Here is a 41,535-nt window from a genome sequence, read left to right as displayed (position 1 = left end):
TTAGAATACCGGCCTGTCACGCCGGGGGTCGCGGGTTCGAGTCCCGTCCGCTCCGCCACTAATTTGAAGGCCTTCCCGATTGGGAAGGCCTTTTTGCTATGGGTGGTTTTGTCCATAAGACCCACAGGTTTGCACACCAGAACGAACAGCAAAGCCCGGCTTCACGACCGGGCTTTTGTATTTTTAGCGTGTTAAACCACCAATATCTGGCTTTTCCCTGCCAAGTAAGAGTGCCAGATAGCCGATTATTTCCACCATTTTCGGGCTATATCAGAGTCTTATCAGTCTCATTTACAGCTATCTGAATGACTCTGAAGGTGGTCAAATCAGGCTTCTGCCGCCTGCCGCCTGCTGGTTGCAGGGAAGTTCCATATTGACCACCCCTCTTCCATTTGCACGTCGATCTTGAAGCCCAGCAGCTTGGCTAGGTTGGGAATACCGAGATTAATCAGGTACCGTTCAAGCAAAGAGGCCTTCCCGACGGGAAGGCCTCTTTGCTTTATCTATCAACTGATTACCATCACTCGGTCTATTTATCAGTGCTTCTCTTTGTTGCCAATGCTCAGGCCGAGCTTGATGGAGAGGGCTGCCAGTAACAGCAGCATCATGATCAGGGAGAAGAAGTTGCTGCCAAGCTCCGGGTATTGCACCTTGAGCAGCGCGGAGTGACCGAAGACACCGATAAAGAAGCAGAGCAGGGTGCAGATGGGAGTGTTGCCCACCATGGGTTCATGGCGATAGTGCTGGAACAGCTGATAGGCCGCCAGCCAGAGGGCAATCAGCGGAAAGAAGGAGAAAGGTACGACCGAGTTGGTCAGCACGGCCAGAGAGGCATCGCCACAGATACCAATCAGCATGGCCATGGCGAGCGGTTTTTTCGGGATCATAAGCTGTTCAGTCATATCGTTCTCCATCCTGTGGTCATGGGTGAGGTTCACGGCGCTTCTGGTTTTGTACCTCGGCGCCCATGGCGATCATCCGCAGTTGGCGAATTGTTCGGTCGGAGAGTGCACGGCACTCTTCGCTGGTCATGTCGAGTGCATCGGCACCGGCACTGAAGACGATGGTGACCATGGCTTCTGCCTGGATGTAGGCATCTTCCCGTGGTGCTTCGGTGGTGGCTTCCAGATAATCGGTCAGCTCTGCGATAAAGTGCTGGATTTCGCGAGCCACCGCCTGACGAAAGGCGGCCGAGGTGCCGGAGCGTTCCCGCAGCAGCAGCCGGAAGATGTTGGGGTTGTTCTCGACAAACTCCATAAAGGTCTGCACCGAGGTGCTGATGACACTGCCACCACCGGCAATGCGCTGGCGTGCCTGGCGCATCAGTTGGCGCAGGGTAAGGCCTCCTTCGTCAACCAGGGTCAGGCCCAGTTCCTCCATATCGCGAAAGTGGCGATAGAAAGAGGTGGGCGCGATACCCGCTTCGCGAGCGACTTCCCGCAGGCTGAGATTGGAGAAACTCCGATTGGCGCACAGTTGGCTGAATGCAGCATCGATCAATGTACGCCGGGTTTTTTCTTTTTGTTGAGCGCGAATACCCACGAAATCAGTCACCTTCAGCTTAACGAGGACAAATGATAACCCGAAGGCGCCTCAGGATCAGGTTTGTATCCTATTTTTTTACCATTGACCGTGAGGAAATCACCATAGAAAATGGCTAACAGCTGTTCGCTGAAAGGATGCAATGAGATGGCCAGACCCCCCATTATTTTCACCAATACCCTGCTGTTCTCCCTCTCCGGGATAGTGGCGTTGATTGTCGTGCCCTGGTACGGCGTGAGCCACGGTTACGATCTCTGGCAGTGGGCCAGTTTCCTGTTGTTGTTCTGCCTTAGTGGTCTCTCCATCACCGCAGGCTATCACCGGCTCTGGTCGCACAAGGCCTACAAGGCGCACCCCGCTTTGCAGTGGTTGTTTGCCATCGGCGGTGCGTTGGCGCTGCAGAATTCGGCCCTGCACTGGTCGGCCGATCACCGCCGTCACCATCGTCATGTGGATGACAACGATAAAGACCCCTACAGCGCGGGGCGCGGCTTCTGGTATTCCCACATCGGCTGGATGCTGCGGGAGCATCAGGGAGATCGCTATGGCGATTACAATAATGTGCGTGACCTGCAGAACAACCCGGTGGTCGCGTTTCAGCACCGTCACTATCTGACGCTGGCGCTGGCGGCCAATCTGGGGCTGCCGCTGCTGCTCGGCCTATGGCACGGGGATATGCTCGGCATGTTGCTGTTGGCAGGCGTGCTGAGAATGGTGATGACTCACCACACCACCTTCTTCATCAATTCGCTGGCCCACATCTGGGGCAGTCAGCCCTATACCGACCGCAATACCGCTCGCGATAACGGCATCCTGGCTTTTTTCACCTTTGGCGAGGGGTACCACAACTTTCACCACCTGTTCGAGAATGACTACCGCAATGGCATTCACTGGTGGCAGTTCGATCCGACCAAGTGGTTGATCCGGCTCGCCTCCTGGTGCGGTCTGGCGGGAGATCTCAGATCTTCGCCGGAGGAGCGTATCGAACAAGCCCGGCTGCAGATGCAGCTGAAACGGGCACAAGCCAAGTTGCGCAAGCAGGAAGATCGCGAACTGTGGCAGGCGCTGCTGCAGGAGGAGTACGACAAGCTGAGCCAGCAGTTGCAACACTATTACGCTAGTCGCAAGCGGCTGCTGGAGCTGCGCAAGCGCAAGGCGCTGGCGCGCTATGACCGCCTCAAGCTGCAACTGGAGTACCGGGCCCTGCGTGACGGCTTTATCGCTGGTAAACGCAACTGGAGTCGCCTGCTGGCAGGCATTGCATGATGCCTTGCCGGGGTATCACACATACTAAAAGAGAAGACCGCCTGCTGGCGGTCTTCTCTTTGGTATGCATGTTTGAACGGGCTAGTTGGTTTGGCTCTGCTGTTGCTGCAACTGATCCAGTGCCTGCTGCTCCTGCTGGCTGAGACCCAGCTGTTCACAGGCCTGCTCAAAGCTGATCCCCAGATGGCGCATCATGATATCCAATAACGGGAGGGCTTAGTTGGCTTGGCTCTGCTGTTGCTGCAGCAGATCCAGTGCCTGTTGCTCCTGCTGGCTAAGACCCAGTTGTTCGCAGGCCTGCTCAAAGCTGATCCCCAGATGGCACATCATGATATCGATGGCGGGCAGATAGTTCTTCATAGCTTCTTCCATGGTGATCCTCCAGACCCGTCACTTATGCCCTGAACCACTCGGGGCGGCAATTAGACTTTAGGCTTAGTCTGTCCATTTGATAAGCACCCCTGCCACTGGGGGAGGGAATTTGTTACCCTGCATCATGATAAAAACGGTTGCCGTATGACTGCGAGCAACAGGTGAGGAGCAGGGCATGTTATTGAGTTTCTTGATCATCGCTTCAGGTTGGTGGCATATCCGTGCGGCCTACGGTTCAGACAGCCGCCAGTTCTATATCAGCAAGCCGCTGACCATGCTGTTTATCATCGCGTTGGCGTTCGGCTACCAGAGTTATGACCACGACGGTTCCCACGCCTGGATCCTGCTCGGCCTCTGCCTCTCGCTGGCGGGCGATGTGCTGCTGATGCTGCCAAGCGATCGCTTCATTCAAGGGTTGGCGGCATTTCTTGTCGCGCATCTCTGCTATATCGTCGGCTTTGCCCAAGGACCGCTGCTGCTCAATCTGGTGGACGGCTTGCTACTGTTGCTGATTGCCGGCATGGTATTTGGCCTGTTGTGGGGCAAGCTTGGGGAGATGCGGATCCCGGTCTTTTGCTACATGCTGGTGATTATCGGCATGGCCTGGGTGGCCGCCGGTGCCTGGCACGCCTCTCTCACTGCCGGTTCTGCCGCAGCGTTGGTGGGGGCACTGATGTTCCTCTTCTCCGACAGCATGCTGGCGCTCGATCGCTTCCGCCGCCCCTTTCCCCACGCCCGCGCTTGGGTGATGAGCAGCTATTTTGCGGCACAATTCCTGATTGCGGGCTCGCTGGCGGGATAACACCACGTGGTGGAGTACAGGTAACAGATAAAGAAAAACGGGCATTGGCCCGTTTTTCGTTTTATGCCCGGCGTTTTTCACGCCTCTAGCGGTTCGGCATCCGCAGCCCGTGGGGCGGGGGATTTGAGCAACAGCATCAGGCCGCTGGCGATCAGCAAGAAGATCCCCATGATGTAGAACACCTGGTTGTAGGCCATGATGGCTGCTTCCCGGTTGATGGTGTTGGCCAGCATGGCGTGGGCTTGCTGCTGAGCAATCTCGGGGCCTGAACCCTGCGCCATCATGCTCTGGGCCAGCTGCAGCAGATAGGTTTGTCCCTCGATGCTGCTGGCGGCCAGAGTGCTGCCAATTTGCAGCACATGGGTGCGGGTATCGTTGTCGAGCAGGGTCGCGATGATGGCGATACCGAACGCGCCACCGAGGTTGCGCAGTACGTTGAGCAGGGTCGAGGAGGAGGGGATCTCGTCGTGGCTCAGGCTGGCGGTGGCGACCAGGGAGAGCGGCACCATGATGAAGGGCTGCCCCAGCGCCCGCACGATAAGCGACTGGATCAGCTGCGGCCCGGCGTAGTCGGCACTCATGTTGACGTTCATAAAGCAGCTGACGGCGAAGATAAGGAAGCCGAAGCTCACCAGATAGCGCGGGTCTATCTTGTGGGTCAGTTTGGGCACCAGCGGTAGCACCAGCAGTTGCGGCAGCCCCATCCACATCAGGACTTCGCCGATCTCCAGCGCGTTGTAGTTGTGGATCTGGGTCATGTAGAGCGGCAGCACATAGATGGAGCCCATCAACGCCATGCCGAGGATCAGATAGGCGAAGCAGGCCAGCGCGAAGCGCGGGTTGTGCAGCAACCGCAGATTGACCAGCGGGTGACGGCGGATCAGCTGGCTGATGACGAAGAACACCAGCGCCACTGCCGAGATGACCGCCAGTCGCACGATGAAACTTGAGCCGAACCAGTCTTCCCGATTGCCCTCTTCCAGTACCACCTCCAGCAGGCCGAGGCCAAGTGCCATGGTGACAATCCCGATGAGGTCTACCCGCTTGATCACGGCCCAGTCCACCGGTTTTTTATCCAGCCCGTGGGCCAGCATGGCCATCACCAGCAGTCCCGGCGGCACGTTGAGATAGAAGATGTAGTGCCACGACATCTGCTCGGTAAGCCAGCCGCCGAGGGTCGGACCGATGGCGGGGGCGAAGGTGGCACAGAGGCCAAACAGCGCCATGCCGGTGGCCCGCTTTTGTAGCGGCAACAGGGTGACGATGAGGGAGAAGGCCATCGGGATCAGCGCCCCGCCGGTGAAGCCCTGCAGCGCCCGGAAGACGATCATGCTGGTGAGGTTCCAGCTGAACGAGCAGAGCACGGAGGCGGCGATAAACGCACTGGTGGTCCAGAGCAGGTAGCGGCGCACGCTCAGCCCCCGGCTCAGCCAGCCGCTCAGGGGGATGGCGATCATCTCCGCCACCAGATAGGAGGTGGAGATCCAGGAGCTTTCGCTCAGGGTGGCCGACAGGGCCCCCTGAATATCCTTCAGGGAGGCATTGGTGATCTGGATATCGAGGATGGCCATGAAGGCGCCGATAAGCCCCCCCATGACCGCGATCCAGTTGCGACGTGGAATGGGTTCCATCAGTTGGCAGCCACCACGGGCTCAGGAGTGCGGGTATCCACGATCACTTCGGTGGAGAGACCCGGCAGCAGCTTGCCTGCCAGCGGGCCTGGCTCGGGGATGCGGATCTTCACCGGTACCCGCTGCACGATTTTGGTGAAGTTGCCGGTAGCATTCTCCGGTGGCAGCAGGGCGAACTTGGCACCGGTGGCCGGGGCCAGGCTGTCGATGATCCCCTCGACCGGTTGATCCGGGTAGGCATCGAGCACCACTTCGACCTTCTGGCCCGGCTGCATATGGGCGAGCTGGGTCTCCTTGAAGTTGGCCTCGACCCACACCTGCTGTAGCGGCACCAGGCTGGCGACCTGCATACCGGACTGGACGTAGAGCCCTTCCCGCAGGCTGCGCTTGCCGATGATGCCGTCGGCCGGTGCCCGCAGTTCGGTGTAGCCGAGCTCCAGCTTGGCCTGCTCCAGTTGTGCTTCGCTCAATGCCAGCTTGGCCAGATTCTGTTTGCGCTCGGCATCCAGTACCAGCAGTCGTTCACGTGCCGCCTGCAGGGCGGCTTGGGCCTCCCGGGCTTGCGCCTGATTGACCTGCAGGCCGGCACGCACCTCGTCCAGACTGTCTTGCGAGCTGTAGTGGCGCTGGTTGAGCTGACTGATCCGGTTGACCTGCTGGCTGGCGCGCAGCTGTTCGGCGTTGGCGGAGGCGAGCTTGGCCTCGGCCTGCTGGATCAGGCTCAGTTGTTGGGTGCGGGTGGCGGCCAGATTTTCGGCCGTCGCCTGATTGAGGCGCAGGTCGGCTTCGGCCTCCGCGACCCTGGTTTTGTATTCGCGATCATCGAGACGGGCTATTAGTTGGCCCGCTTTGACCGGCTGGTTGTCGGTGACCAGCACTTCGCGGATATAACCGGGCAGTTTGGAGCTGATCCCGGTCACTTCACTTTGCAGATAGGCGTTGTCGGTGCTTTCAAAATAGCGGCCGTGAAGATACCAGTAACCGGCGAACAGCAGACCGAGCAGCGCCAATATCATGGCTGCCAGCAGGGGAATTTTTTTGTGTTGACTCATTTTTGTGATTCCTGAACTTAAGGGGCGCAGGCTAACACTGGTCAACTGTTTCGATTAGTATTGGTTCACGAGATATACAGTTTCACTGGTGCAACAATGGACCTCAATGCCGCGTTAATTTTGGTTCGTATCGTCGACAAGGGCTCGTTTACGGGGGCCGCCCGCGAGTTGGGGATGACCAAGGCGATGGTCAGCCGCCGCATCGCCGAGCTGGAACAGCGGCTCGGTGTGCGTCTGCTCTATCGCTCCACTCGTCAGCTCACGTTGACCGAGGAGGGGGAGAAGTACTACCTGCACTGCAGCAAGGCGGTCGATGCCCTGACCGAAGCCGAGCTGATGCTGAGCGCCAGCCAGCAGGAGGTGACCGGTACCCTCAAACTGGCGGTGCCTATCGAGACGGGGCAACTGGTGGTCGGGCGCCTGGTCGCCAAGTTTTTGCAGGCCTATCCCGCCTTGCAGGTGGAGCTGGAGCTGACCAATCGAGTGGTGGACCCTATCAGCGAAGGGCTGGATGCGGTGGTGCGGATTGGCGACATGAGCGACTCCAATCTGGCTGCGCGCCGACTCTGGAGCACCGGAAGGTTGCTCTGTGCCAGCCCGGACTATCTGGCCCGCAGCCCGGTCATCGAGCGGCCGGAGGATCTGGCCAACCACGAGCGGGTGACGGTGAGCAGCGGGTTTCTCGCCTCTCACTGGTGCTTCGAGCTGGATGGTAGAGAGGTGCTGGTTGACCCCCCATCCCGTTTTCGGGTCAATAATATTACCTGTGCCCGGGAGGCTGCGAAGGCGGGGCTGGGGTTGGCCTCGTTACCCGCTATGCTCTGTCAGGATGAGCTGGCCAGCGGCGAGCTGGTGATCCTGCTGCCAGAGTGGCAGCAACCCAGGGTGCCCATATATCTGCTGTTTCCAGAGCGGCAACTGATGCCGCGCAAGTTGCGGGCATTCATCGATTTCATGATTGATAACGGCGCCGAGTTTGGCATCGACAAGTTGTTGTAAGGGGGAGCTATGGATAACTGGATCAATCTCTATCGCGCCTCACACACCCTGGAAGCGCACGCGTTGAAAGGGGCGCTGGAGGCAGAAGGGGTGCTGGTGCGCCTCAATGGCGAGGGGCTGTCGGGCGCCCTTGGCGAACTGCCGGTCGACATGTTGCAGGTGACCCTGATGGTGCGGGCCGAGGATCGCAGCAAGGCAGGACGGGTCATCGAGCGTTACCAGCAGCGTCAGGGTAACGGCTGGCTGTGCGGCCAGTGCGGGGAGGAGAACGGCGCCAACTTCGACGTTTGCTGGCGCTGTCATCACGATCCCCACGACAGCTGATCTTTCTTCCGCTAGCGCGGCGGGAACTCGATATCTTCTCCTGCGCTAGCATCGTGATAGGTCGCCAGATCCAGCTCGTTTTCGCTGCGGGCGATCAGCACCGACACCAGAATATCCCCCGATACGTTGACCGTGGTGCGCGCCATGTCGAGGATCCGGTCAATGCCTGCAATCAGTGCCACCCCTTCCAGCGGCAAGCCCACCGCCGTCAGGGTCAGGGTCAGCAGCATCAACCCGGTGCCAGGGGTACCTGCCGTACCGATACTGGCCAGGGTAGCGATGCTGATGATGGTCAGGTAATCGACCATGTGCAGATCCACACCGAATGCCTGAGCCACGAACAGCGCAGTCACTCCCTGATAGAGGGCGGTGCCATCCATGTTGATGGTGGCGCCGATGGGCAGCACCTTGGCAGTGATGGCGGGGGAGACTCCCAGCCGCTTCTCGGCGCAGGCCAGACTGATGGGCAGGGTACTGCTGCTCGAGCTGCTGGTAAACGCAACCGCCTGGGCATCAACGATGCTCTTGAAGTAGTGCAAAGGATTGAGCCGTGCCAGCAGGAGCAGCAGGCCGCTGTAGACCCCGAGCACGTGCAGCAGACAGCCGAGGTAGACGGCGCCGATCACCTTGAGCAGCGGCAGCAGCAGGTCGAGGCCGTATTTGCCGGTCATCCAGGCCATCAGGGCGCAGACACCGTAAGGGGCGAGCGCCATCACCATCTGGGTCAGCTTGAACATCCCCTCGGCCAACGAGGTGAAGAAGAGGATGGCGGGGCGGCCACGGCGACCGCTGGCGTTGAGGGCGACCGCCAACGCCACTGCAAAGACGATCACTTGCAGGATCTTGCCATCCACCATCGCCTGTACCGGGTTGCTCGGCACCAGATGGCTCAGCACGCTGGCCAGGGTGGGTTGGGTTGCCACACCGAGTCGCTGATGGGGCCCCATGTCGGCACCCATGCCGGGCTCCAGCAGCCAGCCCATCATCAGGCCGATGCAGATGGCGATGGCGGTCGAGAAGAAGTAGAGACAAATCGCCTTGCTGCCGATGCGGTCGAGGGCCTTGCCCTTGAGCAGCGAGGTGAGGCCGGCGATGACCGAACAGAAAATGAGAGGCACCATCAGCATCTGGATGGTGTTGACGAACAAGACGCCAAGGGGCTTGAGCAGCAGGGCTTGCTCTTCAAAGCCGACGCCCAGAACCACCCCCGTCAGCATGCCGATCAGGGTCTTGAGCCAGAGTGGTCGGCGGGTCCAGATCTGCCAGGGCTTGAGAGCCTCTCCATGGAACAGCATGACGCCAATATCCTTATACATTGTCTGCGATGGCCAAAAAGGGGCGCCAGTGTAGCGATCCCTGACGCGGGTTGCCACATTATCGACAAAGCGGTGGCGGTGACCACTCCCCTGACCAGGTAATGCGCAATTTATTGGCCTATATCAAGATCCCTCCGGGCGGGGAGATATTTAATTGGCATTAAATATGTTCATTATTGAGGTGAGAGATGTCGCAATCGGTTCATGGTCACGAAGTGATGGAGATGATGCTGGCACACGGGGGGCAATTTACCCGTGCCAGCCTGAAACAGGCGATGGCCGAGCGGTTCGGTGCCGAGGCCCGTTTTCATACCTGCAGCGCCAGCGAGATGGATGCGGAAGCGCTGATCGACTTTCTGGCCGCTCGCGGCAAATTCATCGACTCGGCTGAGGGTTTCCAGACCCGCGCCGACAAGATCTGCAACCACGGTTAATCCCGCTGCGAGCGCATCATGGCGCTCGCTCAATTCTTCGCCCTTTGCTATATTTCGCCCCCTCTCTTTTCCCTATTCAGGGCGTAGCCCGGGCGTTGTATGGATACTTTCTCTGCCGCAGTCATGCTGTTTCTGATCATGGACCCGCTGGGCAACCTGCCGGTCTTCCTCTCTATCCTGCGTCATATCGATCCCAAGCGGCGCCGCAAGGTGATGGTGCGCGAGCTGCTCTTCTCGCTGGCCATCATGATGCTGTTCCTGTTCGTCGGTCAGCAGATCCTCGGTTTCCTCAACCTGCGGCAGGAGGCGGTCAGCATTGCGGGGGGCATCATCCTGTTCCTGATCGCCATCAAGATGATCTTCCCGAGTGAGGGGGGCGTGACCGGGCTGGCGGCGGGCGAGGAGCCCTTCCTGGTGCCGATGGCGATCCCGATGATCGCCGGTCCTTCTATCCTGGCTTCTTTGATGCTGCTGGCCAATCAGGAGCCGACCCGGATGGTGGACTGGTCGCTGGCACTCTTTATGGCCTGGGCTGCCAGCGCGGTGATCCTGATGTTCTACGAGGTATTCAACAAGCTGCTGGGTGAGCGGGGACTCACTGCGGTGGAGCGGTTGATGGGTATGCTGTTGGTGATGATCTCGGTCCAGATGCTGCTGGACGGGGTACATCACTATCTGGCAGTGACCGGCCAAGGCTGAGCGGTTTACATCTTGAAGTGAATGAAACGGGGCTACGCAGAGCCCCGTTCTTTTCTTCCTGCCGAGAGGGCGTGTCGTCACTCGTGAGTGGTCGCTGCGGGTTCCAGTTTGCTCATTATGAGGGAGAGCAGCAATTCCCGCAGCCAGCGGTGGCCCGGATCCTCGCTGTGACGCTGATGCCAGATGAGCAGATGGGAGATGCTGTCCAACCCGATGGGCAGCGGCAGCTGCAACAGCGGATAGACCTGGGTAGCGTGGCGAGCGTAGAGCCTGGAGAGGGTCACTATCATGTCGGAGTGCATCCCCATCCGCAGCGCCGCCTCGAAGGAGGGCACGGTTGCCTCGATACGCCGGTAGAGATCCTGCTCTGCCAGCTTGTGATCCAGCATCCAGCGGTCCCGTCCCTCGCAGTAAGTCTGCACATGGGGATAACTGAGGTAGTGCTCCAGATTCCAGTTGGGCTCTCGCAGCGCGGGGTGGTGCTGCTGCACCAGACAGGTGAGGTCATCGACCGCCAGCACTCGCTGACAGATGCTGTCGGGCAGGGTATCGAGCCGATAATCGGAGCTGATGCAGTTCTCCCGCACCGCGAAGGCGATGTCCACCTGTCCCTGACTCATCTCGGTCAGACTGTTCTCGGTCCACTCCTCGTAACGCAAGCGGATCCTTGGTGCCTGCCGCTTCAGCTCGCTCAGGTAGAGCGGGGCAAACAGGGTAAAGGCGCTGTCCATGCTGGCGATGACGAACTCTCGCTCCGAGCTGGCGGGGTCGAACTCGGGCGGCTGGATCAGGTTATCCAGCGACAGCAGGATGGGTTGCAACTGCTGCTGCAGTGCAAGGGCACGGCCGGTGGGTTCCAGCCCGTAGGCAGATCGGATGAAGAGGGGATCATTGAAGGTATCGCGCAGACGGCCGAGGGCTTTACTGACCGCGGACTGGCTCAGATGAAGGCGGCGTGCCGCCTTGCTGCCGTTGCGCTCTTCCAGCAATACCTGCAGGATAATCAGCAAATTGAGGTCGATGCGACCCAGTTGTTCCAGCAGCATGATATGAATCCTCTTCAATTCTAAGATGAATTTATACCATTTGTTTTCATATCTTGGCGATCTTATCCTCGAATGGTCTCAGGTTCGCATGAACCACTGGTACAGGATGTAGCGGTTGAGGGGACATGTAGCACAATCAATATGGCGACCTCAGGGTCGCCCTATTTTTTGGCTATGATTTATTTGCTCACTTGCACCTGCCTTGATTTTGCCCAACAATCCCTGCGCTCTATTTTGATACAAGTAACAGATATCTCTTTGTGAGGGAGTATCCCTATGGGACTCGGTGGAATTCATATCTGGCATATGCTGATCCTCTTGCTGGTCGTTGTGCTGGTCTTCGGCAGCAAGCGTCTTGCCAGTGCAGGTGAGGATCTGGGGACCGCCATCAAAGATTTTCGCAAGGCGATGCGTGACGACGCAAATCATCCGAAATAAGCAGTAGGAGTAGAAAATGTCTGTAGACGAGAAAGTTGAACTGAACGAAACCTGTGACAGCTGCGGCTGTTTTGCCGAGATCGGCACCATCATCGGCGAAGGCGACGATGTGATGGAGCTGGTTATTGAAGCCGCGGCCGAGGCGGATGCCCGCGCCAAGCTGGCTGCCTATGAAGCACTGGCCAAACAGGTCACCGCCGAAGCTCAAGTGAGCAGCGAACTGACCCAGGGCGCCAACGGCGTGATCCTGAAAGCCCGCCTGCAATTCACCTGCACCGCCGAAAAACTGATTTTCGAAATGCGGGCCCGCTCTATCTGAGTTGTCTGATAACGCGGCAGGTTTGCCTGCCGTGTTGACCCTTCTGCTGTGGGTCGGCGTTCTATAGTTACTCTATCCCACAGACGTTTGCCCGGCGCGAGTCGGCCAACAGAAGGCGTAAATATCATGACGCAGCGATGGATCTCTGCCCCCAATCCCACCCTCTATCGTGATCCGTGCTGCCAACAGGCAGCAGGCGTGACCTCAGCACAGGGGCAGCCATCGTGATGCGACGCTGGATTTGGGCTCTGCTGGCCCTCTGCTGTTTTTCCCTGCTGGCGGCTGAGCTCAAGCCGGTGCGTTTGCCCCAACCCGGGGACCTCGAAAGCATTCTGCAAAAGCGCGAACTCAGGGCTCTGGTGGTCTATGAGCGCGGTTTCTATTTTCTCGATCGCGGCACCCAGTACGGCATTCTGGTCAATCAGCTGCAAGGATTCGAGCGCTGGCTGAACAACACCTATCTCGCTAAAGAGAAGGTCAAACTCAAGGTGGTCTACATCCCGGTGCGGCAGGACAAGCTGCTGGACTATCTGACCGAGGGGCGTGGGGATCTGGTGGCGGCGACCATGACGGTGACCCCGACCCGGCGTGAACAGGTGGCCTTCTCCCGGCCTCTCATCTCTTCCATCGAGGAGTGGGTGGTTAGCCAGAACAGCCTGCCCGCCTTCAGCCGCATTACCCAGCTCTCCGGCAGGCGGGTCTGGGTGCGGGCCAGCTCCAGCTACTACGAGAGCTTGCGCCAGCTCAACTGGTTGTTTCGCGAGTTGGGGCTGCCCCCCGTCTATATCGAGACGGTGCCCGAATATCTACAGGATGGCGATCTGCTGGAGATGGTGGCCGCCGGCATTATTCCCCTGACGGTGACCGACAGCTACAAGGGGCGGATCTGGCTGAGTGGCATGATCTCCGGTCTCAAGGCTCACAAGTTGATCCCCCTGCGCAGCAACGGCACCAGTGGCTGGGCGCTGCGCAAGAACAGCCCCGAGCTGCTGAAAGCGGTCAATGGCTATCTGGCGAGCGTCAGCCGCAACAGCCTCTACAGCGACATGACCCTGCGCCGCTTGCTGGTTCGCAGCGATCAGATGAGCAATATCCTGGCGCCGGATCCTATGGGGCGCCTCGCGACCATTCGCAAGGTGCTGGAGAAGTACGCCAATCAATACGATCTCGACTGGCTGATGCTGGCGGCGCTTGGCTACAAGGAGTCCGGCCTCAATCCCAAGGCGCGCTCGCCCAAGGGGGCCGTGGGCCTCATGCAGTTGCTGCCCAGTACGGGGCGGGAAGTCGGCATCAACGGCGCCAGACTCACCACGCTGGAGGGAAATGTGGAGGCCGCCTGCCGCTACATGCGGTTGATCCTCGATACCTACTTCAATGATCCCAAGCTGGATCGGCTCAACCGCCACCTGTTTGCCCTCGCCGCCTACAACGCTGGGCCGAACCGGGTGCAGGCGCTGCGAGGCAAGGCGGAGAAACTGGGACTCGATCCCAACGTCTGGTTCGGTAACGTGGATCAGCTGGTGGCCAACGAAGTCGGACAGGGGCCGATCAACTATGTCGGCACCATCTACAAGTACTACGTGGCCTATCGTTTCAGCCTGCCCCAGATCGAGGGCAAGGCTGCCGCTATCGAAGCGGCTCAGCCCTGAGCCGGTTGACCGGCAGGGTCGCCTGCACGGTCGGCAATTGCCAGCCACCGTCCCTGTGTTGCAAAAACCAGTGAGCAGGGCCGGTGGCCGGGATGAGATCTGGCTGGCTGAGCTGGCCCAGATAGCGCGACATCGGGGTATCATGCAGTTCCATCAGCAACTCCTTTTGAATATGTGAAGAGGCTCGCCAGCGTTATGACACCCGGCCATGACAGCAGGATGACACCATGATCCCCGGATCCTTTGCCCTGATCGACGATCCCCAGCTGGCGCTCAAGGTGCGTTGTCACTGGATCCGCCATGCCCGCGAGCGGATCCAGGCGCAGTACTACAGCTGGGAGGAGGACAGCAGCGGCAAGCTGCTGCTGAGCGAGCTGCTTCACGCCGCCCGGCGTGGCGTCAAGGTACAGCTGCTGGTGGATGATCTCTATGCCGGTGACAACCGCTTTCTGGAGATGGTGGCTCACTACCCGGGGATCGAGGTACGGCTGTTCAACCCCTTCTGGCTGCGGGGCTGGCGCCCGCTGGCACTGCTGCTGGAGGGACTGCTCAGCTTTCGCCGCATCAACCACCGGATGCATAACAAACTGCTGCTGGTGGATGGCAAGCTGGCGCTGATCGGCGGGCGCAACATCGGTGATCGCTACTTCGGTCTGGATCCGCAAGCCCCCTTCGTGGATCTCGATCTCGCCTGTCAGGGGGGACTGTGCCAGCAGATGGTGCAGGGGTTCGAGCAGTTCTGGCACAGCCGCTGGAGTCACCCCATCCGCCATCTGTTGCGCCGCGAGCTGCTGCCCGCCGAAATAGAGGTGGTCAACGACTTCCTGTTCACCATGACGGATCCGGCGGTAGCGACGGTCTACGATCTGCCCGCGGCGCTGTTTGACGAGCGCGATGTGCCGCTGCAATGGCATGAGGGGCGGGCCGAGGTGTGGTTCGACCGTCCCGGCAAGGGGCTTATCTCCCGTCCCACCACTGCCCGTCAGCTCTGGCGCCAGCTGGCTGACAATCCCGGCTCGCTGGGGTTGGTGACCCCTTACCTCATCCTGACCCGCGGGTTCCGGCACCGTCTGGCGCGGCTACGCCAGCAGGGGATCGCCATCGACATTCTCACCAACTCGCTGGCCAGCACCGATGTGCCACTGGTCTATGGTGCCTATCAGCGTTATCTCGGCTGGTTGCTGCGCCAAGGGATCCGGGTCGCCGAGTTTGACCATGGCCACGGCAGCCTGCACGCCAAGTTGATCCTGCTGGGGGAGGAGCGGGCGCTGTTCGGCAGCCTCAACCTCGATCCTCGCTCACTCTTTCTCAATACCGAACTGATGCTGCATCTGCACTGCCCGCCGATCTGCGAGGCGCTGCGAACGTGGCTGGCTCGCTGGCAGGAGCAGGCCGGTGGATTGCCGCGCAAACCCGAGGGGTGGCCAAGGCGACTGATAGCCCGTCTGAGTGACTGGTTGCCCCTGCGCCGTTGGCTGTAAGGCAGCCATTTTTTGTGCGAGATCTCGCAAAGCCTTGTAAGCCATTGCTGATGCCCTTTGCGGGTGAATAACCATGCATGAATCTATCTTGCTGTTTTATAACAATTTAGTGGTGATGATAAGGCTGTTTTTTGTACTCTGATGTGAATGGAATTAGCATAAAAACGTTTTTTATTTTGTTTTTATGCGTAATATTTCAGTTGCAAGGACAAACACGGCGGCTTGTCTGCCGTGTGGACGAAGGTTGTAACGGGTAGCTGGCCGGTTGCATTGCTGCAATTGGCGCGCACTTAAGATGGGTCGCGAACTATCGGAAAGTGAAACAGAGACCTGGCGTGGCCGGACTCCAATATGGAACATGCTATTTGCGAGGGGGTGACATGGACATGTCACCCCACTTTTTTGGTTCTTTGGCGAGTCTCGAGCCAATGAACGTTGGCCGCCAGGGGGCTGGTAAATAGCCTGACACGATATGGACCACTCTCGACCGCATTGAATCTCGGCAGCCCAGGTGAATGTAAAAAGGCCCCCTTGCATTAGCGAGGGGGCCTTTTTATCGGCCAGCGATCAGGGAGATATCAGCCCTTGATGCGCTCGATGCGGCCACCCAGACCCTGCAGCTTCTGCTCGATGTTCTCGTAGCCACGGTCGATGTGGTAGATGCGGTCGACGATGGTGGAGCCTTCGGCCACGAAGCCGGCCAGCACCAGGCTGGCAGAGGCGCGCAGATCGGTCGCCATCACCTGAGCCCCCTTGAGCTGAGCAGTGTCGCGGCAGATGGCCACATTACCCTGCAACTCGATGTCTGCGCCCATCCGTACCAGCTCGGGAACGTGCATGAAGCGGTTCTCGAAGATGGTCTCGGTGATCATGCCGGTACCTTGTGCCACCGCGTTCAGTACGGTGAACTGTGCCTGCATGTCGGTCGGGAAGGCCGGGTAGGGGGCGGTCTTGATGGTGACCGGCTTGAGGGTGCGGCCAGTCATGTCGAGGGTGATCCAGTCTTCACCCTTCTCAATCAGTGCGCCAGCCTCTTCCAGCTTGACCAGTACCGCTTCCAGCAGGGTCGGGTCGGTCTTGCGGCAGGTGATCTTGCCGCCGGTGACCGCCGCGCCCACCAGGAAGGTTCCGGTTTCGATGCGGTCAGGCTGCACGCTGTAGTTGCCGCCGTGCAGGCGCTCGACACCATCGATGGTCAGGGTGTCGGTACCCGCCCCCTGGATCTTGGCACCCAGGGTATTGAGGAAGTTGGCCAGATCGACCACTTCCGGCTCGCGCGCGGCGTTTTCGATCACGGTGCGGCCATCAGCCAGGGTCGCAGCCATCATCAGGTTTTCGGTACCGGTCACGGAGACCATATCCATCAGGATGTGAGCGCCTTTCAGGCGGCCATCGACACGGGCCTTGATGTAACCATCTTCGATGGTGATCTTGGCACCCATCAGCTGCAGGCCGTGGACGTGCAGGTTGACCGGACGGGCACCGATGGCGCAACCGCCGGGCAGGGAGACATCAGCGGCGCCGAAACGGGCAGCCAGCGGGCCCAGCGCCAGAATGGAGGCGCGCATGGTCTTCACCAGCTCGTAGGGGGCGACGTGGTTGTTGACCGCACCGGTCAGCACGGTGACGTTGCCGTTGACTTTGGTGGTGGCGCCCAGCATCTCCAGCAGCTTGATGGTGGTGCCCACATCTTTCAGGCGCGGCACGTTGGAGAGGTGTACCTCTTCATCACAGAGCAGGGTTGCGAACAGGATCGGCAGCGCGGCGTTTTTGGCGCCGGAGATGGTCACTTCGCCGTTGAGAGTACAACGACCATCGATTTTGAATTTGTCCATTTTTTACTTCGTTACCAAATCAGGAGGGCAATAGGAATTTACGTTCGCGTTTCCACTCGGCGTCGGTGAACGCCTTGATGGAGAGGGCGTGAATGGCGTTGCTGGCGATCTTGTCCATCAGCGGGGCATAGATGGCCTGCTGCTTCTTGACCCGGCTCATGCCGTCAAACATGTCACCGACGGCGATCACTTGGTAGTGACTACCGTCCCCTTTGACATGGACTTCGGACAATGGCAGAGCCTCAAGGAGTATCGCTTCAATTTCAGAGACTTGCATTATGCGTCCTCAGTTGTGAGCGGGGTTGACTGAAACAGCCCGGCCACCCCGTAGAGGTTGGCCAGGGTATAGAAATCACTGGAGGCGCCCACCAATTGCGGTGTGGCGCCTCGCGCTAATACGGCTTTGGCCCATTTGACCAGCAGGGCCAGCCCGGCGGAATCCAGCGTGGTCACGTCGCCGAGCTCGATCTGGTCTTCCTGCCACCAGTCAGCCCGCCGTTGCCACAGCTCAATCACCTGAGCCGCCTGCAGCTCGCCGCTCAGTCTCATGACTTGAGCACCAACGGCTTGGCATTGTGGGCGCGCAACTGGGCGATCACCGCATCGATGCCGTTCTGGCGGATCAAACCGCCCAGCTCGCTCTGTTTGGCGGAGAGCAGGCTGATCCCCTCTGCCACCATGTCGAAGGCTTTCCACTCGCCGGTCTTGTTGTTCTTGCGCAGCTTGAACTCGAGGAAGATGTCCGGCTTGCCGGCCTCTTTCACGCTGACGTTGACGGCGGTGATATTGCCGCTGGGGGCTTTGCCCGGCTCGACCTTGACGGTCTGCTTGTCAAAATGGGCCAGCGCATCGGCGTAGGAGCTCACCATGTACTCGGTGAACACCTCGACGAAGGCATTGCGCTGCGCTTCGGTGGTCTCTTTAATCTGGTTGCCAAGCACCTTGTAGGCGGCGAAGCGGTTGTCCACATAGGGCAGCAGCTCTTCGCGGATGATCACCCGCAGGTGATCCGGATTGCTTTTCACCTGGGCCTGATCGGCCTTCAGGCGGGCAAAGGTCTGCTTGGCCGCCTGATCCACCAGCGCGTTGGGGTCGGTGGCATCGACTGCGGCCTGGGCAGACAGGGAAAAGAGCATGCTGGTCATCAGACCCAGCAGCAGGGCGATTTTCTTGAACATGATTACTCCTTCTTGCTGTCTGATTTGCTGTCGGAGGATTGGCTGTAGAGGAACTTGCCAATCAGATCTTCCAGCACGATGGCGGATTTGGTGTCTTCAATCAGGTCGCCATCCTTGAGCATCTCGGTGCCCATCTCCTCATCGCTGAAGCCGGGGGCCAGACCGATGTACTGCTCGCCGAGCAGACCGGAGGTGAGGATGGAGAGGGAACTGGTATCGGCGAACTCGCCAGCGCTCTTTTGCATCATCAGGGTCACTTCGGGCACCTGGGTTTTCGGGTCCAGTACGATGTCGCTGACCCGGCCTACCACCACGCCGCCGACCTTGACCGGCGAACGGACTTTCAGGCCGCCGATATTATCGAAATGCGCGCGCAGGGTATAGGTTTCTCCTTCCGGTTTGAAGCTCAAACCGGCCACTTGCAGGGCCAGTGCCAGAATGGCACCGATGCCAGCCAGCATGAAGGTGCCGACCAGGAATTCTACTTTGCTGAACTTCATCTTTACCTTATCCAAACATGACTGCAGTGAGTATAAAATCCAGGCCGAGCACGGCGAGGGATGAGTGGACCACAGTTCGGGTCGTGGCCTGACTGATCCCGGCCGAGGTCGGCTTGGCATCATAGCCGTTAAAGAGCGCAATCCAGGTGACCACTAGGGCGAAAATCAGGCTCTTGATGGCGCCCTGCATGATGTCTTCATGCCAGTCGACGGAGGCCTGCATGGCAGACCAGAAGCCCCCTTCGTCCACGCCGAGCCAGTCCACACCGACCAGCTTGCCGCCGAAGATACCGATCAGGCTGAACATAAAGGCCAGCAGCGGCATGCTGATGACGCCAGCCCAGAAGCGGGGGGCAACCACCCGGCGCAGTGGGTCGACCGCCATCATCTCGAGGCTTGAAAGTTGCTCGGTGGCCTTCATCAGGCCGATTTCAGCGGTCAGGGCCGAACCGGCACGGCCGGCAAACAGCAGCGCAGTGACCACAGGACCCAGCTCCCGCAGCAGGGAGAGGGAGACCAGCGGCCCCAGGCTCTGCTCGGCGCCGAAATCCTTCAATACGTTGTAACCCTGCAGCGAGAGCACCATGCCGATGAACAGGCCGGAGACCAGAATGATGGCCACCGACTGTACGCCCACCACATACAACTGCTGGACAAGCAGCGGGAAGTGCTTGCGCGGCTCGGGTTTGCCCGCCAGCGCATGGAACAACATGATGGTGGCGCGACCGACGGAGCTGATAAACCGCACTCCGACCCGCCCCAGCTTGCTTATTTGACTTATCAACATCAGAGATCCTGTAGCAGATCGCCTGCCGGAAAATGAAACGGAACAGGACCATCGGGCAATCCTTTGAGGAACTGCTCGACTTCGGGATTGTGCTCCTCGCGCAGCTGATCCGGCGTACCGTGCGCCACCACCTTGCGATTGGCAATGATGTAGGCGTAATCGGCGATGCTCAGCACCTCTTTTACATCGTGGGTGACGATGACGGAGGTGATACCGAGGGCATCGTTCAGCTCCTTGATCAGCTTGACAAGCACCGCCATGGTGATGGGGTCCTGCCCGACGAACGGCTCGTCATACATGATGAGGTCAGGATCGAGCGCAATTGCCCGAGCCAGCGCCGCCCGGCGCGCCATGCCGCCGGAGAGCTCGGAGGGCATCAGTTTCGCCGCGCCGCGCAAGCCCACCGCCTGCAGCTTCATCATGACGATGGTGTGGATCAGCTCCTCCGGCAGGCCGGAGTGCTCTCGCAGCGGGAAGGCCACGTTGTCGTAGACCGTCATGCCGGTAAACAGGGCGCCGCTCTGGAACAGCATGCTCATCCGCTTGCGCACTTCATAGAGGCGCGAACGGGATAGGGTGGGGATATCTTCCCCGTCAAACAGAATGTGACCGGACTCCGGCTTGAGCTGGCCACCGATCAGCCGCAGCAGGGTGGTTTTACCGATGCCGCTCGGGCCCATGACGGCGGTCACCTTGCCACGAGGAATGGTCAGGTTGATCCCGTCATACAACAGCCGATCTCCGTGACTGAAGGTCAGATCGGAGATGGTGATCAGGTCATTGTTCAAACAATTGTCCATCCGGTGTAAATGAGGTGCGAATTTTATGGGGTAGTCTAGGTCTAAGCAACAGCAAGGAACAACTATTGAACAGGCCGCAAGCCCATTTGAACGACAGTTTTCTGTAACAAAGTGCGTCATTGAGAGCGGGACTTGCCATCCGATTCGCTTATCCGGGCAGACTTTTTTATAATCCCGCAGCTAATTTCGGCCCGGAGCTGTGTCTTTATGTCTGTAAAGCCTGAGAAAGTGTCTGAACTGTTCGATTTTCGTCGCAGTGCCCGCGCGGTGCTGGACACAGAAAAGCAAGCCATTGATGGACTCTATCAGTATCTGAACGACGCCTTCGACAAGGCGTGCGAAATGGTGCTGCGCTGTGGTGGCAAGATAGTGGTCACCGGCATGGGCAAATCGGGCCATATCGGCAGCAAGATCGCCGCCACCCTCGCCAGCACAGGCACACCGGCCTTCTTCCTTCACCCAGGAGAAGCGAGTCACGGCGATCTGGGGATGATCTCCAATGGCGACCTTATCATCGCTATCTCCAACTCCGGTGAGAGCGATGAAATCCTGGCCCTGCTGCCGGTACTCAAGCGCCGCGGCATTCCGCTCATCTGTATGACCGGTAATCCGGCCTCCACCATGGCCAAAGAGGCCAACGTGCATCTGTGCATCAAGGTGGAGAAAGAGGCCTGCCCGTTGGGTCTGGCACCCACTTCCAGCACCACGGCAACCTTAGTCATGGGCGATGCCCTGGCGGTCGCCCTGCTGGAAGCGCGCGGTTTTACCGCCGATGACTTCGCCCTCTCTCACCCGGGCGGGTCGCTCGGCAAGCGTCTGTTGCTGCGGGTTGGCGACCTGATGCACAGTGGCGATCTGTTGCCCCGGGTGGGTATAGATGCCACCATCAGCCAGGCGCTGCTGGAAGTGAGCCGCAAGGGGCTCGGTATGACGGCTGTGGTCGATGGCAATGGCCTGCTGGCCGGGCTCTTTACCGATGGCGACCTGCGCCGCATTCTTGACCAGCAGATCGATATCCATCACACCCCCATCAGCCGTGTGATGACGGCCAACTGTGTTACCGTAGGTCCAGAGATGATGGCTGCGGAAGCCGTCAAGCTGATGGAAACGAGAAAAATCAACGGATTACTGGTCGTAGATGGTGACAAGCGCCCGCTAGGCGCCTTCAACATGCACGACCTGCTGAAAGCCGGAGTAATTTGATGCAAAACGTACCGACCCTCTATGGTCCGGTGACGCGCAGCCAGTTCGACAAGGCGGCGCAAATCCGCCTGCTGGTGTGCGATGTGGACGGGGTGCTCTCCAACGGCCTCATCTACATGGGAAACAACGGCGAAGAGCTGAAAACCTTCTGTACCCGCGATGGTGCGGGCATGCGAGCGTTGCTCAATGCCGGGATCGAGATCGCCATCATCACCGGGCGCAACTCCCGTATCGTCAGCGATCGGATGAAAAGCCTGGGGGTGGCTCATGTGGTGCAGGGGGCTGATAAAAAGCTGCCTCACTTCGAAGCGCTGCTGGCCAAGCTGGGGCTGAGCCCGGAGCAGGCTGCCTATATGGGCGATGACACCATCGATCTGCCGGTGATGGCCGCCTGCGGCCTGGGTATCGCGGTGGCCGATGCTCATCCGCTGGTGTTGAGCCGTGCCGATATGGTGACCCGGCTTGGCGGTGGCATGGGAGCGGTGCGCGAGGTGTGTGACCTCATTTTGCAGGCGCAGGGCCACGACGATTATCAGCCCGAGGCTTCGGTATGAGCAGACAGACCCTGTTGTTTGCCCTGCTGTTTCTGGTCGCTCTGGTTGCCTGGCAGTTGGGCAAGGTGGAGCTGGTGCCGGAGAGCGCCGTCAAAATAGAAAACTATCAGCCGGATTTTGTCGCCAAAGATCTGGTGACCACCCGTTTTGATATCAACGGCAAGCGCACCGAGCGGCTGGAGTCGACCTACGCCGAGTATTATCAAATCCTCGAGCAGGCCACCTTCGACAAGCCGGTGGTCTACATGTATGACGATCAGGGTGCCGCCGAGTGGAAGGTGACCGCCGAAACCGGCGTGCTCAACACGGGCGACAACGTCATCCTGCGGGACAAGGTGCATCTGGATGGTCTGCTACCAACTTCTTTCATCTCCACACTGGATACCCCCTATCTGGAGCTGGATCTGGTGACACAGGATGTGCGCAGCAACCGGGAAGTGAACATTCTGGGTCGGGATTTCCAGACCCAAGGGGTTGGCCTCAAGGGCCATCTGGACCGCAAATATTTTGAGTTACTGGATCAAGGCCATGCCATCTATTTCAATGAAAAACGCTAATCTGGCCCTCGCAGCCCTGTTGTTGTGTGGTGCGGTGACCGCCAAAGAGTCTGACTTTGCCGAGAAGGTCTACGTCGATGCCGTCAAACAGGTGGCCGAGATGCAGGACAACCGCATCACCTTCGAAGAGGACGTGACCATCAATCAGGGCACCATCCGGATCAAGGCTGACAAGGTGGTTGTGACCCGTTCCGGCGAGAAAGGGGCCGAGGTGATGACTGCCTACGGCAAGCCCGCCACCTTCTTCCAGATCTTGGATAACGGCAAGCCGGTCAATGCCCACGGCAACACTATCCGCTACGAGCTGAAGAACCGGCTGGTGACCATCACTGGCAACGGTCAGCTCAAGCAGGAAGATAGTCAGGTCAATGGCGATCTGATCCGCTACGACATCGTCAAACAGAAGATGATTGCCGAGAGCAAGAGCCCGAGCCAGCGGGTCAAAACCGTGTTCCTGCCGGATCAGGTAGAGAATTTCGACAAGCCCGCCGACCAGAAGAAGCAGGGAAAATAAGCCATGGCAGTGTTAAAAGCAGTGGGCCTGCAGAAGAGCTACAAGCGCCGCATGGTGGTGAGTGACGTCAGCCTTGAAGTGGGCACTGGCCAGATTGTCGGCCTGCTCGGCCCCAACGGGGCGGGCAAGACCACCTCCTTCTACATGATTGTGGGGCTGGTACAGCGCGATGCCGGTCTCATCACCATCGACGATCAGGACATCAGCCTGCAGCCCATGCATGTGCGGGCGCGCAACGGCATCGGTTACCTGCCGCAGGAGGCCTCCATCTTCCGTCGCCTGTCGGTATTCGACAACCTGATGGGAGTGATGCAGACCCGCAAAGGGTTGAGTCGCGAGGAGCGTGAGGACAAAGTTCAGCAACTGCTGGAAGAGTTCAATATCACCCACATTCGCGACAACCTGGGTCAGAGCCTCTCCGGCGGTGAGCGCCGTCGGGTCGAGATCGCCCGTGCGCTGGCGGCCGAGCCGCGTTTTATTCTGCTGGATGAACCCTTTGCAGGGGTTGACCCGATTTCTGTGATAGACATCAAGAAGATCATTCAGCATCTGAAAGATAGAGGCCTTGGCGTCTTGATTACCGACCACAACGTCAGAGAGACTCTGGACGTATGTGAGAAGGCCTATATCGTCAGCCACGGCAAGATGATTGCCGAAGGTGCACCGGCTGACATCCTTGCCGATGAGCAGGTCAAGCGCGTCTATTTGGGCGATCAATTCAGTCTATAGTAAGGGGGCATGCCTTCATTTCCTTTGACGAGTGCCTCGCTGAACATAAGGATATCCCGACGTAGATGAAGCCGACATTACAGTTGCGTCTCGGTCAGTCCCTGACCATGACGCCGCAATTACAACAAGCGATTCGTCTGCTCCAGCTCTCCACTCTGGAACTTCAGCAGGAAATTCAGCAAGCGCTCGAAAACAACCCTCTGCTGGAGCAGGAAGAGAGCGAGGCGCAAGAGACCAGTCCGGAAGCGCCGGTCGATGCCAGTCAGCTGGATTCCAGCGATGCCATGGCTCAGGAGCAGATGCCGGACGAGTTACCGGTGGATACCACCTGGGACGAGGTTTACTCTGCCGGCACTGCCCAAAGTGCGGGCCCCATCCACGATGGGGAAGATAGCGTCTATCAGGGTGAAACTACCGAAAACCTGCAGGATTATCTGCTGTGGCAGATGCGGCTCACACCGTTCAGCGATGTGGATGCCGCCATCGCGCTCGCCATCATCGATGCCATCGACGAATCCGGTTATCTGACCGTTGCGCTGGAGGATATTCAGGCTGCCGTCACCAGCGATGACGTAGAGGTGGAACTCGATGAGGTCGAGGCGGTACTCAAGCGGGTGCAGCACTTCGATCCGGTCGGCATTGCTGCCCGTTCTGTGCAGGAGTGTTTGCTGATCCAGCTGGATCAGTATGACCCGCAGACCCCCTGGCTCAACGAGGCCAAAGAGGTGATCCTCGAGCACATGGAGCTGCTCGGCAACCGGGATTACCGCACCCTCGCCCGCAAGACAAAACTCAAAGAGAGCGACCTCAAGGAGGTGCTGGATCTGATCCAGCTGCTGGAGCCGCGTCCCGGCAATGGCATCATCCAGAGCGACTCCCAGTACGTTATCCCCGACGTCTCCGTGGTCAAGAAGGGCAGCAAGTGGGTGGTCGAGCTCAATCCCGACTCCGCCCCCCGCATCCGGGTCAACGAGACCTATGCCGCCATGGCCCGCAACGCCCGCAGCAGCACCGACACCCAGTTTATCCGCTCCCATTTGCAGGAAGCCAAGTGGTTCATCAAGAGCCTGGAAAGTCGCAATGACACCCTGCTGAAAGTGGCCAGTTGCATTGTCGAGCAGCAACAGGGCTTTTTCGAGTATGGTGAAGAGGCGATGAAGCCGATGGTGCTCAATGACATCGCCGAAGCGGTAGAGATGCATGAGTCGACCATCTCCCGGGTGACGACCCAGAAGTACATGCATACCCCCCGTGGTATCTTCGAATTGAAGTTTTTTTTCTCCAGCCATGTGAACACCGAAGGAGGAGGAGAGTGCTCATCGACCGCAATTCGCGCGCTCATCAAGAAGCTGGTCACGGCAGAGAATCCTGCCAAGCCGTTAAGTGATAGCAAGATCGCGGATTTGCTGGCCGAACAGGGTATTATGGTGGCGAGACGCACGATCGCTAAGTATCGCGAATCCTTGTTTATCCCACCTTCCAATCAGCGCAAACGCCTGGTTTAGGCAAACAAAAGGATGATGTTATGCAAATTAACCTGACCGGACACCATGTCGAGATCACCGAAGCTCTGCGTGATTATGTGAATAACAAATTTGCCAAACTCGAGCGTCACTTCGACCACATCAACAATGTTCATGTGGTGCTTAGCGTGGAAAAACTGAACCAGATAGCGGAAGCCAAATTGCACGTCAGCGGTGGCGAAGTGTTTGCCAACTCTGAACATGCCGATATGTATGCTGCGATAGACACCTTGCTCGACAAGCTGGACAGGCAGATCATCAAGCACAAAGATAAGTTAAATAAAAAATAACCATGCAACTTGAACACATACTGAGTCGGGACTGCACCAAGAGTGCAGTCCCTTGTACCAGCAAGAAACGCGCCCTCGAAATCATCAGCGAGCTGGCCGCCGAACGTCTTGGCACCTCCCGTCAGGCACTGTTCGAATGCTTGCTGGCCCGCGAAAAAATGGGTAGTACCGGGATCGGTGCCGGTATTGCGATCCCCCACGGTCGCATTGACGATGAGTTCCCGCCAACCGCGATCCTGATGACTTTTGCCGACCCTATTCCTTTCGACTCCATCGACAATCAACCGGTTGACCTGCTGTTTGCCTTGCTGGTGCCGGAAAGCGAGTGCAAGCAGCATCTCAAGACCCTTTCTCTGATGGCTTCCAAGCTGGGTGACAAGGCGGTTTGCCGCCAGTTGCGTCAGGCAACCAGCGACGAAGAGCTCTATCAGATCATGACCTCGGCCTGACAGCAGGCCAAGGATGAGACACCCGTTTTGGCGTGAGGGAACAAGATGCAGTTAATCGTGGTAAGTGGGCGTTCGGGCTCCGGTAAAACGGTAGCCCTGCGAGTGCTGGAAGATCTGGGTTACTACTGTGTGGACAACCTGCCGGTCAATCTGCTGCCCCAGCTGATTGTGTCGGTGGAGAGCCAGTACGACAAGCTGGCGGTCAGTATCGATGTGCGCAACCTGCCGAGCGATCCGGAGAAACTGGAAAATCTGCTGGCTCAGGTGCGCAATGAGGGGCGGGTTGAGTTCTCCAGCTTCTTCTTCGACGCCGACAACGGCACCCTGCTCAAGCGCTATGGTGAGAGCCGCCGCTTGCACCCCCTCTCACGCAACAAGCTGTCGCTGGATGAGGCGATTCGGGAGGAGACCCACCTGCTGGCGCCCATCTCCTCGACCGCTGACCTGCGTATCGACACCACCACCCTCAGCATTCACGACCTGAGCGAGCTCATCAAGACCCGGGTGCTTGGGAAGAAAGAGAACGAGCTGGTGCTAGTGTTCGAGTCGTTCGGCTTCAAGTACGGCATTCCCAAGGATGCCGACTTCGTGTTCGATGCCCGCTTCCTGCCCAATCCGCACTGGATCCCCGAGCTCAAGCCGTTTACTGGCAAGGATGAGCCGGTCGCCAACTACCTCTCGGCACAAGCTGACGTGATGCTGTTTACCCAGCAGATCGAAAACATGCTGGTGACCTGGTTGCCCCATCTGGAGCGCAACAATCGCAGCTACCTCACGGTCGGCATCGGTTGCACCGGCGGTCAGCACCGCTCGGTCTTTATTGCAGAACGGCTGGCCAGTGCATTCCGTTTGCTTGGCAAGAACGTGCAGATCCGCCACCGCACTCTCGACAAGAGTGCCCCCCAATCTTGACGGACCAATAGGACGACCCGATGACTGTTTCCGCCTCGGTTGAAGTGAAAAACAAGCTGGGTATTCATGCCAGACCTGCCATGATGCTGTTCGAGCTGGTGCAGGGTTTCGATGCCCACGTGCTGCTGCGCAATGAAGATGGTGTGGAGGCCGATGCTGACAGCATCATCGGCCTGCTGATGCTGGATTCCGCGCAAGGGCGGCAGGTGGAAGTCCAGGTTGAGGGCCCCGAAGAGGTCGAGGCCCTAGCCGCCGTGGTGGAGCTGTTCACCTCCGGCTTTAATGAGGAGTAGTCACTCCTCGTTCTTCTATTCCTTTCACTTGTATTCGGTCGCGCTATTGCGGCATGACATGGCTGACTATGTAGTTCCATGGAGAAATGAGAGTTAGGCGCAGCCTAACAGGCTGCAGGCTGATGCAATAGACCGTTGCCGCGTTAGCTGGCCGATGAGACATTGCTGACTCCAGCCCGGTTCTGATAGCGCACATCCTCTTCAATGGTGACCACCACTTCCAGCGGCTTGCCGGAGCGTAACACCGATATGGTCAGCTTGGTGCCGGGGCGGCTCTCGGCGATCTTGTCCAAGGCGGCTCTGGGACCGCTGATGGCTTCGTCGTTGATCTTGAGCAGCACATCCCCTCGTTGCAGACCGCCTTTGGCTGCTGGACCGTAGGGATCCAGACTCTTCACTACCAGACCACGCAGATCGCCGAGATTCATCATCCGCGCGATTATCGGGTTGATCTCGACGCTGGATATCCCAAGGTAGCCGCGAATGACCCTGCCGTTGGTGATCAGCTCATCCATGATCCGCTTCGCCAGCCGGTAGGGGATGGCAAAGCTGATGCCGTAGCTCTCCTGATTGCCGTTGAGGTGATAAGTGGCGGTGTTGATGCCCACCAGATCGCCACGACCGTTGACCAGCGCGCCACCCGAGTTGCCCTCGTTGATGGCGGCATCGGTTTGCAGCAGATCCTGCCGGCCATTGCTGTCCGGCCCCATGCTGGAGAGACCGGTGCGGCCAGTCGCGCTGATGATGCCCTGGGTGATGGTCTGGCCGACGTTGTAGGGATTGCCGATGGCGAGTACTACATCGCCCACTTCTGGCAACCGCTCCGGATCTTGCGGGATTACCGGCAGGTTATCTGACTCGATATAGAGCACGGCAAGGTCGGTAAGCGGGTCTGTGCCGACCAGCTCGGCACTGAAAACCCGGCCATCCTGCAGGGCTACGATGATCTGGTCGGCGTCAGCGATGACGTGGTAGTTGGTCAGCACGTAGCCGCGCTGGGTCATGATGACGCCGGAGCCCAGTCCTTGTGGACGCAGTTCCCCCTGATTGCCCTGGTTGGGAGCAAAGCTGCGGGTGTAGATGTTGACGACGGCGGGGCCGGCCCGATGAGCGGCATAGGAGAAACTCAGTTCTCGGGCATTGGTGATGAGCCCCGGGAGTTGGGCGCCACCGCGAAAATTGGGAAACAGCAGCAACAGCAGCACCGCGACGGTCAAACCGAAACCGACAGACTTGCCCAAGTAACTGACTAAAGGGGAAATTTTCATGTCATTCTCATCCGTACAGGCTGCGGGCAGAGAATAACACTATCAATGGATAAAAATCACCCGCGGCGAAGGCCGCGGGTGATAGAGAGGTTGTTGAACCATCAGGGGTTAGCGGATCACCAGATAGAGCGAGGAGTCGCCGCGCTGGATATTGAGCGCCAGTACGTCAGGCTTGTTCTTGAGCGCCTTGCTCAGCTCGCCCAAGGTGTTGATGCGCAGACGGTTGACCCCGATGATGATGTCCCCCTTCTGCAGGCCGGAAGCGGCTGCCGGAGAACGGGGATCAATGTCGGCCACGGCGACGCCGGAGACCGGATCGGTAGTGGTGCTCAGCTTGGCCCCTTCCAGTGCCGGATGCAGCGCGCTGGCGCGCACTTCGCTGTCATCGGCCTGCTTCAGGGTCACTTTGGCCGTTTGTGACTTGCCATCGCGGATCAGTCCCAGCTCGACCTGCTTGCCAGCGCCCATGGTGGCGATCTTGGCACGTAGCTCGCCGAAGGAGCGAACCGGCTTGCCATCGATGCTGACGATGATATCGCCCGCCTTGATGCCCGCCTTGTCTGCGGCGGAGTCAGGCATGACCTGGTTGACGAAGGCGCCATCCTTCTTGTTGTAGCCGAAGGTCTTGGCGATGTCTGAGGTGAGTTCGGTACCGGTAATGCCCAGCTGACCGCGACGCACTTCACCGTACTTGACGATCTGCTCGGTCAGATCCCGCACCATGTTGGAGGGGATGGCAAAGCCGATGCCGATGTTGCCGCCGTTCGGGCCCAGAATCGCGGTGTTGATACCGATCAGCTCGCCACGCAGATTGAGCAGGGCACCGCCCGAGTTACCTGAGTTGATGGCCGCATCGGTCTGGATGAAGTTTTCCAGATTCTCGATGTTGAGGCCGCTGCGACCGAGCGCGCTGACGATACCTGAGGTGACGGTCTGACCCAGACCAAACGGGTTGCCGATTGCCAACGCATAGTCACCCACCCGCAGCTCGTCGGAGTCGGCGAACTTGATCTGCACCAGATCCTCGGCCTTGATTTGCAGCAGGGCGATGTCGGACTGCTTATCTTCACCGATCTTCTTGGCCGCATATTCACGACCATCCTTCAGAGTGACCTTGATCTCGTCCGCCTCGTGAACCACGTGGGCGTTGGTGATCACGTAACCCTTCTTGGCATCGACGATGACACCGGAGCCGAGTGCCTGGAACGGCTGCTCGCTCACCTGTTCATCGGGCATATTGGGACCGAAGAAGAAACGGAATTGTTCCGGCAGACGCTGGCGGGTGATCTTCTTGCCGGAGACAGAGATATTAACTACGGCAGGAGTGACCTGTTCGAGAACGGGGGCCAGACTTGGCATCTCCTGATTAGAGCCTAACAGGGAAGGCAGTGCGGCCTGAGCAGGGGCCGCAGACATGGCGATACCGACGCTGAGGGCTAGCACACTGAGCATGGAAAGAGGTTTACGCATATGAAAAACAGCTCCCAGAAAAAGTTGCATTGCAATCGTCAAGGTCAGACCACAGGGCTGGCCAATTAGTTCCGCGAGGAACTAATTTGGTTGTTTGAGCAGTCCGGAAGAGGCGCCGGCATAGTCGCGAGGCGGTACGCCCGGCTCATCTGCTTCTTTGGTTGGGGCTTCTTCTACCAATGATTCACGGAACAGCGGTTCCTGTGCCTTGGCCAGGAATTTGCTCTGCTCGGCCATGTGGCGATAGAGGGTCTGATACTGCTCGGCCAGTTGCTCCATCAGCGCGGCGCTGTCGGCGAAGTGGGTATTGATTTGGCCCTGATAGATTTCAAGCTCCTTGTGGGCCTTTTTCAGTTCCTGTTCCAGACGGCCGGCATCGCGGCTGCGTACCGAAAAACGGCCGAGAACGATACCGATAATCAAGGCCGCGACAGCCAGCAGGATCCCAGTTAACAGACTCATAGATGCTCCTTGTTACAGCTAAAACAGAGTGGGTTTATGCGGTCGTCATAACCGCCATGCCTTGATGGCACTATACCGTGCGTCCTGAGGCCGTGATACCATTTTGTCCTCGATTCAGGGACTTGGAGAGGCGCTCAAGGATGACACCGCAGCAAAAATACCAGCAGGATCTGCTGCGCCCCGGCTTTGTGGCCGACCCCGCGCAGGGGATGGCCATTAGCAGGCTGGAGCGACTGTATCAGGATTTGCTACGGCGCCCGACTCCGACCAGATCTCGAGGGTTGCTGGGTTGGCTGCAAAAGCCCAAGCAGCCGGAGCCCGTCCTCGGTATCTATATGTGGGGCGGAGTGGGCCGAGGCAAGACCTGGCTGATGGATACCTTTTTCGACAGCCTGCCGGGGACGCGCAAGATGCGCAGCCATTTCCACCGTTTCATGCACCGCATTCACGATGAATTGCAGGGGTTGAGCGGGCAGTCCGATCCCCTCAAACTGTTGGCCAGCAAGCTTGCCAGCGAGACAGACATCATCTGTTTCGACGAATTTTTTGTCTCCGACATCACCGATGCCATGTTGCTGGGCACGCTGTTTCAGGAGCTGTTTGGTCACGGTGTTGTGCTGGTCGCCACTTCAAATATTCCGCCGCAGGATCTTTATCGCAACGGGCTGCAGCGAGCCCGTTTTCTGCCAGCTATCGAGCTGATCGAGCGTCATTGCGAGGTACTTAACGTAGATGGCGGTATCGACTATCGCCTGCGTACGCTGGAACAAGCGGAGATTTATCACTGCCCGCTGGACTTGCAGGCAAAAGCCAATCTTGACCGCTATTTTCAGCAATTAACCGGTGGGCACACGGCTTGCGAGGGGACGTTCGAGGTCAATCATCGTCAGCTGACGTCGCTCGGAATGGGGGAAGGGGTGCTCTATATGGAATTTGAGCAACTTTGCTGTACTCCCCGCTCCCAGAACGACTATATCGAGCTGGCCAGACTGTTCCATACTGTTCTGCTGGCCAATGTGCAGCCAATGGGCACAGGCACGGATGACGCGGCTCGCCGCTTCATTGCCATGGTCGATGAGTTTTATGAACGGCACGTCAAGCTCATCATGTCGGCGGCGGTTCCCATGGCAGAACTCTACGGTGAAGGGCTGCTGAATTTCGAATTCCAACGCTGTCTTTCACGGCTTCAGGAAATGCAATCGCACGAATACCTTGCCAGAGTGCACCTTCCTTAGTCACAATACCGCGCCTGCCAGTCGGATGGGCATCTGCGGCAGGTAGGGCCGGGCGACATTTGCTGGTTTCATGGCAGTGAAATTAGCAGGTGATATTTAAGGCAACTTCACTTATAATCGCCCGGCCCACGTTACAGCTGTCGATAAGACAGCAACACTTTAAGCTTTACTTGTATTCGAAGGGGTACAGGTAGGCCATCGTTTGTTGTTTGTGGGAGAGCCCCCATAAACAATTGGGTCTGTAACAGGTAATTGGGTTTAACTTAATGAAAACTTTCGTTGCCAAGCCAGAAACCGTAAAACGTGACTGGTACATTGTGGACGCAGAAGGTAAAACTCTGGGTCGTATCGCAACCGAGATCGCTGCTCGTCTGCGTGGTAAGCACAAAGCTGAATACACTCCGCACGTTGACACCGGTGATTACATCATCGTTGTAAACGCTGAGAAGGTACGTGTTACCGGTAAGAAAACTACCGACAAAATGTACCACGCTCACTCCGGTTTCCCGGGTGGTATCAAGTCAATCAGCTTCGACAAGCTGATTCAGCGTAAACCGGAAATGGTAATCGAAGCTGCTGTTAAAGGCATGCTGCCGAAAGGTCCTCTGGGCCGTGCCATGTTCCGTAAACTGAAAGTTTACGCAGGCGCCGAGCACGCTCACGCTGCTCAGCAACCTCAAGTACTGGATATCTAATCGGGAACTGGCAACATGGCAGAAAATCAATACTACGGTACCGGCCGTCGCAAAAGCTCCACTGCTCGCGTATTTATCAAAGCGGGTAGCGGTAAGATCGTAATCAACCAGCGCTCCCTAGAGCAGTACTTCGGTCGTCCGACTGCCCGCATGGTAGTTCGTCAGCCGCTGGAACTGGTTGAGATGACCGAGAAACTGGATCTGTACATCACCGTTAACGGTGGTGGCATCTCCGGTCAAGCTGGTGCGATCCGCCACGGTATCACTCGTGCTCTGATGCAGTACGATGAAACCCTGCGTTCCGAACTGCGTAAAGCAGGCTTTGTTACTCGCGATGCCCGTAAGGTTGAGCGTAAGAAAGTCGGTCTGCACAAAGCTCGTAAGCGTCCGCAGTACTCCAAGCGTTAATTCGCTTTCGGTGCTCACTCTTTCGAGTGTCAAAAAAGCCTGGCAACCGCCAGGCTTTTTTTATTAGTAATATTACCGACATCAATGCTAACCACGCGTCACAAAAGACAAAAAATTGTTTCTTTATTGTTTTTATTGCTCACCGCTCTTTCTTGTCAAGTTGTTATCTTTTCTTTAAAATTTCCCCTGTTTTCTGTGGCAATTGTAAATCCAGCTTCCGCCGCTGTTGTCACGGGAAAAATGGGGAACAGGGACACTATAAGAATGTGCGGAGTCCACATGGGAGAGTTTTTGGATGAGCAATGCGCCAGTTGATACCGGTCGCCGCAGATTTCTTACCTGGTCAACGGTTGCCGTTGGTGGGGTAGGAGCTGCGTTTACCGCAGTGCCGTTTATAAAGTCATGGAATCCGAGTGCCAAGGCCAAAGCAGCCGGTGCACCGGTTGAAGTCGATATCAGCAAGTTGGAACCGGGTCAGCTCATCCGTGTCGAGTGGCGTGGCAAACCCGTCTGGGTGGTGAAACGCACCAAGCAGACGCTGGATGCCCTGGCAGCACATGATGACAAGTTGCGGGATCCCTCATCAGAAGAGCCGCAGCAGCCTGACTATGCCCATAACGGGTACAGATCGATCAAGCCCGAAATTTTTGTCGCGGTCGGTATCTGCACCCATCTCGGGTGTTCACCTTCTTATCTGCCTGACAGTTTTGGTGAGCAGGTGCAGGGGGTTGCGTCCGGCTTCTTCTGCCCGTGTCATGGCTCCAAGTTCGATATGGCTGGCCGTGTGTTCCAGGGGGTGCCTGCACCACTGAACCTGGTTATTCCGCCGTATCAATTCATTAACGACACCACCATTCTGGTCGGTGCCGATGGCAAGGAGGCCTGATCATGTTGAGCAAACTGATGGGCTGGATTGACGATCGCTTTCCGCTTACGGCCATGTACAACGACCACATGGCCAAGTATCCGGCTCCGAAGAACCTGAACTTCTGGTATTTCTTCGGTTCGCTGGCCATGTTGGTGCTGGTTAACCAGATCATCACCGGCATCTGGCTGACCATGAACTACAACCCCTCTGCGGAAGGTGCGTTTGCCTCCGTCGAGTACATCATGCGGGATGTGGAGTATGGCTGGCTGCTACGTTACATGCACTCTACCGGTGCCTCTGCCTTCTTCGTGGTGGTCTACCTGCACATGTTCCGAGGTATGATTTACGGCTCTTACCAGAAGCCGCGCGAGCTGCTGTGGATTTTCGGCATGCTGATCTTCCTGGTGCTGATGGCGGAAGCCTTTATGGGCTACTTGCTGCCCTGGGGACAGATGTCATTCTGGGGGGCCCAGGTCATCATTTCGCTGTTTGGTGCCATTCCGGTCATCGGTGACGATCTTACCCTCTGGATCCGTGGTGACTACGTTATCTCTGGTGCGACCCTGAACCGCTTCTTCGCGCTGCACGTCATCGCGTTGCCGCTGGTTTTGGTGATGCTGGTTGCGATGCATATCCTGGCGCTGCACGAAGTGGGCTCCAACAACCCGGATGGCATCGATATCAAGAAGCACAAGGACGAGAACGGCTGGCCGCTGGATGCGGTGGCATTCCATCCTTACTTCACCGTCAAGGATATGATCGGTGTCGCTGGCTTCCTGTTCTTCTTCTGCGCCATCATTTTCTTCAAGCCGGATATGTGGGGTTACTTCCTCGAGAAGCCGAACTTTGAAGTGGCCAACGGCCTGAAGACTCCGGCTCACATCGCGCCTGTGTGGTACTTCACCCCCTTCTACGCGATTCTGCGTGCGGTACCTGACAAGCTGCTTGGCGTCATCATGATGGGCCTCTCTATTGTGGTGTTGTTCCTGCTGCCCTGGCTGGATCGCTGCAAGGTGCGTTCAGTACGCTATCGCAGCAAGCTGCACAAGCTGAACATCGCCCAGTTTGTGGTCTGCTTCATCATTCTGGGGGTGCTGGGTGTACTGCCGTCGACGCCGACTCTGACGCTGGTTGCCCAGATCTGTACCTTGGGTTATTTCGGTTTCTTCGTGCTGTTGTTCTTCTACAGCAAAAACGAACGCACCAAGCCGCTGCCGGAGAGGGTGACATTTAAATGAAAAAAATAATATTTGCAGTGCTGACCCTGCTGCCCTCTCTGGTGTTTGCCGCTGGAGGTGCGGTTGCACTGGACAAGGCCAATTACGATCTGAGTGACAAGGCATCCCTGCAACGCGGAGCTGCCACCTTCATGAATTATTGTGCCGGCTGCCACTCTACCCAGTACCAACGCTACAACCGGGTTGCTGCCGATCTGGAGATCCCTGAGGATCTGATGAAGGAGAACCTCATTTTCACCGACGCCAAAGTGGGTGATCTGATGAAGAGTGCCATGTCTGAGAAGGATGCCGCCAAGTGGTTTGGTGCGCCGCCTCCCGACCTGACTCTGGTTGCCCGAGTACGTGGTGCGGACTGGATTTACACTTATCTGCGTTCTTTTTACGTGGATCCGACCCGTCCGTTTGGTGTGAATAACGTGGTGTTCCCGTCAGTGGGCATGCCCCATGTGCTGGAGCCGCTGCAGGGGACTCCCCGTGCCGAGTTCGCGACTCACATGGTCGATGGCGTCGAGACCCAGCAGGTTGTCAGCATCAAATCTGACGGCAACGGTGAAATGGATGACGAAGAGTATGATAAGACGGTACTGGATCTGGTAAACTTCTTGGTCTACTCGGCTGAACCGGTACAACAGGAGCGTGAACGCATGGGCTTCTGGGTGCTTGGCTTCATCGTGATCTTCTTCATCTTCACTGTGCTGTTGAAGAAGGAATTCTGGCGCGACGTTCACTAAGCGACCAGATCCGGGTAATATAATGCACGGCAATGAAGACCAAGATGCTTCATTGCCGTTTCTGCTTTTTTATGACGGGAGGGTTCAATGGCTGTAGCTGCCAATAAGCGTTCGGTAATGACGCTGTTTTCCGGTGCCAACGATATGTTCAGCCATCAGGTGCGTATTGTCCTGGCGGAGAAGGGTGTTAGTGTGGATATCTGTCAGGTTGACCCAGCCAATCTGCCGGATGAGCTGGCCGAGCTGAACCCGTACAACTCTGTACCGACCCTGGTTGATCGTGAGCTGGCGCTCTACACCTCGCGCATCATCATGGAGTATCTGGATGAGCGCTTCCCGCATCCGCCCCTGATGCCTGTTTACCCGGTTGCCCGCGGTAACAGCCGTCTGATGATGCACCGCATCGAGCTGGACTGGTACTCCCTGGCCGACAAGATCATGGCCGGTACCGATGCTGAAGCGGCACGCAACGAACTGCGTGACAACCTGCTGGCCATCGCGCCGATCTTCGGTGAAATGCCCTATTTCATGAGCGAAGAGTTCGGTCTGGTGGATTGCTACATGGCACCGCTGCTGTGGCGTCTGCCGAGCCTTGGCATCGACCTGACCGGTCGTGGCGCCAAAGAGCTGAAGGCCTACATGGTTCGTCTGTTCGAGCGTGAGTCCTTCCAGGCTTCCCTGACCGAAGCCGAACGCGAGATCCGTGCTGGCGTATGAGCATGGAACCGACAATGACACCGAGCCGCCCGTACTTGTTACGGGCGTTCTTTGACTGGTTGCTGGACAACGATCTGACCCCTCATCTGGTGGTCAACGTCAACATTCCCCATGTGATGGTGCCGATGCAGTTTGCTCAGGACGGGCAAATTGTACTGAATATCGCGCCCCGAGCCGTGATGCAATTTCACATGGATAACGAGGCTATCAGCTTCAGTGCCCGTTTTGGCGGGGTATCCCAGCAGGTCTATATCCCGATGGCGGCCGTGCTGGCTATCCATGCCCGGGAGAACGGCGTGGGCACCATGTTCCCGCCTGAGCCGGGTTACGATATCTGGCTGGAGCAGGCTGAAGCGCCGGTGGAGCCTGAGCCGGAACCGCCGCGTCCAAGCGGTCGTCCGACCCTGAAGGTGATCAAATAAAAAACGCAGCCGATTGGCTGCGTTTTTTTATGTGCGGTCGGGCTTAGTTCTGGGCGAATTCGAAGGCCTTGATCACGCGCTTCACGCCGGTGACATGGCGGGCGATGTTGACTGCCTGCTCTCCCTCCTGGCGAGTCACCAGACCAATCAGGAACACCTCGCCGTTCTCGGTGACCACCTTGACCTTGGTGCTGTCGAAGTTCTTGGTGCCGAACATGTCGGCTTTCACCTTGGAGGTGATCCAGGAGTCATTGCTGCGGGTGGTGAAACTGGCAGGTTGGCCGATGCGCAATTCGTTGTAGACGTGGCGGACCCCTTCGATGCGACTGACAATTTTGCCCGCCTCAATCTTGTAAACGTCAGAAGGTGTCTGGCCGACCAGCAGGACGCGGCCATTGTTGCTGTAGACGCTGATCTTGCTGGCTGCGCTGAGGGGTTTGTTGTCGGCCAGCAGATTGGCCGCTTTCAGCTCGATGGTCTGGTCATCCCACTGCGCGCCCAGGGTTCGGCGATCGCCAGAGGCCTTGGCAGTCCCTGCGGCGCCGCCAACAACCAGGGCTGCGCAGCCTTGCAGCAGCAGGGTGCTAACCAGCAGACCGAGCAGGATAGTGTGCTTTTTCATGGTTTCAATCTTCCTGTTGCGGGAAAAGTGTCTGGTCGATGAGATCACACAGGCAGTGCAGGGTCAACAGGTTCACTTCCAGAATGCGAGGGCGACGGGCGGAGGGAACACGGATCTCCACATCGTTTGGGCCGAGCAGACCTGCCATTTCGCCACCGTCACCCCCGCTCAGCACCACTATGGTCATGTCGCGGGAGAGGGCAGCCTCGGCGGCCTTGATCAGGCTGCGGCTGTGGCCGGAGGTGGTGATGACCACCAGAATGTCGCCAGGCTGGCCCAGCGCGCGGATCTGCTTGGAGTAGACCTCTTCAAAACCGTGGTCGGTGGCGATGGCGCTGATGGTTGCCATGTCCGGGGTCAGGGCCATGCCGGGCAGGGAGGGGCGCTGGGTCTCGTAGCAGTTGACCAGCTCGGAGATAAACAGTTGCGCCAGTGCGGCAGAAGGACCGTTACCGCATGCCAGCACCTTGTGGCCATTGAGCAGGCAGATGGTGATCATCTGGGCTGCAGTATGGATGGCATCCGGCAACGCCTCGGCGGCGGCTATCTTGGTCTGGATGCTTTCGGTGTAGTTCTCTTTGATGCGGTCAGTCATAGGGTCCTCTTAAAATGCGTTCTGGATCCAGGCTGGCTGGTCGCCCTCGAACGCAATCACATCGAATCGGCAGGCCTGATTGGCCTCGTTGATGGCATGTTGCTTCAAATAGTGGCGCGCTGCCAGCATGATCTTGTGCTGTTTGCTGCGGGTGACCGAGCTGGCGGCCCCGCCATGGCTGCCGGTGGCCCGGTAGCGCACCTCAACAAACACCAGGGTCTGGCCCTGGTGCATGATGAGATCTATTTCACCGCCACGACAGCGGTAGTTGCGAGCTACCGGTTGCAGGCCCCTGGCCTGCAACCAGCGTTCAGCGACTTGTTCAAAGTGCTGTCCCTTGCTCGTTGGTGAGGGGAACAGGCTCGGCAACTGCTGGCGCATCCGTTTCCATAGTTCCTTCATTGGAGGGCTCCTCCAGTTGCTGAACGGCGTTCTCGTCGACCAGTTTGCCGTTCTGGTAAGTACCCCAGCTCAGCATCCGCACGATATTGCCCTGGGCATCCACGCTCAGCTGACCACTCATGCCGGCCTGCTGCATGCCGCCTACCTTGCGCATCTGCTGGAGGTTCTCAGCCAGGCTGACGGCATCGTAGCCCATGGCAAACAGACGCAGCAGGTCACCCTGGGTCTGCGGCCAGAGCAGAGCGATCTGCTCGCGCTGTTTCTCGTAGCCGCCCAGCAGCAGCGGCATATCGGCGATATGCATGCCGTTGAGCTCGGAGGCGACCTCGGTGGCGGCGCTGTCGTAGCCACGGGAGCTGGTGTAGATGGGCAGGCTGCCCATCGGATTGACCGAGACATCCACATAGGGCTTGATCATCCGGGTTTCCAGACTGTTGGCGACCACGTAAACGGCATCGATGCTGCGCGGTGTGGCATCAGAGAGTTGCACCACTTCACCTGCACGGGCGGTAGAGCGGCCGCTCAGGGCATTCTTGACCATCCCCTGCACTTCGTTGCGCGCACCGAAGGTGGCAACGACCGGCTTATCCTGGCTCAGGGTGGCCCAGCTCTGCTCGAACGCCTTGATACTGCTGTAACCGATCCGCCCCTGGGCGGCGATCAGCAGCGGTTTACGGTAGCCCTGGGTGTAAAGGTACTGGGCTGCCTGCGCGGCATCTGCGGCAGCAGAAAGGGAGAAGTAGTAGGTGGTGTCGTTGACGACCGGCTTGTCCAGCTCGTTGAGCGCCAGTACCGGCACGGTCGGATTGGCCTTGAGCAGCTCCTCGACCCGATCTTTCAGCAGCGGGCCGATGATCATGTCTGCCCCTTCCTGAATCGCCTGCTTATAAAGGTCGCCGGTCGACTTGCTCTGGGTGTCGTAGAAGTTCAGGGTGAATTGCCCCTGATTTTCCTTATAAGACATCAGCATACCATTACGGATGGCTGCGCCCTGCGGCTCCAGATTGCCGGAGAGGGGCAGCAGCACAGCGATCTGTTGCACCGAGGTGCTGGCAGTGGCCGCCAGATCGCCCAATCCTGCCGGCATATCTTTCTGGGCCGGATGGTTGGGGAAGTCACGCTTCCAGCCTGCCAGTTGGCGGGCCAGCAAGTTCGGCTGGGCGCCAAACTCGTTGACCAGTGCCGCCAGTCGTAGCCAGCCGGTGGTCACATCAGGGGCCGGAGCCTCTTCCAGCGCTTGCAGGGTGGAAGGGGTCATGCTTTTGAGCAACGACCAGATTTGCTGATGGTTGGTCGCCTGCTCGCTCTGATTGAGGTAGGGCTCCAGTGCAATCAATGACTTGGCTGCGCCAAACTTGTTATTGATGTCGAGCTGCAGCACTACGCGCTGGCGATACCAATCCTTCTGGGTATCGGCATCCAGCAGCACCTCAGGTTTGCCTTCCAGCAGGATCAGCGCCTGATTGGCGTGGCCTTGCGCCAGCAACAGATGGGCTTGCAGTAGTTGCAACTGCGCCTTCTGAACGGGATCCTTGGCCTGCTTCTGCAATTGCTGGAACAGTGCCGAGGCCGGTTTGGCCTGGCCCAGCGCCAGATAGCTGCGTGCCGCCAGCATCTGCCAAGTAAAGGCTTCGGCCGGCTTGGCCGGGTCCACCTTCTCAAGATACCACTGGGCATTCTTGGTCAGATTGGAGAACGCAGAGGGCATGCCTGACTGCCCTGACGGTTGATTGGGCTCCGACGCACAGGCGGCGAGCAGTACTGCCGCGAGTATGATGCCGAAGAGTCGTGATACACTTAGCTGCTTTGTAACCCGGTTCAAGTTCATTCCCCGACCAGTGTTGAAGTTCCCCATAGTGTAAACGGGCCAATATGGCGACACAATTGTCGGGGCACTCGGAGATCCCATGAGTGACATCCCAACCCTGTATATAGTTCCCACTCCGATCGGCAATCTGGCGGACATCACCCAGCGTGCATTGGACATTTTACGCAGTGTCGATCTGGTGGCCGCCGAAGATACCCGTCATACCGGTATCCTGCTCAGCCACTACCAAATATCGGTGCCGACCTTCGCCCTGCACGATCACAACGAGCAGCAGAAGGCCGATGTGCTGATCGGCCGGATCAAAGAGGGCAAGAGTGTTGCGCTGGTCTCCGATGCCGGCACCCCGCTTATTAGCGACCCCGGTTATCACTTGGTCACCCGCTGTCGTGAAGCCGGGGTCAAGGTGGTGCCGCTGCCCGGTCCCTGTGCTGCCATCACCGCCCTGAGCGCGGCCGGTCTGCCCACCGATCGCTTTGCCTTTGAGGGCTTCCTGCCCGCCAAGAGCAAGGGACGTGACGATCGCCTGCAAGCCGTTATTGAAGACACCCGCTCGCTGGTGTTCTACGAATCCCCGCGCCGTGTGCAGGATACAGTGGAAGCGATTGCTCGCATTCTCGGCGAGCGTCAGGTGGTGGTGTGCCGCGAGCTGACCAAGACCTTCGAGTCGATCCACGGTCTGCCTGCCTCTGAAATGCTGGCCTGGCTTGGTGAAGATGACAACCGTTGCCGCGGCGAGATCGTGCTGGTCGTGGCTGGCGCTTCCAAAGAGGAAGAGGATCTGCCAGCCGAGGCGATCCGCACTCTAGGGTTGCTGGTTACCGAACTGCCACTGAAAAAAGCGGCCGCCCTGACCGCCGAGATCCACGGCGTGAAGAAGAATGCCCTCTATAAATACGGTCTCGAGCACTATTGAGTCGGTCAATAGGTCATCAGACTGTTTTTTGACCTGCGCAATCCCCTGTATCGACAATCAGTCAGCCTGTAAACGGGGGCCAAGCGCGATAAATGGCTGTAAACGGGAATTGCCGGTTTACCCCGTGCGTATCGCAAGGGTATAATCCGCGCCTCGGAGTTGGCTGG

Annotated in this window: 52 protein-coding genes and 1 other RNA gene (1 of these 53 cut by a window edge); 30 read left to right on the top strand and 23 right to left on the bottom strand. The window is 58.2% G+C overall.

The genetic code is table 11. The features are described from left to right. Nucleotides 1–326: 326 nt before the first annotated feature. The 3 genes from G5195_RS09365 to fabR all read right to left on the bottom strand — a co-directional run bounded on the left by G5195_RS09365 (nucleotide 327) and on the right by fabR (nucleotide 1,542). Nucleotides 327–467 (bottom strand): hypothetical protein, encoded by a 141-nt coding sequence (locus G5195_RS09365; RefSeq protein WP_421236047.1) that lies wholly within the window; start codon nucleotides 465–467, stop codon nucleotides 327–329. A 69-nt stretch (nucleotides 468–536) separates the two neighbouring features. Then, a complete protein-coding gene (locus G5195_RS09360) occupies nucleotides 537–902 on the bottom strand; it encodes a YijD family membrane protein (RefSeq protein WP_213389829.1) in 366 nt (121 codons plus the stop codon). A gap of 19 nt (nucleotides 903–921) precedes the next feature. Continuing rightward, the gene (gene fabR / locus G5195_RS09355; protein ID WP_005339921.1) at nucleotides 922–1,542 is read right to left on the bottom strand and encodes an HTH-type transcriptional repressor FabR; all 621 of its coding nucleotides are present in this window, start codon (nucleotides 1,540–1,542) and stop codon (nucleotides 922–924) included. 147 nt (nucleotides 1,543–1,689) lie between these two features. Here fabR and G5195_RS09350 point away from each other — a divergent pair, with 147 nt between their 5' ends. Continuing rightward, a complete protein-coding gene (locus G5195_RS09350) occupies nucleotides 1,690–2,808 on the top strand; it encodes a fatty acid desaturase (RefSeq protein ID WP_216959726.1) in 1,119 nt (372 codons plus the stop codon). Between the two features lie 216 nt (nucleotides 2,809–3,024). Here the strand turns inward: G5195_RS09350 and G5195_RS09345 are convergent, their stop codons facing one another. Next, nucleotides 3,025–3,180, bottom strand: coding sequence for a hypothetical protein (locus G5195_RS09345; protein WP_155397466.1), 156 nt, complete (start codon nucleotides 3,178–3,180; stop codon nucleotides 3,025–3,027). A gap of 175 nt (nucleotides 3,181–3,355) precedes the next feature. Between G5195_RS09345 and G5195_RS09340 the strand changes: the two genes are divergently transcribed. Further along, nucleotides 3,356–3,982 (top strand): lysoplasmalogenase, encoded by a 627-nt coding sequence (locus G5195_RS09340; RefSeq protein WP_421223133.1) that lies wholly within the window; start codon nucleotides 3,356–3,358, stop codon nucleotides 3,980–3,982. Between the two features lie 77 nt (nucleotides 3,983–4,059). Here G5195_RS09340 and G5195_RS09335 read toward each other — a convergent pair whose 3' ends face one another. After that, nucleotides 4,060–5,613, bottom strand: coding sequence for a DHA2 family efflux MFS transporter permease subunit (locus G5195_RS09335; RefSeq protein WP_421223131.1), 1,554 nt, complete (start codon nucleotides 5,611–5,613; stop codon nucleotides 4,060–4,062). Continuing rightward, on the bottom strand, nucleotides 5,613–6,665 hold the full coding sequence (locus G5195_RS09330; protein WP_219295563.1) for an HlyD family secretion protein: 1,053 nt from the start codon (nucleotides 6,663–6,665) through the stop codon (nucleotides 5,613–5,615). Before G5195_RS09330 ends, G5195_RS09335 begins: the two co-directional genes overlap by 1 nt. A gap of 96 nt (nucleotides 6,666–6,761) precedes the next feature. On the opposite strand from G5195_RS09330, the gene G5195_RS09325 reads away from it, so the two are divergent. Further along, nucleotides 6,762–7,664: a LysR family transcriptional regulator gene (locus G5195_RS09325; protein WP_005357631.1), complete on the top strand. Its 903-nt coding sequence runs from the start codon at nucleotides 6,762–6,764 to the stop codon at nucleotides 7,662–7,664. A gap of 9 nt (nucleotides 7,665–7,673) precedes the next feature. After that, nucleotides 7,674–7,988 carry a DUF2007 domain-containing protein gene (locus G5195_RS09320; RefSeq protein WP_005339933.1) on the top strand — a complete coding sequence of 105 codons (315 nt, stop codon included), beginning with the start codon at nucleotides 7,674–7,676 and terminating at the stop codon, nucleotides 7,986–7,988. Nucleotides 7,989–7,999: 11 nt separating this feature from the next. Here G5195_RS09320 and G5195_RS09315 read toward each other — a convergent pair whose 3' ends face one another. Next, complete coding sequence (locus G5195_RS09315) at nucleotides 8,000–9,283, bottom strand: dicarboxylate/amino acid:cation symporter (RefSeq protein WP_219295564.1); 1,284 nt, start codon at nucleotides 9,281–9,283, stop codon at nucleotides 8,000–8,002. Nucleotides 9,284–9,492: 209 nt separating this feature from the next. Here G5195_RS09315 and G5195_RS09310 point away from each other — a divergent pair, with 209 nt between their 5' ends. Both G5195_RS09310 and G5195_RS09305 read left to right on the top strand, forming a co-directional pair. Beyond that, nucleotides 9,493–9,738 (top strand): YecH family metal-binding protein, encoded by a 246-nt coding sequence (locus tag G5195_RS09310; protein WP_201984085.1) that lies wholly within the window; start codon nucleotides 9,493–9,495, stop codon nucleotides 9,736–9,738. Between the two features lie 99 nt (nucleotides 9,739–9,837). Next, nucleotides 9,838–10,437: a YhgN family NAAT transporter gene (locus G5195_RS09305; protein ID WP_041234986.1), complete on the top strand. Its 600-nt coding sequence runs from the start codon at nucleotides 9,838–9,840 to the stop codon at nucleotides 10,435–10,437. Between the two features lie 77 nt (nucleotides 10,438–10,514). On the opposite strand, the gene G5195_RS09300 is transcribed toward G5195_RS09305, so the two are convergent. Then, the gene (locus G5195_RS09300; protein ID WP_005348538.1) at nucleotides 10,515–11,483 is read right to left on the bottom strand and encodes a LysR family transcriptional regulator; all 969 of its coding nucleotides are present in this window, start codon (nucleotides 11,481–11,483) and stop codon (nucleotides 10,515–10,517) included. Between the two features lie 276 nt (nucleotides 11,484–11,759). On the opposite strand from G5195_RS09300, the gene tatA reads away from it, so the two are divergent. The 3 genes from tatA to G5195_RS09285 all read left to right on the top strand — a co-directional run bounded on the left by tatA (nucleotide 11,760) and on the right by G5195_RS09285 (nucleotide 13,889). After that, nucleotides 11,760–11,921 carry a twin-arginine translocase TatA/TatE family subunit gene (tatA, locus tag G5195_RS09295; protein ID WP_005339944.1) on the top strand — a complete coding sequence of 54 codons (162 nt, stop codon included), beginning with the start codon at nucleotides 11,760–11,762 and terminating at the stop codon, nucleotides 11,919–11,921. Nucleotides 11,922–11,937: 16 nt separating this feature from the next. Further along, the gene (locus G5195_RS09290; protein ID WP_101531245.1) at nucleotides 11,938–12,240 is read left to right on the top strand and encodes a YfcZ/YiiS family protein; all 303 of its coding nucleotides are present in this window, start codon (nucleotides 11,938–11,940) and stop codon (nucleotides 12,238–12,240) included. A gap of 227 nt (nucleotides 12,241–12,467) precedes the next feature. Further along, on the top strand, nucleotides 12,468–13,889 hold the full coding sequence (locus tag G5195_RS09285) for a transglycosylase SLT domain-containing protein (RefSeq protein ID WP_227341810.1): 1,422 nt from the start codon (nucleotides 12,468–12,470) through the stop codon (nucleotides 13,887–13,889). On the opposite strand, the gene G5195_RS09280 is transcribed toward G5195_RS09285, so the two are convergent. Then, nucleotides 13,867–14,043 carry a hypothetical protein gene (locus tag G5195_RS09280; RefSeq protein ID WP_421223128.1) on the bottom strand — a complete coding sequence of 59 codons (177 nt, stop codon included), beginning with the start codon at nucleotides 14,041–14,043 and terminating at the stop codon, nucleotides 13,867–13,869. The genes G5195_RS09285 and G5195_RS09280 overlap by 23 nt on opposite strands. A 73-nt stretch (nucleotides 14,044–14,116) precedes the next feature. Here G5195_RS09280 and G5195_RS09275 point away from each other — a divergent pair, with 73 nt between their 5' ends. Continuing rightward, entirely contained in the window at nucleotides 14,117–15,370 is a 1,254-nt protein-coding gene (locus G5195_RS09275) for a phospholipase D-like domain-containing protein (protein ID WP_227341811.1), read from the top strand. A gap of 578 nt (nucleotides 15,371–15,948) precedes the next feature. Here G5195_RS09275 and murA read toward each other — a convergent pair. From murA to mlaF, 7 genes are read right to left on the bottom strand one after another with little or no spacing between them, the layout of a single operon-like run. Next, nucleotides 15,949–17,205 (bottom strand): UDP-N-acetylglucosamine 1-carboxyvinyltransferase, encoded by a 1,257-nt coding sequence (gene murA / locus G5195_RS09270; protein ID WP_216979958.1) that lies wholly within the window; start codon nucleotides 17,203–17,205, stop codon nucleotides 15,949–15,951. Between the two features lie 19 nt (nucleotides 17,206–17,224). Further along, nucleotides 17,225–17,482, bottom strand: a complete 258-nt coding sequence (gene ibaG / locus G5195_RS09265; protein ID WP_005306001.1) for a BolA family iron metabolism protein IbaG — start codon at nucleotides 17,480–17,482, stop codon at nucleotides 17,225–17,227. After that, a complete protein-coding gene (locus G5195_RS09260; protein ID WP_421206652.1) occupies nucleotides 17,482–17,754 on the bottom strand; it encodes an STAS domain-containing protein in 273 nt (90 codons plus the stop codon). Before G5195_RS09260 ends, ibaG begins: the two co-directional genes overlap by 1 nt. Continuing rightward, nucleotides 17,751–18,383 (bottom strand): ABC transporter substrate-binding protein, encoded by a 633-nt coding sequence (locus G5195_RS09255; RefSeq protein WP_421206654.1) that lies wholly within the window; start codon nucleotides 18,381–18,383, stop codon nucleotides 17,751–17,753. Before G5195_RS09255 ends, G5195_RS09260 begins: the two co-directional genes overlap by 4 nt. A 2-nt stretch (nucleotides 18,384–18,385) precedes the next feature. Further along, a complete protein-coding gene (gene mlaD / locus G5195_RS09250; protein ID WP_005336348.1) occupies nucleotides 18,386–18,883 on the bottom strand; it encodes an outer membrane lipid asymmetry maintenance protein MlaD in 498 nt (165 codons plus the stop codon). Nucleotides 18,884–18,890: 7 nt separating this feature from the next. Continuing rightward, on the bottom strand, nucleotides 18,891–19,670 hold the full coding sequence (gene mlaE, locus G5195_RS09245; protein ID WP_005336345.1) for a lipid asymmetry maintenance ABC transporter permease subunit MlaE: 780 nt from the start codon (nucleotides 19,668–19,670) through the stop codon (nucleotides 18,891–18,893). Then, entirely contained in the window at nucleotides 19,670–20,470 is an 801-nt protein-coding gene (gene mlaF / locus G5195_RS09240; RefSeq protein WP_005336343.1) for a phospholipid ABC transporter ATP-binding protein MlaF, read from the bottom strand. Before mlaF ends, mlaE begins: the two co-directional genes overlap by 1 nt. Nucleotides 20,471–20,677: 207 nt before the next feature. On the opposite strand from mlaF, the gene G5195_RS09235 reads away from it, so the two are divergent. From G5195_RS09235 to npr, 10 genes are all read left to right on the top strand, one after another. Continuing rightward, the gene (locus G5195_RS09235) at nucleotides 20,678–21,673 is read left to right on the top strand and encodes a KpsF/GutQ family sugar-phosphate isomerase (protein WP_421236046.1); all 996 of its coding nucleotides are present in this window, start codon (nucleotides 20,678–20,680) and stop codon (nucleotides 21,671–21,673) included. Further along, on the top strand, nucleotides 21,673–22,227 hold the full coding sequence (kdsC, locus tag G5195_RS09230; RefSeq protein ID WP_108542371.1) for a 3-deoxy-manno-octulosonate-8-phosphatase KdsC: 555 nt from the start codon (nucleotides 21,673–21,675) through the stop codon (nucleotides 22,225–22,227). Before G5195_RS09235 ends, kdsC begins: the two co-directional genes overlap by 1 nt. Next, nucleotides 22,224–22,784, top strand: coding sequence for an LPS export ABC transporter periplasmic protein LptC (gene lptC, locus G5195_RS09225; protein WP_005336338.1), 561 nt, complete (start codon nucleotides 22,224–22,226; stop codon nucleotides 22,782–22,784). The genes kdsC and lptC overlap by 4 nt, the downstream gene beginning before the upstream one ends. Continuing rightward, nucleotides 22,771–23,298 (top strand): lipopolysaccharide transport periplasmic protein LptA, encoded by a 528-nt coding sequence (gene lptA, locus G5195_RS09220; protein ID WP_040068817.1) that lies wholly within the window; start codon nucleotides 22,771–22,773, stop codon nucleotides 23,296–23,298. Before lptC ends, lptA begins: the two co-directional genes overlap by 14 nt. A 3-nt stretch (nucleotides 23,299–23,301) precedes the next feature. Then, on the top strand, nucleotides 23,302–24,027 hold the full coding sequence (lptB, locus tag G5195_RS09215; RefSeq protein WP_005336333.1) for an LPS export ABC transporter ATP-binding protein: 726 nt from the start codon (nucleotides 23,302–23,304) through the stop codon (nucleotides 24,025–24,027). Nucleotides 24,028–24,092: 65 nt separating this feature from the next. Then, entirely contained in the window at nucleotides 24,093–25,532 is a 1,440-nt protein-coding gene (locus G5195_RS09210) for an RNA polymerase factor sigma-54 (protein ID WP_005336331.1), read from the top strand. Nucleotides 25,533–25,552: 20 nt separating this feature from the next. After that, nucleotides 25,553–25,840: a ribosome hibernation promoting factor gene (gene hpf, locus G5195_RS09205; RefSeq protein WP_005336323.1), complete on the top strand. Its 288-nt coding sequence runs from the start codon at nucleotides 25,553–25,555 to the stop codon at nucleotides 25,838–25,840. A 2-nt stretch (nucleotides 25,841–25,842) separates the two neighbouring features. Further along, a complete protein-coding gene (gene ptsN, locus G5195_RS09200; protein WP_005336322.1) occupies nucleotides 25,843–26,289 on the top strand; it encodes a PTS IIA-like nitrogen regulatory protein PtsN in 447 nt (148 codons plus the stop codon). A gap of 45 nt (nucleotides 26,290–26,334) precedes the next feature. Continuing rightward, nucleotides 26,335–27,201 (top strand): RNase adapter RapZ, encoded by an 867-nt coding sequence (gene rapZ, locus G5195_RS09195; protein WP_021231839.1) that lies wholly within the window; start codon nucleotides 26,335–26,337, stop codon nucleotides 27,199–27,201. A gap of 20 nt (nucleotides 27,202–27,221) precedes the next feature. Then, nucleotides 27,222–27,494 (top strand): PTS phosphocarrier protein NPr, encoded by a 273-nt coding sequence (npr, locus tag G5195_RS09190; RefSeq protein WP_005336318.1) that lies wholly within the window; start codon nucleotides 27,222–27,224, stop codon nucleotides 27,492–27,494. Nucleotides 27,495–27,637: 143 nt separating this feature from the next. Here npr and degS read toward each other — a convergent pair whose 3' ends face one another. The 3 genes from degS to G5195_RS09175 form a co-directional block, all read right to left on the bottom strand. Then, nucleotides 27,638–28,762: an outer membrane-stress sensor serine endopeptidase DegS gene (gene degS / locus G5195_RS09185; RefSeq protein ID WP_421209467.1), complete on the bottom strand. Its 1,125-nt coding sequence runs from the start codon at nucleotides 28,760–28,762 to the stop codon at nucleotides 27,638–27,640. A gap of 108 nt (nucleotides 28,763–28,870) precedes the next feature. Further along, complete coding sequence (locus tag G5195_RS09180) at nucleotides 28,871–30,232, bottom strand: Do family serine endopeptidase (RefSeq protein WP_216952220.1); 1,362 nt, start codon at nucleotides 30,230–30,232, stop codon at nucleotides 28,871–28,873. An 81-nt stretch (nucleotides 30,233–30,313) separates the two neighbouring features. Beyond that, the gene (locus G5195_RS09175) at nucleotides 30,314–30,694 is read right to left on the bottom strand and encodes a YhcB family protein (RefSeq protein WP_421236045.1); all 381 of its coding nucleotides are present in this window, start codon (nucleotides 30,692–30,694) and stop codon (nucleotides 30,314–30,316) included. 140 nt (nucleotides 30,695–30,834) lie between these two features. Between G5195_RS09175 and zapE the strand changes: the two genes are divergently transcribed. From zapE to G5195_RS09135, 8 genes are all read left to right on the top strand, one after another. Continuing rightward, nucleotides 30,835–31,929 (top strand): cell division protein ZapE, encoded by a 1,095-nt coding sequence (gene zapE, locus G5195_RS09170; RefSeq protein ID WP_421223123.1) that lies wholly within the window; start codon nucleotides 30,835–30,837, stop codon nucleotides 31,927–31,929. 266 nt (nucleotides 31,930–32,195) lie between these two features. Beyond that, entirely contained in the window at nucleotides 32,196–32,624 is a 429-nt protein-coding gene (gene rplM, locus G5195_RS09165; protein ID WP_005341737.1) for a 50S ribosomal protein L13, read from the top strand. A gap of 15 nt (nucleotides 32,625–32,639) precedes the next feature. Further along, a complete protein-coding gene (gene rpsI, locus G5195_RS09160; RefSeq protein ID WP_005336286.1) occupies nucleotides 32,640–33,032 on the top strand; it encodes a 30S ribosomal protein S9 in 393 nt (130 codons plus the stop codon). Nucleotides 33,033–33,327: 295 nt separating this feature from the next. Continuing rightward, a complete protein-coding gene (gene petA / locus G5195_RS09155; RefSeq protein ID WP_216952217.1) occupies nucleotides 33,328–33,918 on the top strand; it encodes a ubiquinol-cytochrome c reductase iron-sulfur subunit in 591 nt (196 codons plus the stop codon). Between the two features lie 2 nt (nucleotides 33,919–33,920). Further along, on the top strand, nucleotides 33,921–35,138 hold the full coding sequence (locus G5195_RS09150) for a cytochrome b (protein WP_005341735.1): 1,218 nt from the start codon (nucleotides 33,921–33,923) through the stop codon (nucleotides 35,136–35,138). Further along, nucleotides 35,135–35,869 (top strand): cytochrome c1, encoded by a 735-nt coding sequence (locus G5195_RS09145; protein ID WP_201938939.1) that lies wholly within the window; start codon nucleotides 35,135–35,137, stop codon nucleotides 35,867–35,869. Before G5195_RS09150 ends, G5195_RS09145 begins: the two co-directional genes overlap by 4 nt. Before the next feature lie 87 nt (nucleotides 35,870–35,956). Next, on the top strand, nucleotides 35,957–36,586 hold the full coding sequence (gene sspA / locus G5195_RS09140; protein ID WP_005336279.1) for a stringent starvation protein SspA: 630 nt from the start codon (nucleotides 35,957–35,959) through the stop codon (nucleotides 36,584–36,586). Continuing rightward, nucleotides 36,583–37,008 carry a ClpXP protease specificity-enhancing factor gene (locus G5195_RS09135; RefSeq protein ID WP_005336278.1) on the top strand — a complete coding sequence of 142 codons (426 nt, stop codon included), beginning with the start codon at nucleotides 36,583–36,585 and terminating at the stop codon, nucleotides 37,006–37,008. Before sspA ends, G5195_RS09135 begins: the two co-directional genes overlap by 4 nt. A gap of 43 nt (nucleotides 37,009–37,051) precedes the next feature. On the opposite strand, the gene dolP is transcribed toward G5195_RS09135, so the two are convergent. From dolP to G5195_RS09115, 4 genes are read right to left on the bottom strand one after another with little or no spacing between them, the layout of a single operon-like run. Next, nucleotides 37,052–37,630, bottom strand: coding sequence for a division/outer membrane stress-associated lipid-binding lipoprotein (gene dolP, locus G5195_RS09130; RefSeq protein WP_005336277.1), 579 nt, complete (start codon nucleotides 37,628–37,630; stop codon nucleotides 37,052–37,054). A gap of 4 nt (nucleotides 37,631–37,634) precedes the next feature. Further along, nucleotides 37,635–38,225, bottom strand: coding sequence for a D-sedoheptulose-7-phosphate isomerase (locus G5195_RS09125; protein ID WP_118854505.1), 591 nt, complete (start codon nucleotides 38,223–38,225; stop codon nucleotides 37,635–37,637). A 9-nt stretch (nucleotides 38,226–38,234) separates the two neighbouring features. After that, nucleotides 38,235–38,606, bottom strand: a complete 372-nt coding sequence (locus G5195_RS09120; RefSeq protein ID WP_005355127.1) for a YraN family protein — start codon at nucleotides 38,604–38,606, stop codon at nucleotides 38,235–38,237. Further along, complete coding sequence (locus G5195_RS09115) at nucleotides 38,548–40,335, bottom strand: penicillin-binding protein activator (protein WP_421223121.1); 1,788 nt, start codon at nucleotides 40,333–40,335, stop codon at nucleotides 38,548–38,550. The genes G5195_RS09120 and G5195_RS09115 overlap by 59 nt, the downstream gene beginning before the upstream one ends. A gap of 199 nt (nucleotides 40,336–40,534) precedes the next feature. Here G5195_RS09115 and rsmI point away from each other — a divergent pair, with 199 nt between their 5' ends. Together rsmI and rnpB are read left to right on the top strand one after the other, a co-directional pair. Continuing rightward, the gene (gene rsmI, locus G5195_RS09110; protein ID WP_005336254.1) at nucleotides 40,535–41,368 is read left to right on the top strand and encodes a 16S rRNA (cytidine(1402)-2'-O)-methyltransferase; all 834 of its coding nucleotides are present in this window, start codon (nucleotides 40,535–40,537) and stop codon (nucleotides 41,366–41,368) included. 155 nt (nucleotides 41,369–41,523) lie between these two features. Then, nucleotides 41,524–41,535: RNase P RNA component class A (gene rnpB / locus G5195_RS09105), an RNA gene on the top strand; it runs 375 nt beyond the window's last position.

The sequence above is a fragment of the Aeromonas sp. 601039 genome (genome assembly GCF_049174415.1).
In the GTDB taxonomy this organism is placed as follows: domain Bacteria; phylum Pseudomonadota; class Gammaproteobacteria; order Enterobacterales; family Aeromonadaceae; genus Aeromonas; species Aeromonas veronii_A.
The sequence above is the reverse complement of the archived record's forward strand: the minus strand, read 5'-3'. Positions and strand labels throughout refer to the sequence as shown.

Excerpts from the sequence above, each read along its gene's own strand:
- G5195_RS09360 (WP_213389829.1), bottom strand. The coding sequence starts at position 902 with ATGACTGAACAGCTTATGATCCCGAAAAAACCGCTCGCCATGGCCATG.
- G5195_RS09210 (WP_005336331.1), top strand. The coding sequence starts at position 24,093 with ATGAAGCCGACATTACAGTTGCGTCTCGGTCAGTCCCTGACCATGACG.
- G5195_RS09175 (WP_421236045.1), bottom strand. The coding sequence starts at position 30,694 with ATGAGTCTGTTAACTGGGATCCTGCTGGCTGTCGCGGCCTTGATTATC.
- G5195_RS09145 (WP_201938939.1), top strand. The coding sequence starts at position 35,135 with ATGAAAAAAATAATATTTGCAGTGCTGACCCTGCTGCCCTCTCTGGTG.
- G5195_RS09290 (WP_101531245.1), top strand. The coding sequence starts at position 11,938 with ATGTCTGTAGACGAGAAAGTTGAACTGAACGAAACCTGTGACAGCTGC.
- G5195_RS09125 (WP_118854505.1), bottom strand. The coding sequence starts at position 38,225 with ATGACTGACCGCATCAAAGAGAACTACACCGAAAGCATCCAGACCAAG.
- ptsN (WP_005336322.1), top strand. The coding sequence starts at position 25,843 with ATGCAACTTGAACACATACTGAGTCGGGACTGCACCAAGAGTGCAGTC.
- G5195_RS09120 (WP_005355127.1), bottom strand. The coding sequence starts at position 38,606 with ATGCGCCAGCAGTTGCCGAGCCTGTTCCCCTCACCAACGAGCAAGGGA.
- rplM (WP_005341737.1), top strand. The coding sequence starts at position 32,196 with ATGAAAACTTTCGTTGCCAAGCCAGAAACCGTAAAACGTGACTGGTAC.
- rpsI (WP_005336286.1), top strand. The coding sequence starts at position 32,640 with ATGGCAGAAAATCAATACTACGGTACCGGCCGTCGCAAAAGCTCCACT.
- G5195_RS09255 (WP_421206654.1), bottom strand. The coding sequence starts at position 18,383 with ATGTTCAAGAAAATCGCCCTGCTGCTGGGTCTGATGACCAGCATGCTC.
- G5195_RS09300 (WP_005348538.1), bottom strand. The coding sequence starts at position 11,483 with ATGCTGCTGGAACAACTGGGTCGCATCGACCTCAATTTGCTGATTATC.
- zapE (WP_421223123.1), top strand. The coding sequence starts at position 30,835 with ATGACACCGCAGCAAAAATACCAGCAGGATCTGCTGCGCCCCGGCTTT.
- G5195_RS09325 (WP_005357631.1), top strand. The coding sequence starts at position 6,762 with ATGGACCTCAATGCCGCGTTAATTTTGGTTCGTATCGTCGACAAGGGC.
- G5195_RS09135 (WP_005336278.1), top strand. The coding sequence starts at position 36,583 with ATGAGCATGGAACCGACAATGACACCGAGCCGCCCGTACTTGTTACGG.
- G5195_RS09150 (WP_005341735.1), top strand. The coding sequence starts at position 33,921 with ATGTTGAGCAAACTGATGGGCTGGATTGACGATCGCTTTCCGCTTACG.
- mlaF (WP_005336343.1), bottom strand. The coding sequence starts at position 20,470 with ATGGACAATTGTTTGAACAATGACCTGATCACCATCTCCGATCTGACC.
- G5195_RS09235 (WP_421236046.1), top strand. The coding sequence starts at position 20,678 with ATGTCTGTAAAGCCTGAGAAAGTGTCTGAACTGTTCGATTTTCGTCGC.
- degS (WP_421209467.1), bottom strand. The coding sequence starts at position 28,762 with ATGAAAATTTCCCCTTTAGTCAGTTACTTGGGCAAGTCTGTCGGTTTC.
- G5195_RS09310 (WP_201984085.1), top strand. The coding sequence starts at position 9,493 with ATGTCGCAATCGGTTCATGGTCACGAAGTGATGGAGATGATGCTGGCA.
- kdsC (WP_108542371.1), top strand. The coding sequence starts at position 21,673 with ATGCAAAACGTACCGACCCTCTATGGTCCGGTGACGCGCAGCCAGTTC.
- lptA (WP_040068817.1), top strand. The coding sequence starts at position 22,771 with ATGAAAAACGCTAATCTGGCCCTCGCAGCCCTGTTGTTGTGTGGTGCG.
- lptB (WP_005336333.1), top strand. The coding sequence starts at position 23,302 with ATGGCAGTGTTAAAAGCAGTGGGCCTGCAGAAGAGCTACAAGCGCCGC.
- G5195_RS09260 (WP_421206652.1), bottom strand. The coding sequence starts at position 17,754 with ATGAGACTGAGCGGCGAGCTGCAGGCGGCTCAGGTGATTGAGCTGTGG.
- G5195_RS09115 (WP_421223121.1), bottom strand. The coding sequence starts at position 40,335 with ATGCCCTCTGCGTTCTCCAATCTGACCAAGAATGCCCAGTGGTATCTT.
- mlaE (WP_005336345.1), bottom strand. The coding sequence starts at position 19,670 with ATGTTGATAAGTCAAATAAGCAAGCTGGGGCGGGTCGGAGTGCGGTTT.
- G5195_RS09280 (WP_421223128.1), bottom strand. The coding sequence starts at position 14,043 with ATGGAACTGCATGATACCCCGATGTCGCGCTATCTGGGCCAGCTCAGC.
- tatA (WP_005339944.1), top strand. The coding sequence starts at position 11,760 with ATGGGACTCGGTGGAATTCATATCTGGCATATGCTGATCCTCTTGCTG.
- G5195_RS09315 (WP_219295564.1), bottom strand. The coding sequence starts at position 9,283 with ATGCTGTTCCATGGAGAGGCTCTCAAGCCCTGGCAGATCTGGACCCGC.
- dolP (WP_005336277.1), bottom strand. The coding sequence starts at position 37,630 with ATGAAAAAGCACACTATCCTGCTCGGTCTGCTGGTTAGCACCCTGCTG.
- G5195_RS09320 (WP_005339933.1), top strand. The coding sequence starts at position 7,674 with ATGGATAACTGGATCAATCTCTATCGCGCCTCACACACCCTGGAAGCG.
- rsmI (WP_005336254.1), top strand. The coding sequence starts at position 40,535 with ATGAGTGACATCCCAACCCTGTATATAGTTCCCACTCCGATCGGCAAT.
- ibaG (WP_005306001.1), bottom strand. The coding sequence starts at position 17,482 with ATGCAAGTCTCTGAAATTGAAGCGATACTCCTTGAGGCTCTGCCATTG.
- lptC (WP_005336338.1), top strand. The coding sequence starts at position 22,224 with ATGAGCAGACAGACCCTGTTGTTTGCCCTGCTGTTTCTGGTCGCTCTG.
- npr (WP_005336318.1), top strand. The coding sequence starts at position 27,222 with ATGACTGTTTCCGCCTCGGTTGAAGTGAAAAACAAGCTGGGTATTCAT.
- G5195_RS09305 (WP_041234986.1), top strand. The coding sequence starts at position 9,838 with ATGGATACTTTCTCTGCCGCAGTCATGCTGTTTCTGATCATGGACCCG.
- G5195_RS09330 (WP_219295563.1), bottom strand. The coding sequence starts at position 6,665 with ATGAGTCAACACAAAAAAATTCCCCTGCTGGCAGCCATGATATTGGCG.
- G5195_RS09180 (WP_216952220.1), bottom strand. The coding sequence starts at position 30,232 with ATGCGTAAACCTCTTTCCATGCTCAGTGTGCTAGCCCTCAGCGTCGGT.
- sspA (WP_005336279.1), top strand. The coding sequence starts at position 35,957 with ATGGCTGTAGCTGCCAATAAGCGTTCGGTAATGACGCTGTTTTCCGGT.
- G5195_RS09275 (WP_227341811.1), top strand. The coding sequence starts at position 14,117 with ATGATCCCCGGATCCTTTGCCCTGATCGACGATCCCCAGCTGGCGCTC.
- G5195_RS09345 (WP_155397466.1), bottom strand. The coding sequence starts at position 3,180 with ATGGAAGAAGCTATGAAGAACTATCTGCCCGCCATCGATATCATGATG.
- rapZ (WP_021231839.1), top strand. The coding sequence starts at position 26,335 with ATGCAGTTAATCGTGGTAAGTGGGCGTTCGGGCTCCGGTAAAACGGTA.
- murA (WP_216979958.1), bottom strand. The coding sequence starts at position 17,205 with ATGGACAAATTCAAAATCGATGGTCGTTGTACTCTCAACGGCGAAGTG.
- petA (WP_216952217.1), top strand. The coding sequence starts at position 33,328 with ATGAGCAATGCGCCAGTTGATACCGGTCGCCGCAGATTTCTTACCTGG.
- G5195_RS09285 (WP_227341810.1), top strand. The coding sequence starts at position 12,468 with ATGCGACGCTGGATTTGGGCTCTGCTGGCCCTCTGCTGTTTTTCCCTG.
- G5195_RS09350 (WP_216959726.1), top strand. The coding sequence starts at position 1,690 with ATGGCCAGACCCCCCATTATTTTCACCAATACCCTGCTGTTCTCCCTC.
- G5195_RS09340 (WP_421223133.1), top strand. The coding sequence starts at position 3,356 with ATGTTATTGAGTTTCTTGATCATCGCTTCAGGTTGGTGGCATATCCGT.
- mlaD (WP_005336348.1), bottom strand. The coding sequence starts at position 18,883 with ATGAAGTTCAGCAAAGTAGAATTCCTGGTCGGCACCTTCATGCTGGCT.
- hpf (WP_005336323.1), top strand. The coding sequence starts at position 25,553 with ATGCAAATTAACCTGACCGGACACCATGTCGAGATCACCGAAGCTCTG.
- G5195_RS09335 (WP_421223131.1), bottom strand. The coding sequence starts at position 5,613 with ATGGAACCCATTCCACGTCGCAACTGGATCGCGGTCATGGGGGGGCTT.